This window comes from Salegentibacter haimaensis (genome assembly GCF_054121495.1).
The window spans coordinates 57,672-113,771 of the sequence record NZ_JBSYGH010000007.1 but is presented as its reverse complement, the minus strand read 5'-3'; the positions used below and the strand labels follow the sequence as shown (position 1 = coordinate 113,771).

Below are 56,100 nucleotides of genomic sequence, written 5' to 3'. Positions count from 1 at the left end.
ATATTAAAAGTATCGGGATGCGCTTTTTCAATTTCATCGAGCAAAATCACCGAATAGGGTTTTCTACGAACCGCCTCGGTAAGCTGCCCGCCCTCGTCATAGCCCACGTACCCGGGAGGTGCTCCTACTAAACGGCTTACCGCGTGCCGCTCCTGGTATTCGCTCATATCGATTCTGGTCATCGCTGCCTCATCGTCGAAAAGGTATTCTGCCAGGGCTTTGGCTAGTTCGGTTTTACCAACCCCGGTAGTCCCTAAAAACAGGAAGGTACCAATAGGTTTTTTCTGGTCCTGTAAACCTGCGCGACTACGGCGTACTGCATCACTTACGGCGATGATTGCTTCCTGCTGGCCAACTACACGCTTATGCAGTTCTGCTTCCAGTTTTAATAGTTTCTCCCGGTCGCTTTGAAGCATTTTGGTAACCGGAATTCCGGTCCATTTGGCCACCACTTCTGCGATATCTTCATTGGTAACCTCCTCCTGAATCAGGGATTTTCCTTCCTGTTTTTCGGCTACTTCCTGCTGAAGCTTTTCAAGCTTTTCCTGGGCTTCTTTAATCTTTCCGTAGCGAATTTCGGCAACTTTTCCGTAATCGCCTTCACGCTCAGCGCGCTCGGCCTCGAGTTTATAATCTTCAATTTCAGATTTTAAATTCTGAATATTGTCTACCAGGCCTTTTTCATTTTGCCAGCGGGCGTTTAGCTCGTTGCGCTCGTCTTTAAGCTGGGCAAGATCGGCTCTTAAGAGCTTTAATTTATTTTCGTCCTTTTCCCGCTTAATCGCCTCGATCTCGATTTCGAGCTGCATAATTCTACGGTCGAGTACATCGAGTTCTTCCGGCTTGGAATTTATTTCCATTCGAAGTTTCGATGCAGCCTCATCCATAAGGTCAATCGCTTTATCGGGTAAAAACCTGTTGGTGATATAGCGTTGTGAAAGCTCTACCGCTGCGATGATGGCTTCATCTTTAATTCGAACTTTATGATGGGTTTCGTATTTTTCCTTAATTCCCCGCAAAATAGAGATCGCACTTTCTACATCGGGTTCTTCCACATTTACCTTCTGGAAACGTCGCTCCAGGGCTTTGTCTTTTTCAAAGTATTTTTGATACTCATCGAGGGTGGTGGCTCCAATAGCACGTAGTTCACCACGTGCCAGTGCAGGTTTCAGGATATTGGCGGCATCCATCGCTCCCTGGCCGCCCCCGGCTCCAACAAGGGTGTGAATTTCATCAATAAAAAGTACAATATTTCCTTCGCTGCTGGTAACTTCCTTGATTACCGCCTTTAATCTTTCCTCAAACTCACCTTTATATTTAGCTCCGGCAATAAGGGCGCCCATATCCAGGTTGTAAATAATTTTGTCCTTTAAGTTTTCAGGAACGTCGCCGGCAATGATACGATGGGCAAGGCCCTCGGCGATGGCGGTTTTCCCGGTTCCCGGTTCCCCTACCAACATAGGATTGTTTTTTGTTCTTCGGGAAAGAATTTGCAGAATTCTTCTTATCTCTTCATCTCTTCCAATAACCGGGTCGAGCTTACCTTCTTCGGCAAGTTTGTTGAGGTTTTTGGCGTATTTATTTAGCGAATTGTAAGTTTCCTCGGCGCTTTGAGAAGTTACCCTTTCACCTTTGCGCAATTCATCGATGGCAGCCCGCAGCGATTTTTCAGTGGCTCCCTGGTCTTTAAGGATTTGGGCTACCTTACTGGAAGATTTAAAGATCGCCAGGATAAGATGCTCGATAGAAACAAATTCATCGTTCATTTTCTTAGCGATGCTGCTGGCTTCGTTTACGGCTTTCCCCGCCTCACGGGAAAACATAAGTTCACCACCGCTAACTTTTGGAAAACTTTCCAGAGTTTTATCCAAAATCTGATTGAATAAAGCAGTGTTGATGTTTAATTTTTTCAGTAAAAACGGAGTTACATTCTCATCGACCATATTAATGGCTTTGAAAATATGCTCGTTTTCGATTTGCTGATGGCCCAATTCCTGAGCCAAAGCCTGGGCCTGTTGAATGGCCTCCTGGGATTTTATGGTAAAGTTGTTAAAATTCATAGTCGTAATTTTTTCAGCTAAAAAGCAATAGATGTACCATTAGAAAAATCGGTCATTATGACTGGTTATTTTAAAAAACAAAAGACAAAAAGTCAGTTTTAATAAAAAATCAGGAAAAATTTTGGAATCTTTGGGAGTATTAAATTTATTACTTTTTAGTTTTATAAAAAAGGAAATTCAGCATGGGAATATTCGATAAGATTTTTAAGAGTGAAAGAGATATTGCGAAGGAGGAAATAAAAAAAGTAGATTGGATAGAACTCACTTCTCTCGAACAATTAGAGAAAATAAAGACCGATTCTGTCAACAAAGCTGTCGTGATTTTAAAACATTCTACCCGCTGCGGGATAAGCCGTATGGTGTTGCGCAATTTCGAAAATGAATACGATCTGGAAAAAGAAGCTATGGATTTATATTTCCTTGATTTAATTCAGCATCGGGAAATCTCCAACAAAATTGCCGAAGATTTTAAGGTGCGTCACGAAAGCCCCCAGGTTTTGGTAATAAAAGATGGGGAAGCGGTTTACCATAATTCGCATCAGGGAATTTCTGCAAGAAAGTTAGCAGATTTCGTATAGCTCCTGTTAAATATATTTTAAGCCTGAAGCTTTCCTGAAGCTTGCTTTGTATATTTCAGAAAAACCTAGGTATGAGTAAGAAAGAAGATATTAAGAAGCTGGAGAAAAACTGGGAAGAATTAAATTCTCAGGAAAAACAGGAGCAAAGAGAGCAGGAGGAATTTATGGATTCCAGTCAGAAAGAAGGGTCCAAATCTTCTGAAACAAAAAATAAAGACAAGAGTAATAAGAAGATGCATCCCAATCCCGGCAAACGGGAAAAGGAAGAATTTATGGATCAAAAACAGAAAGATAAAAAATAAAAAATCCCGCACTCGCGGGATTTTTTATTTTCTGAAATCACATCTATTTCTTTTTAGGTTTAAAAACCGGAAGCAGCTTGGTGCGAACCTCGCCAAAACCTATTCTGTAGCCCTGGCCATCACAGTGCCCCCGCATTATTATGGTATCGTTGTCTTCTACAAATTTGCGTTCACTACCATCCTTTAATTTTATAGGCTTTGTACCCTTCCAGCTAAGTTCAAGCATTGAACCGTAAGAATCTTCGGTTGGCCCGGAAATCGTTCCAGAAGCCATCATATCTCCCGAATATACCGGGCAACCATTAATGGTGTGGTGCGCCAATTGCTGGCTCATATTCCAGTACATATATTTATAGTTGGAAGTGGCCAGTTTGGTTTCTTCTCCGCCTTCGGGCTGGAGGCTTACTTCCAGGTTAATATCAAAACTTCTTTTGCCATCTATTTGCAGGTAGGGCAGCAATTCTTTTTCTGGTTTGGGGCTTTCAACTCTAAATGGCTCCAGAGCATCCAAAGTTACTATCCAGGGTGAAATAGAAGAGGCAAAGTTTTTAGCTAAAAACGGGCCTAATGGCACGTATTCCCACTTCTGAATATCGCGAGCACTCCAGTCGTTAAAAATCACCATTCCGAAGATGTAATCCTCGGTTTCTTCAATAGGAATAGGTTCCCCCAGCACATTGGCATCGGTAGTGATGAAGGCCATTTCCAATTCGAAATCTACCAGTTTGGATGGTCCAAAAACCGGTTTATCAGAACCTTCTGGCATAGTTTGGCCCTGTGGGCGATGAACCGGGATGCCGCTTGGAATTATGGAAGAACTTCTTCCGTGGTATCCCACCGGAATATGCAACCAGTTTGGGAGCAGCGCATTATCGGGATCCCGAAACATGGTGCCCACATTGGTGGCGTGTTCTTTACTGGAATAAAAATCGGTATAATCGCCTACCTGTACCGGCATTTGCATTTCGATCTCATCTAGAGTGAAAAGCACTGTATTGCGATCTTTTTGATTGTCTCTAAGTGAACTGTTATTGGCATCGAAGATTTCAGCGATTCGGTTTCGCACCAGTCGCCAGGTTTTTTTTCCGTCGGAAATAAAATCGTTCAAACTGTCCTGAAGAAAAATATCGTCGGTAAGCGGTATGCCATCAAAATATCCTAATTGATGCAGCGCTCCCAGATCTATGGCGTAATCTCCAATTCGGGTCCCGATAGTAATCACATCGTCTCTGGTGAGAAATACACCAAAAGGAATGTTTTGTATAGGGAAATCGGTATTTTCGGGGAGATCCAGCCAGGTTTTTCTGTTAGGGTCGTTCGCAGTAATAGACATATTTTTTTGTTGGTTTTTTGTTAAAATCTACTCACTCAAATATATTATTTTCCCTTTATTAACCGAATGTATTTAGTATTTTTGAGGAATATTTAACGTAAACATTTGAAATGCAACGAGACACACAGGTATTTGATTTAATAGCCCGCGAGAAAGAGCGTCAGTTAAACGGACTTGAGCTTATAGCCAGCGAAAATTTTGTAAGTGACGGGGTCCTGGAAGCAGCAGGATCGGTGCTTACCAATAAATATGCGGAAGGATATCCCGGAAAACGCTATTATGGAGGTTGTGAAATAGTAGATGAAGTAGAACAACTGGCCATAGACCGGTTAAAAGAATTATTTAATGCTGAATATGCCAACGTGCAGCCGCATTCGGGTTCTCAGGCAAATACAGCGGTGTATCATACTTTTTTAAAACCCGGAGATAAATTTTTAGGTTTTGATTTGGCCCACGGGGGGCATCTCACCCACGGCTCTCCGGTAAATTTTTCAGGACGATTATATGAGCCTGTGTTTTATGGTGTAGATAAAGAAACAGGCCGCATTAACTACGACCAGGTAGCCGAAATTGCCAAAAAAGAGAAGCCGAAAATGATTATCGCAGGAGCCTCGGCCTATTCCAGAGAAATCGATTATAAAAGATTCAGGGAAATTGCCGATAGTGTAGGTGCGATTTTATTTGCAGATATCGCTCATCCGGCAGGATTAATCGCAAAAGGACTTATTAGCGATCCTATTCCTCATTGTCACGTGGTTACTTCAACTACCCATAAAACTCTTCGAGGGCCTCGCGGGGGAATTATCGTGATGGGAAAAGATTTCGATAATCCCTGGGGTGAAACTTTAAAAAATGGCAAGCCTAAAAAAATGTCTGCCTACCTTAACAGCGCTATTTTCCCCGGAAATCAGGGAGGCCCGCTGGAGCACATCATCGCTGCCAAAGCCGTTGCTTTTGGGGAGGCATTAACCGATGACTTCTTACATTATATGGTTCAGGTTAAAAAGAATGCTGCTAAAATGGCTCAGGCATTTGTAGACAAAGGTTATGAAGTGATCTCTGGAGGAACCGATAATCATATGATGCTTATCGATCTTCGCAACAAAGATATAAGCGGGAAAGAAGCTGAAGAAGCCCTGGGCAAAGCCGAAATTACCGTAAATAAAAATATGGTGCCCTTCGATGATAAATCGCCTTTTGTAACTTCAGGAATTCGAGTGGGGACTGCAGCGGTTACCACCCGTGGACTCAAAGAAGCAGATATGGATACTATCGTAGATTTAATTGACAGGGTAATCAATGATCCTGAAAACGAATCTTCCCTGACCGATATCAAAGCTGAAGTTCATAAGCTTATGAGCGACAGGCCGCTATTTAAGGCTTAGGTATTTAAGGACTAATTATAAAGAAGGCTGTCTCGTGAAGAGACGGCCTTTTTTTTAGCGTAAAAACAAGTCTTTTAATTCCTCGCTTATCTTTGCGGGTCGTTGATTTTTTTGATCGATCAAAGCCCAGGTGGTTTTTGCTTCAACCAGGACTTTTTCGGTTTCAGCGTTTTTTATAACCACGTGCCTTACCGATTTTACGTGACTGCTTTCACCTACATAGGTTTGTAGCAATAATTTATCCTTGAGATAAGCCTGTTGCCTGTATTTTATAAAATGCTCTACCACCACCCAAAAATATTGCTCCTGTACTTCTTTTGAAGCTCTGGCTTCCCAATGGGCTTTAGCCACATCCTGTACCCATTGCACGTATTGAACATTGTTCACGTGTTTTTGCTCATCGAGATGTTGTTTCTTGACCTCCAGCTTAAGTTCAAATATTTCGGGAGTCTTTTCCATTATTTTTTGAGAATTTCAACTTCGAAAATTTTGTCCCAGTGTTTCCCGGTTACGTAAATTCTACCTGTAGATTCCTGGTATGCGATTCCATTAAGTACGTGGTCTCTCTCATCTAATTCGGCGGTGTTGCCCAGCCTGTCCCTTAAACCTCTAAAATCAATTAGGCCTTCTACAGCGCCATTGTCTGGGTTGATAATTGCTACCCCGTCTTTTTGATAGGTGTTGGCGTAAATTCGCCCGTCTATCCATTCCAGCTCATTCATTTTGGTAACCGTACTTCTATGTGTGGTAATTTGAATAAAGTCTTCTTCAGCCAAATTTTGAGCATTAAGCCTCCAGATTTTTTCGCTGCCGTCGCTTTTATAGAGCTTCTCTCCATCATTGCACAAGCCCCAGCCTTCTTTGCTCTGATTATAGCTGAAACTTTCTAATAGATTGAAATCCAAATCATAGATAAAACCTTCGCCCTCGCGCCAGGTAAGTAAATGAATTTTATCGTTGAGGATACTAAGTCCTTCAGCAAAATAAGAGTCTTCCAGGTCTATTTTTTTAAAAATTTCACCCGATTTCAGATCAACTTTTCTAAGACTTGATTTGCCATACTGCCCGGTGCTTTCATATAAAGTATCATTATAAAATTCGAGCCCCTGCGTATAGGCTTGCGCATCGTGGGGATATTCGGCAATTACCTTATAGGTATACGATACCGGTGCTGAATGGTGATAGACTTTAACCGAGGCGGCTGCAGTATCGGCCTTTCCTTCAAAATACACAATCGCCTGAAGGGAATGGGTGCCGAGTTTTTGGTCTTTTAACTGAATTTCTATTTCGGTTTCTGCTGAAGTTTTTAAATGTTCCTGCTGAAAATAATAGGTAACCGAGTCGATTTGCCGGTTTTTTTTGTTTTCCAGATTGGCTCTTAATGATTCTCCCAGCTGAAATTCATTAGAATCTCCCACAATTTTTAATGAAAAATCTGAAGTTTTTTTGCCGGAATTGCTTCCGCAGGAAATTATAAAAAGGCTTAAGATTAAGAGTAACAGGAAGTTATTTTTTTTCATTTTGAAGGCTTGTAAAATATTGAGCTAAATTAACCAATTCAGCTTTAATTTTCCTTGCGCAAAGCCTAAAAGCTTGTATATTTGCAGCGGCAAGTCCCACACAACCAGCTCCTGCTGAATCCCCCAGGGCGGGAACGCAGCAAGGGTAGGCGGTCGTAGCGGTGTGATGTGGGGAGCTTGCCATTTTTTGTATCCGGAAGTTTCCTATTTTTGCGCTATGAACACGCAACCTACCCAACCCAAAGTCGTATTAGTTACAGGAGGTTCCTCCGGAATCGGGAAATCTATCGCTACCTGGCTCACTCAACATTCTTATAAGGTTTACGGCAGTAGCCGAAATCCGTCAAAGTTCAAAGACCAGGACCTGGGTTTTCCCCTGGTGGCTCTCGATGTGACTAATAAGGAAAGCATTAGCCGGGCCGTGGCCGAAATCCTGGAAAAGGAGGGTAGACTCGATGTGCTTATCAATAATGCCGGGGTGGGAATAACCGGTCCCATAGAAGAAACCCCCGAGGAGGAAATCAAAAAGGCTTTTGAAACCAATTATTTTGGTCCTATAAATATGATTAAGGCGGTTTTGCCGCAAATGCGGAAGCAGTCTGGGGGTCTTATCATCAACATCACTTCAATTGCAGGGTATATGGGCTTGCCTTACCGCGGAATTTATTCGGCTTCAAAAGGAGCTTTAGAAATTACTACTGAAGCTTTTAGGATGGAGTTGGGTCAATTCAATATAAAAATGACCAATATCGCGCCGGGTGATTTTGCGACCAATATCGCGGCCGGCCGATATCACGCCCCGGTAAAGGAAGGTTCTCCTTATAAAAAAGCCTATAGCAACACGCTGAGACTTATGAATGAACACGTTGATGCAGGCCAGGATCCCAATCTAATGGCAAAAAAAGTGCTGCAGGTGATTCAGGAGAAAGATCCGCAAATTCATTATAAGGTGGGGAATTTTCTGCAAAAATTCAGCATTGCTTTAAAGCGGGCTTTGCCAGATAAAGTATATGAAAGAATGTTGCTAAAACATTATAAATTGTAATTTTACGCTCAAAACCACTAAAACTCATATCGATGAAATTTTTTATAGATACAGCCAATCTCGATCAAATTAAAGAAGCCCAGCAATTAGGGGTTTTAGACGGGGTGACTACCAACCCGTCTCTAATGGCCAAAGAGGGCATTACAGGAAAAGATAATATTTTAAAGCACTACAAAGCCATTTGTGATTTGGTTGAGGGTGATGTTAGCGCCGAGGTGATTTCTACCGATTTCGAAGGAATGATAAGAGAAGGGGAAGAGCTGGCCGAACTGCACGAACAAATCGTGGTGAAAGTGCCAATGATCAAAGAAGGAGTGAAAGCCTTAAAATATTTCAGTGATCAGGGAATAAGAACTAATTGTACATTGGTTTTTTCAGCCGGGCAGGCATTGCTTGCAGCCAAGGCTGGAGCGACTTATGTTTCTCCGTTCATCGGAAGACTGGATGACATCTCAACCGACGGGTTAAATCTTATCGCAGAAATACGCCTTATCTACGATAACTATGGTTTTGAAACCGAGATTCTGGCCGCTTCAGTGCGTCATACTATGCACGTTTTAGAATGTGCTAAAATCGGTGCCGATGTAATGACCGGGCCTTTATCTTCAATTGAAGGTTTATTGAAACATCCTCTTACCGATATAGGTTTAGAACAATTTTTGGCCGATTATAAGAAGGGTAATTCTTAAGAATTAAGAACATACATAGAAAAAAGGCTTTCTTCGGAGAGCCTTTTTTATTTAGCTTCCTTCTCTATAAAATCCAACAACTCCCTTTCAAACTGCGGACTGTTTATTTGTGCAACTCCATTCACAATAGTTCCCGAGGCATCTACGAAAAACAATTTGTTCACGTAATTTCGAAGCAGGTCTCTATCGAGATTTTTGAAAAATAACTGGTACTCAAATTGGGGGTCGTAGGTGTTATTGGCAATGGTGCTTTTCCAGGTTTCGTAAATTCCCTGGTCTACATTAATTCCAATAAAATTCACTTCAGGATATTTAAGCCTTAGTTCTTTCACCCGTTTATGTTGCCAGCGATGATGATTTGGCGCATACACCGACCAATGATAAGTTACCATTGGTTTTTTATCGGCAATATCTTTTACTCTTATAGTATCAAGTTGTTGAGTTCTTAGTGGAAGATTGCCAATATTATTGCCGGGAAGCAAGGCTTTTTGTATTGCTCCCATTTGTTGAATTTCGTTGATTTTGTCGCTGTTGTATTCGATTTCTTCTAACAGCTGTAGCGTGTTTTCTATAGATTCCCGGTCCTCGGAATGGATGATGCTTTTGGCCGCGAGCCGGTCTATGAATTTTGATTTTAATTGATTGTCTTTAATAAGACTATCAACTACTTTAATGCGATATCCAATATTTTCAGAAGCAAACAGGTTTGAACAGGATGGGTTGCTGTCCTTAATCTGGTCGCATCTTTCAATAGAACGTGTGCGCAGATAATTATCTATAAAATTTCCGAATAAATAGTGATCGTATAAACGGGGTTGATTAAAGTCAAGGTTTTTTCGGTATTCATTAAAGTCTGCGGGCAGGCTACTAACCAGTTCGGGATAATATTTTCTAATTAAAAAACTGTAGCGTTCTTTAAGGTCATAATTCTCATAATCAATACTGGCCTGGGCGATGTCAAGAAACTCTTCAGTGAATTCATTTTTCGCATTAAGATTACGCAGGCGTTGTTGGCGTACATTTTTTATGGAATCGGTAAGTTTCAGGAAATTTCGGGGTTGAATTTTGAAATAGGAGAGAACCAACTCATTATTTTTTTGATGCTGCTGGTACATATCCAATAACAGCTTGCTTTTTCTGGCTCCACGACCGCTAAAATTAAGACTTTGATCAAAGTCCATCGTATTTACCCAAATTAAAATACTATCCCTGGGTTCCAGGTACATAATTTGGTTTCCGGGTGGATGCCTAAAAGCATAGATTCCAGAGCAAATGCCTTCTACATACTTACCAAATTGATTGTTTTGATCTAAAACCAGGGTGTCTATTACCTTATCGTTTTTGGAGAGAATTATATAGTTTGAAGTAGGGTTAACTATTTCTCCACCGATATAAGCCGAATCTTTTTCGGCGGTTTTTGAGGTACACGCAGAACAAATCAGAGCAACAATTATCGCTAATGTAAAATATAATTTCATTGAGGCTGGGAATTCCCGGTGAACAGGTGTTAAAATCCTTAGCCGCCAAAGATAGTTTCAAGCCTATAGTTGCGATGTTAACATCTGGTTAAAAGGGCAATTAAAAAGTTAATCTTTCGCTACTTGGTTATAAATGGCTACTTTTGCAAAAATTTTCAAAATTTATTTTATATGCTCTCAGTTTCAAATCTTTCGGTGCAATTTGGAAAACGTGTTTTGTTCGATGAGGTAGATACTACATTTACTCAGGGGAATTGCTACGGAATTATAGGGGCCAACGGGGCCGGAAAATCTACTTTTCTAAAAATCCTTTCCGGTAAATCTGAACCCACTTCGGGACATGTACACCTGGAGCCTGGTAAACGTATGTCTGTACTGGAGCAGGACCATAGCCTTTATGATGAATTTCCTGTTTTGGAAACCGTGATGCAGGGTAACAAACCGCTTTTCGCCATAAAGAAAGAAATGGATGAAATTTATGCCAAAGAAGATTTTAGCGATGCCGATGGAGAGCGGGTAGGAGTGTTACAGGTAGAATTTGAGGAAATGAATGGCTGGAATGCCGAAAGCGATGCCGCCTCTTTGCTTTCTAACCTTGGGATAAAGCCCGATTTGCATTATACACTAATGAAAGATCTGGATGGTAAGCAAAAAGTAAGAGTGCTTTTAGCCCAAGCGCTTTTTGGAAATCCCGATGTGCTCATTATGGATGAGCCTACCAACGATTTGGATTACGAAACCATTAGCTGGCTGGAAAATTTCCTGGCTAATTATGATAATACGGTAATCGTAGTTTCCCACGACCGTCACTTTTTAGACGCCGTTTGTACTCATATTTCTGACATAGACTTCGGAAAAATAAATCACTTTAGCGGGAACTATACTTTTTGGTATGAGTCTTCTCAACTTGCAGCCCGCCAACGTGCTCAGCAAAACAAAAAGGCTGAAGATAAGAAGAAAGAACTTCAGGAATTTATTCAGCGATTTAGTGCGAACGTGGCAAAATCGAAACAGGCCACTTCCCGAAAAAAGATGATCGACCGATTAAATATCGAAGAGATCAAACCTTCAAGCCGAAGATACCCGGCTATTATTTTTGAACGGGAGCGCGAGGCAGGAGATCAGATTCTTAATATTGAAAAACTGGAAGCCAGCCAGGAAGGAGAGACTCTTTTTAAAGATGTAAATATCAATCTGGCCAAAGGTGATAAAGTGGTGCTTTACTCTAAAGATTCAAGAGCAACCACTGCTTTTTATGAAATTATAAACGGAAAGCAGGAGCCTGTTTCCGGAAAATATAACTGGGGGGTAACCACTTCACAATCTTATTTGCCGCTGGATAACTCCGATTATTTCGAAAATGATTTAACCCTGGTAGACTGGTTAAGGCAATATGCCAAAACCGAAGAAGAGCGGGAAGAAGTTTTTATCCGCGGATTTCTTGGAAAAATGTTGTTTAGCGGGGAAGAAGCTTTGAAAACCTCAAGAGTACTCTCAGGTGGTGAAAAAGTGCGTTGTATGCTTAGCCGAATGATGATGCTTCGGGCCAATGTGTTGATGCTCGATGAGCCCACCAACCACCTGGACCTGGAATCTATAACCGCCTTCAACAATTCGCTTAAGAATTTTAAAGGTACTGTGTTGTTTACTACCCACGATCACGAATTTGCGCAAACCGTTGCCAACAGGGTTATCGAATTAACTCCTAATGGTGCTATTGACAGATACCTGAGCTTCGATGAATATATGAGCGACCCGAAAATAAAAGAACAAAGAGAGAAAATGTACTCGGTAGAGGCTTAAGATTTACTCCTCTATTAAAACCTTAAACAATCCTGCTACCGGCGGGATTTTTTATTGGCAAAAAAAGGCCCCGACCTAAGCCGGGACCCTGCTAACTAACCAAAATAAACTAAACTGAAAAACTCTTTAAAATACGCCGCCGCCCTGGGCTTCGTTATCTTCGCGCTGTTTGCGCTGTAAACTTTTTGATTTACCACCGCCAAATCTATAGGAAAAACCCAGATAAAGGTTTTGAGTTTCTCCCTTAAAGCGTCCCTCCTGTGGCATAGGTCTACCATTGATGAATTGAAATTCCTGTGTATCGAAAACATCATTGAAATTAAGACTCAGGCTTGCTTTATTATCCCAAAAGGAGTAGCGCGCTCCCATATTCATAAAATACATAGGTTCCATATCCATTTGTAGATTTCTTGCCTTGCTGCGATAGAAACCGAATAACTGAAAACTAAGTCTTTCACCGGCTTTAAAATTATGGCTGCTTCTAAAGGTGTAGGCAGTGTTGTCTATTTCCAAATATTCTGTACCCACGGCACCTCTTAATTCCTGGCTGTAAACCTCAAAACTGGTATTGGTGCTCCACCAATCAGTGAATTTGTAGTTAGAGGAAAGCTCCAATCCATAAGCATTGTTATCGGCCAGGTTTTGGAAACTTAGAATTACACTGCCCGGAGTTTCGGGATCCTCGATAAAGACCTGGCTAATTTCATCGTTGATATTTCTGAAAAATACTCCTGCATTAATACTTCCCTTTTTTTCCAGTTTTCGGGTATAATTCAATTCTACCGAATTTGTGAATTGAGGCATCAATTCAGGGTTTCCAAAAATGGTTAACCTCGGGCTGCTTACCTCGCGAATAGGGTTTACCTGCGAGAAACCAGGGCGATCAACTCTTCGGCTATAGCTTAACTGATAAGTGTTTTTTTCATCGGGATTGTAATTAACAAATCCCGAAGGGTAAAGCGTGATATAATCATCAGAAAAGATATTTTCTCCATTAAAGATCGCATCTACCTTAAAACTCTCCAATCTAGCCCCTAACTGATACGACCATTTTTCAAAATTTTGCCCGTAAGTAGAATATAAGGAATAAATATCCCTGTTGTAATTATAGGTTGTGGCATCAAACATTTCGCTGGTAGAATTGAAAAAATCGTCGGTTTTTAGGATTCTTGCCTCAGCTCCAAATTCGAGTTTTCCGTTTTCACCTACGGGATTTTCAACATCCAGGTTTGCGGTTACATTTTCCCGTTTTTCATTTACAAAATCCCGGTAATCAGAAAAATCGCCTGAATTTCCGCTGAAACTAAACCTCGAATTTTCATCCTCATCGAACTTGTTATAATCTATTTCGAATAAAAGTTTAGCCCCTTCTTTTTTAAATTTATGATCGAAGGCGAAATTGTAGGTCTCATTAAGGTTTTTAAAATTCAGATCCAGTCCCTGGGTTAGATTTAACTCAGGAGAATCTGGGTAGAGGATGCGAATGGCACCCAAAGGCCCACCATCAAAATGGTTTTGATTGGTGTAAAAAGACAGGGTGTTTCTGTCATTCAGAAAAAAGTCTACTCCAAGTTTCAAGTTCAGCGATTCCCTGCGGTTGTCAATTCTAAATTCCTGGCGGTAATTCTCTTCGGTCAAATAGATCTGCCCTTCATTAAATCTTGGCCCCCACTGAGCGCCAAAATTTCCGAAGAAATTAAATTTTCCCTGGCGATAATTAAGGTCTAAAGCCGAATTATACCTGGTGTTTTCTCCCTGGGTGATCCCGGCATTTAGGTTGCCGTTGAAGCCGTTATTGGCATTTTTATGCAATACGATGTTTATGATTCCGCTCATTCCTTCAGGGTTGTATTTTGCTGAAGGATTGGTGATCAATTCAATACTTTTAATAGAAGTAGAAGGGATTTGTTGCAACACCTGGGCGGGATCCATATTGGTTGGACGGCCATCTATTAAAATTCGCACATTGCTGTTTCCGCGAAGGCTTATATTGCCTTCCTGGTCTACATTTACAGAAGGGATGTTATTCATTATTTCTGAAGCGCTCGCGCCGGTGGTGGTGAGATCTTTCCCAACATTAATTACCCTGCGATCTATGCGCTGCTCAATGGTAGTGCGCTCGGCCACTACGGTAACTCCATCAAGGTGGGCCACCTCTAATTCTAGGGGTATGGTACCAAGGTTAATGTTCGATTTAGAGGAGGTGATAGAAATTTCCTGGCTGTAGGTCTTATAGCCCATAAACTGCACCTGGAAGGTGTAGTTACCCTGTTCCAGTTTTTCGATCTTAAAATTTCCTTCTCCATCGGTAGTATTTCCCGAAACCATATTTCCCTGGGCATCTTTAACTACGATGGTGGCGTAGGGGATAGGTTCCTGTAAATCTACATCGATTACAAGACCCGAAATTTCTCCCAAAGGTTCATTTGCTGTTGCCTGTTGTAAACAGAAAAAAGCTGCGATGATAAAAAATAACTGTTTCATTTTTTGATTGATTTTGATGATTAGTATGCTTAAAAAAATACCTTGTTATACATAATTAATAAATGCAGCTATTCGAAATTTGATGTGTTGGCCTGCCTTAAAGACCTTCGAAATTTTAAATAGTTGCAGTAATTGAAAAAATAATTTCTATTGGCAATAAAACGTACTTTGTATTACCTAATAGATTCTGCAAAAAAAGACCAAATTTCTTTGGTGTTTATATAATAGACGGCTCAAAAAAACTTTTGTTACAGTCTAAAGAAAAAAAATCCGCAACTTTTTTAAGGCTGCGGATTTAACCCAGATTCCCCTGAACACACTAACCATCACAAAAGTGCAACGGGACTTAGGGTTTCTAATTCAATGACCGCTCTGCCGTAGCTTTGTTACAGCTTGATAAATCTTTTTATCTTTGAAATTATGAAAAAGAAAACCCTGGTTTTGGGAGCTTCACTAAATCCCGCACGCTATTCTAATATGGCGATTAAACGACTTGTTAGTTATAAACAACCTACCCTGGCCATTGGGCTGCGAAAGGGCGAGGTAGAAGGAGTAGAAATTGTCACCGAGAAATTAGCATTTCAGAATATAGATACTGTGACGCTTTATCTTAGCCCACCGAGGCAGCAGGAGTATTATGATTATATACTTTCGTTGGCTCCAAACCGCGTAATCTTTAATCCCGGCACCGAAAATCCTGAATTCTTTGACCTATTGGAAAAAAGCGGGATAGAGGTAGAAGTTGCCTGCACCTTAATTATGTTGGCGACGAATCAATATTAAGCCCAGGTAAGTTAGAAATCCGTTGAGGATAAGTATAAAAAATCCAAATTCGAATCCGAACCATTCAAGGCTGTTGGTGCTTATTAAATAAGACATTACCGGAGATAAAATCGCGATTAGGGGCACCCATTTATCTTTTATCTGCCATTTGCTAAATAATCCAAAACTATAGAGTCCCAAAAGTGGGCCATAGGTGTAGCCGGCAAATTCAAAAAGTTTATTGATCACGCTCTTATCGGCAATGGCATATTTAAACAGCATCATCACGATGATGAGCAGAATGGAGATCGCAATATGAATAAGTTTTCTAACCCGTACCTGTTTTGCCTCGGTATATTTTTTTTCGATTTCGAGAATATCTATGCTAAACGAAGTTGTAAGCGCAGTTAAGGTGCCATCGGCGCTGGAATAGGCTGCGGCAATAAGACCCAGGATAAACAAAATCGCTACCCCATAACCCAAATCGCCACTGGTGGCGATCGCGGGGAAAAGATCATCTTTAATAGCATCGATGCTGTTTAGATCGGCATACTGGGTAAGCAAAACCCCTAAGATCAAAAACATCATATTCACAATGGTAAGAACGATAGTGAACGAAAACATATTTTTTTGTGCTTCTTCCAGGTTGCGACAGGTAAGATTTTTCTGCATCATATCCTGGTCCAGTCCGGTCATTACAATGGCAATAAAAGCCCCGCTAATAAATTGTTTAAAAAAGTGCTGACTGCTTTTCCAGTCTTCAAAAAAGAAAATCTGGGAGGAGCCGGTGTCAGCTATATAACCAAAAAATCCGGAAGCAGGTACTCCCAGCTCATCGGCCAACACCACCAGGCTTACCCCCAGGGCAAGGAGCATAAAGAGGGTTTGGAGGGTGTCGGTCCAGACCACAGTTTTAATTCCGCTGCGGAAGGTATAGAGCCAAATAAGAAAAATGGTTGCAGTAACCGTTATATAATACGGAATTCCCAAACCATCGAAAAGAATGAGCTGAAGCACATTAGCTACCAAAAAAAGCCTGAAACTCGAGCCTACTACTCTCGAAAGCAGGAAAAATGAGGCGCCGGTTTTATAGGAATATCTTCCGAAGCGGGATTCCAGATAGGTGTAGATCGAGGTTAGGTTAAGCCGGTAGTAAAGCGGGAGCAGTACCAGGCCAATTACCGCATAACCCACGGTATATCCCAGAACCACCTGGAAATAGCTGAAACTATCGGTTTCTACCGTGCCGGGCAGGGAGATAAAGGTTACCCCGCTAAGGGAGGCGCCAATCATCCCGAAGGCTACTATATACCAGGGCGATTGCCGGTTGGCTCTGAAGAATTCAGCATTGCTGCCTGCACGGCTGGAAAAAAAGGAAATGAGAAATAAAACGCCAAAATACGCGGCGATAAGCAATAAAATCTGGTAAGGCTGCATAATTACTTCTTATGAGCTGCCGAATTTACAAATTAAGCTTAAACTTAAGCCCGTGAGAATTAAATTCATCGCTGAATCCTTAACTTTGTGCTATGGATTTTTCTTCAAAATTACTCGAGCAGGCCGTAGATGAGGTCTCTCAATTGCCGGGAATCGGTAAGCGCACAGCTCTTAGACTGGTGCTTCATTTGCTTAGGCAGCCCGAAACCCAAACTCTTGAGTTGGCTACCGCCCTAACCAAACTTCGTACAGAAATTAAACTTTGCAGCAATTGCTATAATATTAGCGATACCCAGCTTTGTGATATTTGTGCCAATCCCGCCCGGGATGCGGCTACGGTTTGTGTGGTAGAAGATATTCGGGATGTGATGGCCATCGAAAATACAGGCCAGTACCGGGGTCATTACCACGTGCTGGGCGGGAAGATAAGTCCGATAGATGGCATAGGGCCTTCGCAGCTTAATATTCAGCCTTTGGTAGAAAAGGTAAAGGCAGGAAAGGTAGAGGAGATCATTTTTGCTCTAAGCAGCACCTTAGAAGGAGATACCACCAATTTTTACATTTTCAAGCAATTGGAAGGAATTCAGATCAAAACCTCGGCCATTGCCCGCGGAATTTCGGTGGGTGACGAACTCGAATATGCCGATGAGCTTACCCTGGGCCGCAGTATTACCAATAGAGTGCCGTTCGAAAATTCTTTAAAAGGTTAATCTTTATTTTTTCACTCCTGAAGCCGCTTCAGCTGAAAAAACCGCTGAAAAATTTAGTTTCAGCAATGGAAATTGTAATTTTACCCAAAGACGAACCGGGAATTTATTCCGAATAAAATTCAGTAAAAATCAACTTTATTGATTTTTTAATATTCTGAAACAGTATTTTTGATAAATTCGCAAATACAAACCAAAAAGACAGCTTTCTAATATAGATATGGCAAAATTTGAACTTAAGTTACCCAAAATGGGAGAAAGTGTTGCCGAGGCAACCATTACCAATTGGCTGAAAGAGGTTGGAGAAACCATCGATGCCGATGAGCCAGTACTGGAGATTGCAACCGATAAGGTAGATAGTGAAGTGCCCAGCGAGGTTGAAGGAAAATTGGTTGAAAAACTTTTTGAGGTAGATGATGTGGTGCAGGTGGGGCAAACTATTGCCATCATAGAAACCGAAGCCGAAGTAAGTTCGAATGGAAGCGATGATCTTGATCTGGATTTAACTGAAGAAGAAACTTCTGCCGAATCTCTGGAAGCTGATGTTGAAACTGCCAAACAAACGGCCGGGAGTGCCGACTTTTCTGATAGCGAAAGGTTCTATTCTCCGCTGGTAAAAAACATTGCCAAAGAGGAAAATATATCGCTGGAAGAGCTTGAGCAAATCGAAGGTTCGGGCAAAGACGGGCGGGTGACCAAAAATGATATTTTGGCCTATGTAGAAAACCGCGGTGCACAAAAAGCCCAGCCAAAACAGGCTACAGCTCCTGCAGCCGATACTTCTAAAATGGCTAAAGCTTCGCAACAAAGTGAAACTGTAGTAGCCAGCGGCGAAGATGAGATCATCGAAATGTCCCGAATGGGTAAAATGATCGCCCATCATATGGTAGACAGCGTGCAAACCTCGGCTCACGTGCAGTCGTTTATCGAGGTAGATGTTACCAAAATCTGGAATTGGAGAAATAAACATAAAAACGAATTTCAGAAGAGAGAAGGGGAGAAGCTTACCTTCACTCCAATCTTTATGGAAGCCGTGGCCAAAGCCATAAGAGATTTCCCAATGATCAATATTTCGGTTCAGGGCGATAAGATCATTAAGAAGAAAAACATCAACCTGGGGATGGCCGCAGCCTTGCCCGACGGAAATCTGATTGTGCCCGTAATTAAAAATGCGGACAGGCTTAACCTGGTAGGTATGGCAAAAGCGGTGAACGACCTTGCGAGCCGTGCTCGTGTAAACAAGCTAAAACCCGATGAAATTCAGGGAGGGACTTATACCGTAACCAACGTTGGAACCTTTGGAAGTATAATGGGCACCCCTATTATCAATCAGCCGCAGGTAGGAATTCTTGCATTGGGAGCCATTAGAAAGGTGCCGGCAGTTATCGAAACCCCCGATGGAGACTTTATAGGAATTCGACATAAGATGTTCCTGTCTCACAGCTATGATCATCGTGTAGTAAATGGTGCGCTTGGCGGGCAGTTTGTACAGCGAGTAGCACAATATCTTGAAAATTTCAATGTAGACAGGGAAGTTTAAAACATTCCAATTATCGAAACATAGTAAACCGTGAGCCTTTCAGCTCGCGGTTTTTTTATAATTGATTTACGTAAGCCTGGAGTAATTCTAAAGCCGGATTGTTTTTATTTTCATCAGTAAGAAATACCTGGTCTTTATGCAGCACTTTGTAGCCGAGAATTTCTTCGGCTTTATTGGATTCTAAAATATCGAAAGCCATAGACCAGTCTGAAAATAAGCGTTGAGGCTGCTCCCCAGAGTCGAGTTCAAAAACCGATTCGTGCCTGGGGTCTTTTAGAATTTTCTCAAACAGCCTTCTCACCAGTTTTTGTTCGCCTTCAAAATACTGTATAAATAAGCCTTCGTAAAGAATAAGCATTCCGGTTATCCCGGCTTTTTCATTTCTTATCCGGCTTCGGGTTAATAATGTTTGAAGATCTTTATCTGATAAATTATATGCCTGCCGGCTAACGTAAGATATATAATATGGCACGGTAAAAACTGGTTAGTATTTCAAAGATATTAAAAAGCTTTGATTATATTGGGTTTTCGGCCGTGTCTAAAACTTTCAAAGGCCCATTTTATACTATATTTGTTCAAAATTTTCAGCCCTGATATGGAATTAAATCTAAGCAAACCCATTTGTTTTTTCGACCTGGAAACCACCGGGACCAACCTGGTAAAAGATCGCATTGTAGAAATTGCAATTTTAAAAGTCTATCCCAATGGAAACCGGGAATCCCGAAGCTGGCTGGTAAATCCTGAAATGCCTATCCCGAAAGAAGTGGTTGAAATTCACGGGATTTCAGATGAAAAAGTGGCCAATGAACCCACCTTTGCAGAGCTGTCTAATGAAATTTACGAAATGATTAAAGGCTGTGATTTGGGAGGCTATAATTCCAATCGTTTTGATATACCCTTGTTGGTCGAAGAACTTTTAAGAGTAGGCATAGATTTCGATTTAAGCAAGGTTCGCGCGGTAGATGTACAAACGATTTTTCACAAAAAAGAGCAACGCACGCTTTCGGCGGCCTATAAATTTTACTGCGGAAAAGATCTTGACAATGCACACTCGGCTGAAGCAGATACCACGGCGACTTACGAGGTGCTTAAATCTCAACTCGATAAATATCCCGACCTGGAAAACGATGTGAAGTTTCTGGCCGATTATTCAGCCAGAAAACGCTTTGCCGACTTTGCCGGCTTTATTGCCTTCAATAAAAAAGGAGAGGAAATCTTTGCCTTCGGAAAATTTAAAGGCCGAATCGTTTCAGATATACTAGACGAGGAGCCGGGCTACTATGGCTGGATCCAGAATTCAGATTTCCCGAATTACACCAAAAGGGTACTAACTGCCATTAAACTTCGAAAGTTAAACACCAAACTCAAATAGAGGAAATTCTCTTACTTCCCATTACTGGCTTATGAAAATTATTTGCATAGGAAGAAATTACGCCGATCATATCTCGGAACTTGAAAATGAACGTCCCGAAGATCCTGTGATCTTTATGAAACCCGATACCTCGATTTTGTTAAAAAAGCAGCCCTTTTTTATTCCAGATTTTTCAAGCGATGTGCATTATGAGGTTGAGGTTTTAGTGAAGATCAAAAAACTGGGGAAATACATTCAGCCTAAATTTGCCCATAAATACTATGATTTTATAGGATTAGGTATAGATTTTACGGCCCGGGATCTTCAGAAGAAATTAAAGGAAAAAGGACTGCCCTGGGAAAAAGCCAAGTCTTTTGACGGGGCCGCGGTAATAGGCGAAAAATGGTTGGCTAAAAACTCGGTTTCAGACCTTAATAATCTTAACTTTAAGTTGCAGAAGAATGAAGAAACTGTGCAACAAGGCAACACCTCGTATATGCTTTGGAAAATAGACGAGTTAATTTCATATGTATCTCAATTTTTCACCTTAAAAATAGGCGATATCATTTTTACCGGGACGCCTGCCGGGGTGGGGCCGGTAGCGCCCAATGACCGGCTTACAGGTTTTATAGAAGACAAGGAAATATTTTCAATATCAATAAAATAAATATGAGCAATTATAATTTAAGCGAAGTTGAAGAAATGGCCGCCGGGGATGAGGATTTTCTCAAGGTGGTAGTACAAACATTTTTGGAGGAAATTCCACCCGATGTTGAGGCGATGAACGATGCCATTGAGAATAACAATCCGGGACTGGCTTATCAATATGCTCATAAAATGAAACCAAATTTGCAGCTTTTTGGTCTTGAACTTATGGATCAAATAAAAGTGATCGAAGCCTGGGCAAAAGAAGGGGAGAAACAGGAAGAAGTTCCCGATGCCGCTGCCAAAATTACCAAGAAAGTCCAGGTGGCTTCTATAGCTTTAAAAAGAGATTTCGAATTGTAATGAAGGCCGAGATTATTTGCATTGGCGATGAGATTTTGATTGGGCAGGTAACCGATACCAATTCAGGAGAAATCGCAAAAAGGCTGAATAAAATTGGGGTGAATATCACCCGAATGAGCAGTATTGCCGATGAGCGCAATGCGATTTTAAATGCATTGGCCTCGGCAGGGGAGACCAATCAAAACGTGATTATAACCGGTGGGTTGGGACCTACCCGCGACGATGTCACTAAATTGAGTCTTTGCGAATTTTTTGATGATAAAATGGTAGAAAATGAAGAGGTGTATGCTCATATAGAACAGCTTTTCAAAAAATATTCGGAAGTACCAATTTCCAAATTGAACAGGGAACAGGCCGAGATACCTTCAAAAGCTGAAATTTTATTCAATAAATACGGCACGGCTCCGGGAATGTGGTTTGAAAAGGAAGGAGTGGTATATATTTCCCTGCCCGGAATTCCTTTTGAAATGAAGGCTTTGATGGATGAAGAGGTGTTGCCGAGATTGCAGCAAAAATTTAAATTTCCGTTCATTTTACATAAAACCGTGGTGACCTATGGCCTGGGCGAAAGTGCCCTTGCCGATAAAATCGAAGATTTTGAAGATTCTTTACCCGATTATGTGACTTTGGCCTATTTACCCAATTTTGGTAAAGTTCGCTTAAGGTTAACGGCTACCGGTGAAAATAAAGAGCATCTGCTTAATACTTTAGAAGGTTTGGTAACCGGTCTTCATGAGATTATTGGCGACATCATTGTTGGCCAGGAAGAAGATGAGCCGGTAGAACTTTTGGTAGGTAGGATGCTATCGGCCAGGGGGCAAAGTATCGCCACTGCCGAGAGTTGTACCGGCGGGGGAATAGCTAAACTATTTGCGGCGCCTCCGGGAGCTTCGGTGTATTTTAAGGGGAGCGTGGTAAGTTATGCCACCAAAGCCAAGGAGGAAATTTTAAAAATTCCTGCTGAAATTATCGAAAAACACAGCGTGGTAAGTGCCGAGGTTGCCGAGGCAATGGCGAAAAACGTCAAAGAGATCTTTCATAGCGATTATGGTCTCTCCACCACGGGAAATGCCGGCCCATCCAAGGGAGATAGTGAGGCCGAAATAGGAACCGTTTATATTGGAATTGCAACCCCTACTTCTGTGTTTTCCAGAAAGTTTGTTTTTGGAAATCACCGGGATAAAGTAATAGGAAAAGCCATTCACAAAAGTTTAGAACTTATTTTTGCTGAAGTAAACAGCAAGAAGTGATTTTTTTAAGCTGAAATTGATAAAATTGCCGTCCCGTAACTTAAAATTGGATTAAGTTTTTTTAATTAATAGATTTTCAGCGGGTTGGAGGATTCTGTAGAAATTTGAGAAAAGCAGGGAAAACACTAAGCCCGGGCTTTATAAAAAGCTTTGGCAGAAAATTTTTCCGAAGCAAAAAATATTTTTCCAAAGCTGTTGGTTATTAGGTGAAAAAATCGTTAATTTGCAGCCTGTTTTGAAATAACGAGTTTAAAGAATAGAGCAATGTCAAGAGTTTGTGAACTTACAGGAAAAAAAGCGATGGTTGGGAACAATGTTTCTCACGCAATGAACAAAACCAAGCGTAAATTCAATGCGAATTTGGTGAAAAAACGTTTTTTCATTCCTGAGGAAGACAGATGGGTAACCTTGAAGGTTTCAACTTCTGCCCTTAAAGATATTAACAAGAAAGGTATCTCTGCTGTGATGAAAGAAGCAAGGGAGAAAGGATTCTACAAAAAATAATCCGAGGCATAAAAACATTATATTATGGCAAAGAAAGGCAACAGAGTACAGGTAATCTTAGAATGTACAGAGCACAAGGAGTCTGGTAAACCAGGAACTTCAAGATATATTACCACCAAGAATAAAAAGAATACACCGGATAGAATGGAGTTGAAAAAATTCAACCCTGTTCTTAAAAAAATGACGGTTCACAAAGAGATAAAATAATTGAGTCATGGCAAAGAAATCAGTAGCATCTATACAAACAGGGTCTAAGCGATTGACCAAAGCGATAAAAATGGTAAAATCACCAAAGACCGGTGCCTATACTTTTGTTGAAGCAATTATGGCTCCGGAAGACGTAAACGACTTCCTTAAAAAGAACTAAGAAAGTTCTCAAACGAAAACATGCAGAGAGCCGTCCCATTTCCCGGAGCGGCTTTTTCTTTTTATGTATATTTACGCACAGATTTCGGAAAGCTGGTCTTTTCGGAATTTTTGTGATTTTAAACCTACCAGAAAATGAGTTTATTTAAGAAGTTCTTCAGCAAGGAAAAAAAGGAAAACCTGGATAAGGGATTGGAGAAATCCAAGTCCAATTTTATGTCTAAAATGAGTAAGGCTGTGGCCGGAAAGTCTAAGGTAGACGATGAGGTTTTAGACGACCTGGAAGATGTTTTGGTGAGCAGCGATGTAGGAGTGGCCACCACGATTAAAATCATTAACCGAATTGAAGAACGGGTTGCCCGCGACAAATACCTGGGTACCGCCGAGCTTAATGAAATCTTGCGCGAAGAAATCGCCGGTTTGCTTTCTGAAACCAATACCGGAGAGGCTTCTCAAATTCAGTTACCCGATGTAAAACCTTACGTGATTATGGTAGTTGGGGTAAACGGGGTTGGGAAAACCACCACCATCGGAAAGCTGGCCAACCAGTTTAAAGCCTCGGGCAAAAAAGTGGTTCTGGGTGCTGCCGATACCTTTAGAGCGGCTGCCATAGATCAACTTCAAATTTGGGCCGATCGCACCGATGTTCCCATAGTAAAACAGAAAATGGGCAGCGACCCTGCATCGGTAGCTTTTGATACCGTGCAAAGCGCCGTAAAACAGGACGCCGATGTAGTGCTTATCGATACCGCGGGACGACTGCATAATAAGGTGAATTTGATGAATGAATTAACCAAGGTGAAGCGGGTAATGCAAAAGGTAATTCCAGATGCGCCACACGAGGTGCTTTTGGTTTTAGATGGTTCTACGGGTCAAAATGCTTTTGAGCAGGCTAAACAATTCACCGCGGCTACAGAGGTGACCTCGCTGGCCGTGACCAAACTCGATGGTACCGCAAAAGGCGGGGTGGTAATTGGTATTAGCGATCAATTTAAAATTCCTGTGAAATATATTGGAGTGGGAGAAGGAGTAGAAGATTTGCAGGTTTTCAATAAATATGAATTTGTAGACTCTTTCTTTAAAAAGTAATCTATGCGAGCAGCCTTACTTTTCCTTTTAGTTTTATTTCTATTTTCCTGCGGAAATTCCTCTTCGGAAAAAGAGCAGGCCGAAACCATAACAGACAGTATACAGGCTCTTGAAGAGCGGGAATATAAAGTGCTGGATTCAGAGTTTATTACCGCCGATGAAATTATGGCGCCTTTTGAAGCTGAATTAGAAGCTTTTAGTACTGAAAGGTATGAGGAAATCAAACCCCTTATTTTTGACAAAAGCATACCCGAAATTCAGAAATCTGTTGAAGCCGGAGATTTGACTTATGAAGAACTCTCGCTGTTTTATCTTTTTCGCATTCAGCAATACGACCGTGAAAATGAGCTTTCCTTGAATTCAGTAATTTCTTTGAATCCGAACCTGCTTGAGGAAGCCAGGGAGAAAGATGCTGCTTTTAAAAATGGAGATAAAAAACACGAGATTTTCGGGATCCCTGTGCTCTTAAAAGACAACATCAATACTGCCGGGATGTTTACCACGGCAGGGGCTGCAGTGCTCAAAAACAACCAAACCGAAGATGCCTTTATCGTTGAAAGGCTAAAAGAAAACGGGGCGCTTATTTTGGGCAAGGCTAATCTAAGCGAATGGGCCTATTTCTTTTGTGGCGATTGCCCCAGCGGTTACTCGGCTATTGGCGGGCAAACGCTCAATCCTTATGGCAGAAAGATTTTCGATACCGGGGGTTCCAGTTCGGGAAGTGCGGTAGCCGTTGCGGCTAATCTTGCACCGGTAGCGGTAGGATCTGAAACTTCGGGTTCTATTTTATCACCGTCCTCTCAAAATTCATTGGTAGGAATGAAACCCAGCATAGGCTTGTTAAGCCGTTCGGGAATTGTGCCAATTTCGGGTACTCTTGATACGCCGGGGCCAATGACGAAAAACGTAATTGATAATGCTATTTTATTATCGGCTATGACCGGGAAAGATGCTGCAGATTCTGCTTCAGAATTTCAACCCGGCGATTTACAAACCAATTATAATATAATTCAGAATCTGGAGGGGGTACGCCTGGGTGCCATAAAAGGCCTTATGGAAGACAGCCTTTATGTGCGGGCGCTTGCTGATTTGAAAAAAGCGGGAGCTACCATAATTGAATTTGAAGCCGAGGAGATAGACCTTCCAAATTTCATCAGGTTATTAAACCTGGATATGAAAAAAGACCTACCCGATTATTTCAACAAATACAATGGCCAAACCGGAATGAAATCGGTTGAGGATGTGGTGAAATATAATTATGAAGATTCAGCAAGGATGCCTTACGGGCAGGCGCTTTTTGAAGGGATTGTACAGGATTCTGCTTCCGAAGAAGAATTTGCCGCGATAAAGGATACGCTAAGAAGAAACGGAAAGCAATTTTTTGATGTACCTATGGAAAAGCATAAACTGGATGCGGTACTTTCAATAAATAATTATCACGCAGGTTTCGCCGCAGTGGCTCATTATCCTGCCATCACCGTTCCTATGGGATATACTGAAGAAAAGGCTCCACGGGGATTAACTATAATCTCAGGGCCTTTTAAAGAGCGGGATTTGCTTAACTGGGCCGCAGCCTATGAACAGGCCACCAAAAGAAGAAAATCGCCCGAAAATTATCTGGACTAATGAAAGAAAGATACCTGGTATTAATCTCGAAAATCATATTTTTTTACAGCCTTTTTTACGTGGTGATGAAGCTTGTAGCCGCCTTTAGAGGTTTTATGGTTTCAGCCAATCTTATTCTCGCGCTACCGTATATCGTATTTGCTATATTAGGAGGTTGGATGCTAAAAAATAACAGGTATTACTGGGCCTATGTAATTGCCGGGGTAATCGTGATTAGTACGGTAAGATACTTTGAACAGGACTGGATGATCGCCCTGGAAAATTATTTTGCCAATTAATATAATTCGTAAATTTTGAAACCAAATAAATCCTATCCTGAAGAAGTCTACCTAAATGGTTCCTGGCTAAAGCCTGAAGAAGCTAAGGTTTCGGTATTCGATCGCGGATTTATGTTGGGAGATGGGATTTATGAGGTAGCTCCTTTTTATGAGGGCAAGGCATTTAAACTTCAAGAGCATCTGCAGCGCCTGCAGTATTGCTTGAATGAAATTCAAATCGACTTTAATCCTTTTTCTCTTGAGCCTGTAATATTTGAAGCTTTGGAAAGAGCCGGGCTTGGTCAATCTGATGCGGCGGTTTATATTCAAATAACGCGTGGAGTGGCCCCCAGGACACATTATTATCCTGAGGTTTCAAAACCTAACCTGCTTTTATATATATTCCCGGTAAGCCTGGAAGCATTTGAGAAAAAAAGCTGGGAAGCAGCGGTTACCGAAGATAAGCGCTGGCATAGATGCGATATTAAATCGATTTCCCTGCTCGCCAATTCTATGGCCAATGAAGCAGCAATTTCGGCCGGTTTTAATGAGATGCTTTTAACCCGAAACGGGTACTTTACCGAGGGTTCCCACACCAGTATTTTTTTTGTAAAAAATGGAAATCTTTACACCCATCCTGAAGGACCTGAAATTCTATCGGGCATTACCCGTAAGGTAGTCATCAAACTTTGTGAAAAATTAAAAATTAAACTTATTGAAAAGGCGGTGCATATCGATGAACTGGTTGAAGTAGATGAGATTTTTGTAACCGGCACTACCACCCAAATCATTCCCATAAATTCGATAACTCAAAAAGATCGCAGACTATACCTGGCAAAAAATATAGGCATCACCCATAAGTTGCAACAGCTGTTTATAGAGGAGACAAGGGGGTGAGAGGAATAGAAAAAAATCATCCCCCGGTTTAAACCCCGGCCTAACTTGACACTCTAAAACTTATTCGCGTAAAACGCCAAACTCCCTCAACACCTCCAGTACTTTTTCCATCGGTAAAGCATCTATGGTTCCCCGGTAACCCCGTGTGGATTCGGCCATAAACATAGAGTTTAGAATTGCTTCTTCGGTGGCTTCTATGGCTGCCATAAACAGGGGCGACATCAGGTCGTTGGGTACAATCTCTGTTTTCTGAAGGTCTTCTTTTGTTCGGTAAGGGATACGCAGTTTTTCAGCAGTTGAAAATGCGATCACGTAATCTCCGCTTCCGTTAGAAACTATTCCGCCGGTTTTGGCTATTCCCAAAAAAGCCCGTTTGGCAAGGCGTTCCAAATTTCTATGGTCCAGTGGGGCATCGGTTGCCACCACGATCATACAGGAGCCATCGGTATTATTGAGTAGTTTATCGCTAAAGCTGAATTGTTGGAATTTCTTGCCAACTGGAACTCCTGCGATCTGCAAAACTCCGCCAAAATTGCTTTGTACCAGGACCCCTATGGTATAACCACCCATATTTTCGGGAAGTTTTCTGGAAGAGGTGCCTAGGCCTCCCTTGTAACCAAAAGCGACGGTGCCTGTGCCGGCACCAATATTTCCTTCGCCAACCTCAGTTTCAGAAGCCGAGTTTATGGCTTCCAGTACATCGGCTTCCGATAAATATCGCCCTCTAATGTCATTAAGGAACCCGTCGTTGGTTTCACCAACCAGAGCATTTACCGAGGCCACACCTTCGTTGCCAGGCAAGTTCAGCGTATAATCGATCACTGCATTCATAGCGGTGGCTACGCTCAATGTATTGGTTAGAATAATTGGAGTTTCCAGATTTCCCAGTTCATTCACCTGCGTGCTGCCAGCCAGTTTTCCGAAGCCATTTCCCACATAGATCGCAGCCGGGACTTTCTGCTGAAAAATATTGCCTCCGTGAGCCAGAATAGCGGTGGCCCCGGTATTTACTGAATCTCCCTTCTTCAAAGTAGTGTGACCCACTTTTACTCCTTTTACATCGGTAATCGAATTCTGAGCCCCGGGAGCCATTACTCCGATTTCTATATCCAGGTCACGAACTCGTTGCTGAGCCTGAAGGTGAATAGAAATACTAAATAGCACGCATAGAAAATAGAGTTTCTTCATCTGAGTATTTTTGAATTTTAAAATATACAAATTCCGCGTAACTCTGCTGCTCGTAGTACATTTCAGCATTCCGAAGGAAATAGCTCAAGTTCTCATTATAGATCGTATCTTTGCAGCCGCTTTCAGCAAAGCAAAAAAATCAGAATGGTATGAGAACGAAGTCCTTAAAGAAAAATCGAATCAACGTAGTAACCCTTGGCTGTAGTAAGAATGTTTACGACAGCGAAGTGCTAATGGGGCAGTTGCGCGCTAACCAAAAGGAGGTGGTGCACGAACAGGACGGGAATATTGTGGTGATTAATACCTGCGGATTCATAGATAACGCCAAGGAAGAATCTGTAAACACCATTTTGGAGTTTGTGAAGCAAAAGCAGGATGGTGATGTAGATAAGGTTTTTGTGACCGGCTGTTTAAGTGAGCGTTACAAGCCCGATCTTCAGAAAGAAATTCCCGATGTAGACGATTATTTTGGAACTACCGAACTTCCAAATTTGCTGAAAGCTCTGGAGGCCGATTATAAGCACGAACTTTTAGGTGAACGACTCACCACCACCCCAAAAAATTATGCTTACCTTAAAATTGCTGAAGGCTGCGACAGGCCCTGTTCCTTTTGTGCCATCCCGCTAATGCGTGGTGGTCATAAATCGACACCCATCGAGGCTTTGGTAAAAGAGGCTCAAAATCTGGCAAAAAACGGGGTAAAGGAACTTATTCTAATCGCCCAGGATCTTACCTACTATGGGCTTGATCTTTACAAAAAACGCAATCTAGCTGAATTGCTCGAAAACCTGGTAAAGGTAGAAGGCATCGAGTGGATTCGTTTGCACTATGCTTTTCCTACCGGATTCCCTATGGATGTGTTGGAAGTGATGAAACGCGAGCCAAAAGTTTGCAATTATATCGATATTCCGCTGCAGCATATTTCTACCGATTTGCTCAAGTCTATGCGTCGCGGTACTACCCATGAGAAAACTACGGCTCTATTAAAGAACTTCAGAAAAATTGTTCCTGAAATGACGATTCGAACCACGCTTATTGTAGGCTATCCGGGTGAGACTGAAGCACATTTCCAGGAGCTCAAAGAATGGGTGAAAGAGATGCGTTTTGAGCGTTTGGGTTGTTTTACTTACTCTCACGAAGAAAATACCCACGCTTATAACCTGGAAGACGATGTGCCGCAGGAGGTAAAGCAGGAGAGAGCGAATGAGATTATGGAAATTCAGAGCCAGATTTCCTGGGAACTGAATCAGCAGAAAATCGGAAAAATCTTTAAGGTGGTGATAGATCGTAAGGAAGGTAATTATTTTATTGGTCGTACCGAATTCGATTCGCCCGATGTAGATAATGAAGTACTTATAGATGCTACCGAAATTTACCTGAAAACCGGGGAATTCTATGAGGTGAGGATCACCGATGCCGCCGATTTCGATTTATATGCCGAACCTATCGAGGCTGCTCCAAAACCGGCCAGGAAGGAGCTTAAAGTAAAATCGATTTAAACTTCGTCTTTCTAACTTCTAATTTCTAACCTGGTAGATGATTCCCTGCGGAAAAGCTGTCCAAAGACAGCTTCTTATTCCCGCGGTTCGAAGGGCAGAATTAGCCCAGGTATTACAGGTTTTAAATAAGCTTAGCGAACCTTTGGCCGGGTAAAAGGCATCCCGGCTGTGGTAATGCAAATCTGGAATTGGCTGAATTTCACCATTTTCATCCTTCTGAAAATCATTTTTAATATACGCTACAAGCCTCTTATATTGAGATTCATCAAGTTTCAGACGAATGCTTTCACGGGCCGGTGGGAGATTTTTCCAGAATTCAAGGTGCAGGGCCGCAGGAGTTTTCAGAAATAAAGAGCGAAATGCGGTTTTTAGGCTGAGGTCTTCCCATTGTGGGGTAGTTCGGTAAAATTCCAGGTCGCCCCAACCGAAGCTGATGTATTGAATGTTATCTTCGGAAGCTTTGGTGTGGCTGGTAGAAACGATTCTACTCCAATCCATAATCTCATTTTGGTAAGGCAGTACCAGGTCGGTATGCGTGCCTCTAACCTGAATAAAAATTTCTATTCCATCCCGGGTTTCTGTGAAATTTGAATTAACCGGAATGAGAGCACCCACCAGGCTGGCCAGCCCATAAATAATTGGCGGCAGAAATATTATCCCGGCAAGCAGCTTCAGCAGAAACTTCATAAATAAAAGATAGGTTAAATTTTATTCTTAAATTTCTTCCGGTAATTCACCAGTTCGTTAGATTCCCTGAAGTAAATTATGCAAAGAATTTCAAAACCCTCCAATTTTTACCGAAAGCATCACCATTATATTTTTGGTGGGTTCTGGCTGGTAAGCGGACTCGTGATTATTCTTTTCGAAAACAGGAACTTTCTTGGCTTTGGTTATGGTGGCTTTGGCCTGGCCTACTTTATTTTTGGGTACTTCAACCGAAACAAAACCGATGAATATATCGCCTGGGATGAGAACAAGATTATCATTAAACAACTTCACAACGAAATTCTTGAATATCCCAAAGGAAAAATCGACGCCCTTGGTGTTTCAAAAACCGATCTCACCATAAAATCTGGTGCCGCAGCAGGAATTATGGTTGAGCTAAAACAATATTCAGAAGAAGATAAGCGAAAATTACAATTAGACCTGAAAGATAAATTTCCTGATATAATAATATGAAAGTAGAAAAGGATTTGCCGTTTTACATAAAAAACCAGAATCTGATTTTTGGATTAGTATGGTTGGGGATGGGAATTACATACCTGCTGATAAATCATGGTGATAGAACAAATTTGATTTTAGGGATTGGATTTTGTTTATCAGGTATTCTCTATCTTATTGAGTTTTTCAGAAAACGAAAGAAGGCTAAAGAGTATATAATTTGGAATGAAAAAGAGGTAATAGTATCTCCGTTATTCAAAAAGCAAATTGTTTACCCTTTAGGAGAGATAACTCATAAAAGTATTTCTAAAAATCATTTTATTATAAAGGCCAGGGGGGTACCGGGTTCTGCAGTAAATCTAAAGGGATACAGTAAAACGGATATTAAAACTCTAAAAAACAAAATCCAGAATTAATCCGGTGAAAGCTTAAAAATATTCCTTTTAAATTTCTGAATTTCTACCTTCGTACTTCTACCTTCATATTTCTAACCCCGTACTTCCAACTTCGTACTTCTAACCTCGTACTTCTAACCTCGTTTAACTTCAGTTTTTTTTCTTTTTCCGGTCTATGTAAATGTATACCCCATACAACAGCAGTCCCGCACCGCCTATCCAGTAGAGTCCGGTTTTGAGAGTTTCGGTGTCTTCGGCAAAATAGCCTATGGCCAGTGCAAGGGGTACAATTCCGGTTAAGGTAGCAAAAATGAATTTTCGATAGCCCATTGTGAGCATCCCGGCGATGATACTAATAGCATCGTTCGATAAAAATGGAGACACCCGGAAGAGCGCCACAGCCCAAAAGCCATATTCCTCTACCATTTTATTCACCTTTTTATTCTTCTTTTTTCCCAATACCTTTTCCAGGTTATCTTCACCCAGCAGTTTTCCTATTAAATAACCTAAACTGGAAGAAAGCGCCACCCCAACCACCGAAATAGCAACTCCCCCAATAAAACCATAAGCTAAAACCGCCACGATCATAGGCAGCCAACTGGGAAAAACCACCAGGAAGATTTGTAGGATTAAAAGGCCTACTATAGCCAGTGGTCCCCAAAATCCGAAGTCTTTAAAATATGCCTGTATTCTCTGTTCATCATTACTCATCAATACCTGCCAGGTTTCGTCAATAAAATCTCCAAACGGAGCATAGAAAAAATAACTAAGGATCAGGCCAAGTACAAGTAGCGCAGTAAGCGAATAGGATATTTTCTTCAAAACAGGGTTTTAATTTTTCTAATTTTCTTCAGGTAATTTTGCGATAAACCGGTAAGCCATTTGGTTGTTGCTTTTTAAACGATAGCTAAAAATCGCTTCCCCCTGAATGTGCCCGTCTTCATATTGCGCCCAAAGCAAACGGTCGTTTAGAATGCGAACATCGGTAAAATACATCTTGCCGCCAAGTACGGGCTCCTCGGCAATAAGCTCGGGGCTTTCTTTAAGCGTGTTTACAATAAATTCTTCGGGATTTTGAATCGAATCGAATTCCTCAGGAAAATTTACAGGTCCGCGGCTTTCTAATAAGCGCAATTCTTTCTCCAGGCTGTCATTCTCAATCTTTAATTCATTAACCGTAGAATTAAGGCTGTCTATTTCGAGACGTATTTTCTCTTTCTCAGCTTCATTCTCACAGCCCATAAGAGCCAGTGCCAGTAAGGCAGGTAAAATTCTTTTCATAGCAATTTTTAAAGTTCCAGACTAACCAGATAGCCCGTGTAAGCTAAATAGGCGAGCAGTAATACCGCAGCCTCCCAGCGATCTAATTTTTTTCTTTTTCCGGTGAACATGGCCAGCAACAGGAATAAAGTACCTGCACCCAGCACATATAGGTCGGTATTAAAACTTTCATTGAAGCCAATTGGCCGAATAAAAGCCGCAACCGATAAAATCAATAGCAGATTAAAGATATTACTTCCTACGATATTTCCTACAGCTATATTGGCATTCTTTTTTACGGCTGCTACCACCGAGGTTGCCAGTTCGGGCAAGGAGGTGCCGGCGGCTACTATGGTAAGTCCTATGATTTTCTCACTCATTCCAAAAATGCGGGCCAGTTCTACGGCATTATTTACCACCAGATTCCCGCCGATAACCAGGCCTGCAAGGCCACCGATAATAAATAGCGAAATCTTCATTCCACCCATTTGAATATGAATTTCATCGGCTTCAGGAACTTCGGTTTTTAGTTGTTTATAGACATAAAACAGAAAGGCAAAAAATCCCAGCAGCAGCAAACTTCCATCCAGCCGACTTAGCAGATTATTAGCTTCAGTAAAAATCACCGAATCATTTACCAGCATAAATACTATAATTGCAGCAATAAGAGAAATTGGAATCTCTTTCCAGGCCGTGCTGGATTGTACCGCTAACGGGCTAATTAAACCCGTAATTCCCAGAATGATGAACAGGTTGAAGTTGTTGCTGCCAATCACATTTCCGAAGACGATATCGGCATAGCCTTCCCAGGCCGCCACGCCATTTACCACCAATTCGGGAGCCGAGGTGCCAAAGGCTACAATAGTGAGACCAATGGCCAAATCTGAAATCCCGTATTTACGGGCCAGGGCCGAAGCTCCGCTTACCATATAATTGGCCCCGAAAATGAGCAGTAACAAGCCGGCAGCAAGTAAAATAGAAGCTAAAAGCATTTATTCTTCAGGATTAAGTAAAACCGGTGAGCCCAGGCCTAAATCTTCAAGTCGTTCCAATTGGGTTTCGGCATCGCCTACGATAAGGAAGTACATTTTTTCAGGATTGATATATTTTCTTGCAAGCCCCTGCACTTTTAAAATGTCGAGTTCGTTCACCTGGGCCTTGCGCTTATTGATATAGTCATATTCTAAATCGTAATTACTGATATCGCTAAGCATATCTAACTTCGAATTTAAGGTCTCAAAGCGCCTGGCGTTGCTCTTGATCATAAAACTGCGGGTGACCTCTATATCTTCCTGATTGAATTCCTCGGGATAGTTTTCAATAATTTCTTTCACCAGGACGGCAGCTTCTAAAGTGATATTGCTGCGCACCGGGGTGGAAATATGAAAAATTCCCTGGTATTTCCCGCCGCTAAACCTGGAACCGGCATTATAGGTATAACCCTTGGCTTCACGCAGTTCCTGGGTGAGCTGCGAGGCAAAACCACCGCCACCAAGCCGGTAATTCATCACTTCGGCCAGGTAGAAATCCTCATCGGTGGCTCTTAGGGCCGGGCTTCCGAAACGAAAAACCGACTGTTTTGCGCCCGGCACATCGTAAAAGTAAATTTTGGTTTGGTTGGGGGCCTCTGGCCTGGAGATTTCCGGAATTTGAACCGACTTTGGCGGCCAGTTGGCCGAAAGAGCTCTAAGGGCTGATAGCGTTTCATCTTTTTCAATAGCCCCTGCAACCAGAAAACTGGCCACCTGGGGAGAGAAATTAAAACGATAATAATTCTTTAGGTCGTTTAAACTTATATTTTGAACGCTTTCCCTTGTGCCCAGGTTGTTATTGGAGAGTATATGATTTTCACCATAAATCAGTTTTTTAAATTCATTGTCGGCAATGCTGTTGGGGTCGGCTTCCTGCTGTTGAATTCTGCTTAAAACCTGCTGTTTTATCAATCTGAATTCCTCTTCATCCCAGCGGGGCTCCAGCAATATTTCCTGCACCAGGGCCATAGTTTCCTTAAAATTCTTTGCAAGGGTACTTCCCTGAAGCATCAGTTTTTCATCTGAAGCCCTGAAGTTGATCTCGGCTCCCAACAACTCGATTGCCTCTTCCAGCTCGGCCGGGGTTCGGTTTTTGGTGCCTTTGGTCATAAGGCCGGCCAGCATATTCGATACTCCAATTTTTGAAGCTTCTTCCAACAGCATCCCGCCTTCAATTTCCAGGCTGAATTTCACAAGGGGAACTTCAGTATTGGTGATTCCCAGAACTTCCAGTCCGCTAGGCATTCTGCTTTCCCAAATTTCAGGGATATTAAGCTGTGGAGTACCGTGGTACGGGGGTTCGCTGCTTCGGTCAAAACTTGAGGGCGTTCGCTCATAATTCGCGTTGGCATTGGGATCTACTTCATCTTCTGCACCTGCAACAATTTTTTCTTCTACCACTTCAGCCAGAGTTGAGTTTTCAAGGGCTAACTGCGACTGAGATTTAGGAACAAATGAGGTAGCAACATAATTTTTATTATACAGGTATTTGTTAAAAACCCGCAGCACATCTTCTGCAGTAACCGCAAGAATCTTATCTACCTCCTTATTGATGTAATTTGGATCTCCTGCGAAAATCTCATATTGTGCCAGTTGAAAACCTTTTCCCAGCACGCTGGAGAGACTGTTATAGAACCGGGTTTCCTGGCCGGCTTTAATGCGTTTTAAATCTTTTTCTGAAATTCCATTTTTGCTGAAGTCCTCAAATACCTGCTGAATTCCTATTAAAACCGAATCCAGGTCCTTCCCGTCATAGGCACGAACCCGAAGCATAGTTTGACCCGCAAGCTCTGAAGCATAATTATACATTCGGGCTCCATCGGTTAATTGCAGTTCTTCTACCAGTTTTTTATACAGGGGCGCATTTTTTCCTTCGCTTAGATACTGGCTAAGAATTTCCAGGGCATAACTGTCTTCGTGGTAAGAATACACGCTGGGCCAGGTAAGAGTGAGTTCGGGTAATTTGGCAAAATTATCCTCATAATAAAGTTTTTTGGTCGAAGAAAGCTTTGCAGGTTGCTTTGGCATTCTGGCAACTTCAGGACCCCTGGGGATTTCTCCAAAGTATTTTTGCACCCACTCCCGGGCCTGTTCTTTATCAAAATCGCCGGCAATGGTGAGGGTCACATTGTTTGGGACATAATAATTATTGTAAAATTCCTTTACATCTTCCAAAGTTGCATTCTGAAGATCTTCTAGCGAACCAATTACCTGCCAGCTATAGGGATGTCCCTCAGGATACAGGTTTTTATCGATCACATATTGGGTATGCCCGTAAGGGCGGTTATCCACGCTCTGGCGTTTTTCGTTTTTTACCACCTGTTTCTCCTTGGCCAGAACGGGTTCGGTTACGGTATTGATAAAAAAACCGAGTTTATCGGCCTCGGCCCAGATCATTTTTTCCAGGGCATCGTTGGGCACGGTTTGAAAGTAATTAGTACGGTCACGGCTGGTAGATCCATTGGCTCCCGAACCTCCAATTCGCGCACTTAATTTATCAAGACCGCCTTTGCCAAGATTTTCAGACTCCAGGAAAAGCAAATGTTCAAACAGGTGAGCAAAGCCTGTACGGCCTTCTTTTTCCCGGGCAGATCCTACGTGAGCGGTAAGAGCTACCGCGACCACAGGATCAGATTTGTCGATATGGAAAATAACATTTAATCCGTTTTCCAGGTTGAAACTTTCAAAATCTACATTGAAGGTATTGGCATTCTGGGCAGAACCAATTTGAAAACTTAATACAGATAAAAAAAGGAAGAGGTAATGCTTAAAATTCATCAAGGTATAATTTTATGTACCTCAAAATTAAACTTTATTCTTCATAAAGAATTGATAAAACATTGAGGATTGGGGGAGCCCAAATTTTGGACTAATTTTTATCTCAGGCCTTCAGCCTGAAATATACCCGCAATTAAAAAAAGCCAGGCGCTATACACCTGGCTGAATTGTCTCAGGCTTTCAGCCTGTATTTAGTTTAAATTTCGGGCCTAGGGAGCCTTGGTGGCTCAAAAACCAAGGTACAATGCCCTTAGGGATTACAATCTCACCACATCGTTATTCACAAAGAAGATTGAATTCACAAAAAACAATTTCCCGTTTTCCCAAAAAGCCCTGAACAGGGGATTATCGGTCAGATAGATTACACTGCCTCTTCCCATTCGTTCTTCTCCAAAAACCAGTGAATTTTCAAGGTTTTTGGTGGCGCGGCTTCCGGCGAAACCAGAAACGATTTGAGGTTCTTCGATATAACCTACGTTATAACCATCCTTTAAAAAGGCGTAGCTGTTATTGCTCAATTTCAGGCTGTGATAAACAGGATCATAGCCAAAGGCCATAGGATGAGTATTGTCGATAGTCGTTTTTATTATACTACCGGTAATTAGATTTTTAGCGCTTTCGCGTTCTCTTTGAGCATAGGGGATGAGTTTTGCAGCGTTTGTAGTATCGGTTTCTTTTTTGTTTTCAACGAGACCAAACCCCTCTTTGCCTGCAAAATTACCTAAGGCTCTTCCAATGGCGATGAGCTTACCACCTGCTTTTACCCAGTCCTGGATTTTTTTGCTTCCGGCTTCGTTCAGAATGTCTGAATAATTTCCCTCGGGCATTACCAGTACATCGAATTGGTTTAGGTCTACACTTTTAAAATAATCGGTATTGATCGAGGTGATGGGATACTCCAATTCCTGCTCAAAGAAATACCAGATCTCTCCGTAATTCAGGGAAGAAGTTCCTTCACCTTTTAAAACTGCAACTTCGGGTTTGTTAATGATCTTTACATCGGGCGAGCCAAAATCGGGGCCGCTGCCGGCAAACCCTGAAGTGGCTGCCAGGAGTTTCCTGTTTTGTTCATTCGCAATCTGGGTTACTTTAGCATCAAAATTTTCCAATTTCCGGTTGTCGCTTTTGGTGATCACCAGGCTGCCACGACCAAATTTTTCTCCCTGGTTTTCAAAAGCTTTTTCACTAAACCGCACTTTGATGCCTTCTTTGAGCAAGGCTGCTAAAAATTTAGCATCCTGTACCGAATTCCACTTAGATACATAACCGGCACCAGCAGGTTGAGGAGTATTTTCGATTGGTTCTACCTGAGGTTGAGTTCCTGTGGCCACCGTTCTCGTTGAGGCAACAGCTTCCAGGCCATAAGCGTGGGCCAGGCTCCAGGCGGTAATATCGTAGGTAAGTGAATCGCTTAACTTGGTGTTGGGCTCAAAAAGCACATTTACCATTTTCCCCTTGGGTTGTGCAGTAGAAACCACCAAAGTATTTTCATCGGCATTGAAATTAGCCCGCCTGCCTTCAGTATAATTAAAACCATTTAAACGCCCGGGTTGTGCATAGCCATATTCAATCTCGTGACGATCCAGTACGTTCTTTAGCTTTTCAATCCTATCGGCATTTCCTTTTAAGGCATAGCTTTTTATTTCAAGATCTGAATTATCAAAAAAGTCCCTGAATTCCCTGTTCAATTCTTCCACATTTTGAGCCGCAACTTCAATGGTAGAAATTCCGGTGGTGTGGTGATGTGCCACGCGATCTACCAGGCTTAGCTCATAACCCTCGTCGGTATCTATGCCCAAACCGGCCCGGCCGTGGCCTGCCTGTTCATAAGTCATTCCTATACTCCCCATATAAGTAGGGTAGGTATCGCCATAGCTGGGGTAAAGCAAGTCAAAGCGTTCTTTGGTAAAATACAACCAACCTTCTTCATCAAAATATTTGGCGTGGTTTTTCCCGATTCTGGTTTGAAAATCCCTTTGAAACGGACTAATAATCTCGTGAAAGGGCTCGGCAGCGGGGGCAAAGTAATAGGGCTCATTTATTCCCTGTTCGTGAAAATCTACGTGAATATGAGGCAACCACTGATTGTAAATTTTTAATCGCTCCCTGGTCTCGATTTGAGTGGCCCAGGCCCAGTCGCGGTTAAGGTCGAACAAATAATGATTTGGGCGTCCTCCCGGCCAGGCTTCGTGATGCTCGGCTGCAGCCTGTGAGCTGTTGTAAGGTTCAGCTTTTACCTGATTATACCAATTGGCATAGCGATCGCGGCCATCGGGGTTTACACAGGGATCAATGATGATCACCGTATTTTCAAGTAAATCTTTTCGGTTGGTAACCAGTTCGTAAAGGGTTTTCATCGAAGCCTCGGTGCTGGAGGCTTCATTGCCGTGAACATTGTAGCTTAGCCAGACAATGGCTTTATCTGCCCCGGCTTCAGAAGTTTCTATCCCGCTAAAAGCCATATGATTTTTCCTGATGTTTTCCAGGTTGCTGTGATTGGCTTCCGAAGAAACCACCGCATAGGTAAGTGGCCTGCGCTCGTAGGTTTTTCCGTAGGTGTGATATTTTACCAGGGGAGAGTTTTCGGCTACGTGTTCAAAATAGCGAACCACATCGGCGTGCCGCGAAAATTCGGTGCCCAATTCATAACCCAGAAATTCTTTTGGTGATTGTAATTGTGCGTGAAGGAAATTGAAGCTGAAAACCAGCAAACAGAAGTAGAGGAAATTTGCTTTCATTAATAGAATTAGTTTGTCTTAACTCCCGTAAAGATAGACTTCCCCGCCAAATTAACTTAAAATTAGTGTATAAAATTACTAACTTGGGTATCTTTACACCTCCAAAAATCAGCTAATGCCAACCGAGTGTATCCCGTACCAAGACACTAATTATTTTACAAAAATCATCCTGGATTATCTGGCTCAAAAAGAAGAGATCAGGCCGTTTTATCACCGTTTTCCGGAGCTGGAAAACTTCGGAAAACAACTGGAAGAAAAATCTTCTTTCCCACAAGAACACAGGGAGATTTTGGCGCAAAGCCTCCAAAAGCAATATGAGGAGTTAGAAACTTCTGAAGCCACTGCTGAGAATATTACAGCTTTAAGCGATTCCAACACCTTTACGGTGGTTACCGGGCACCAGTTAAACCTGTTTACAGGCCCCCTGTATTTTCTTTATAAGATAGTTTCGACCATAAATACTACCCGCATTCTTAAAAAACAGTATCCGGCTCATCATTTTGTGCCGGTTTACTGGATGGCTACTGAAGATCATGATTTTGAAGAAATCGCGTTTTTTAATCTCCACGGAAAGAAATTTAAATGGGCTAATGCTGAAGCTCGTGCAGGAAAAACTGCGGTAGGTTATTTATCTACCAGCGGACTCGAGGAGGTGTTTGAACTTTTCTCTGCTGAAATTGGTGGTGGGCGCGATGCAGCTTATTTGAAAGAACTTTTCGAAAATGCCTATCTGAAACACGAAAATTTAACTGAAGCCACTCGCTATTTGGCTAATGAATTATTTAAGGAGCAGGGACTTGTAATTGTTGACGGGCAGGATAGGGAACTCAAAAAACTTTTTGCTCCCTATGCTAAAAATGAGCTTTTAAAGCAGGTTTCCAGCGAAAAGGTATCTGAAACTGTTGAAATGCTTCAAAAAGCGAATTATGATATCCAGGTGAACCCGCGGGAGATCAATTTGTTTTATTTAACTGAAGAATTGCGCGAGCGAATCCTGCTTCGGGATGGGAAATATTTTGTGAACGAAACCGAAATTCAGTGGAGCGAAGAAGAAATTCTGGAAGAACTACAGAAGCATCCCGAACGCTTTAGCCCCAATGTGATGCTGCGGCCTTTGTATCAGGAAGTGATCCTGCCCAACCTTTGTTATATTGGAGGTGGGGGAGAGCTGGCATACTGGCTTCAGCTTAAATCTTATTTTGAAGCTGAAAATGTGCCTTTTCCCATCCTGCTTCTGCGGAATTCAGCTTTGCTTCAAACCGAAAAGCTCGATGAAAAGCGTCAAAAATTAAATATTGGATTGAAAGAGTTGTTTTTGAAACAACACGAACTCATCAATCGCAAGGTGCGACAGATTTCGAATATCGATATCGATTTTTCAGACCAAAAAGAGCATTTAGTTAACCAGTTTCAGCAAATGTATGAACTGGCCGAAAAAACCGATAAATCTTTCCTGGGAGCGGTAAAGGCCCAGGAAGTAAAACAATTAAAAGGCCTGGAAAACCTTGAAAAACGCCTGCTGAAAGCTCAAAAACGAAAGCTGGAAGACGAGGTGAGCCGCATTGCCGAACTTCAGAATGAATTATTTCCCAATAAAAGCCTGCAGGAAAGACAAACCAATTTTTCAGAATTTTATGCTGAATATGGCCCGGCATTAATCGACCGGCTTTTGGAAGAACTCAATCCTTTAGAGGCGAATTTTAAAATTATCAGCTTTGGAAAAGAATAGAATGCATACCATAGATATGGATTTGGTGGAAATGACCCTTGATGTCATGAAATATACCATAGATCGTATCTCCAATGTCACCCCCGATCTGGGAGCTCCTAAAAAAGAAAGCGACCTGTTAAGAATTGTAGGCGAGACCATCACCCCCGGGGGGATTGGCGGGGAAACCGCTTTTCAGTTGTTCAGGGATGTGTTGGTGAAAGCCACGGTGCCCATCGACCATCCGCGGCATTTGGCTTTTGTTCCCGCAGCTCCAACCCGGGCCGCGATAATGTTCGATTTGGTGACTTCAGCTTCGAGTATTCACGGGGCCTATTGGATGGAAGGCGCCGGCGGAATTTTTTGTGAAAATCAGGCGATGAAATGGCTGGTATCCCTTACAGGATTACCTGAAGGCGCTTTTGGGGTTTTTACCAGTGGAGGCACCGCTGCCAACCTTTCGGCTTTAGTGGCAGGGAGAGAGACCTGGCGCGAAAGAGATGAAAAGAATCAAAATAGAAAGGCTTTATTGATGACTTCGAACGGCGCACATAGTTCGATTCAGGCAATGGCCCGGGTGATGGATGCCGAGGTGATTCTCATAAATTCTGAAGACGAATTTTTAACCGGAGACGAAGTAGCGGCTGCTATTAAAAAACTTTCAGAAGAAGAAAGAGCCCGGCTTTTCGCCGTGGTGGCTACCGGAGGAACGACCAATGCCGGAATCATAGACGACCTGGACAGTATCGCAGAAGTTTGTGAGCGGGAAAAACTCTGGTTTCACGTAGATTGTGCCTATGGCGGGGGCGCCCTTGCGGCCAGCTCGGTAAGGCATTTGTTTAAAGGAATTGAGCGTGCCGATAGTATTACCATAGACCCCCATAAATGGCTTTTTTCTCCTTATGATTGCGGTGCTGTAATTTATAAGGATATGAAGATTGCGGCCAATGCGCATTCCCAAAAAGGCGCGTACCTGGAAATTTTTAAAGACCCGGGCGCCCAGGGTTTCAACCCGGCCGATTATCAGATTCAGCTCACCCGTAGGTTACGCGGACTTCCGCTATGGTTTTCGTTGGCGATGCACGGCACCAACAAGTACCGGGAAGCCATAGAACGCGGTATTGAACTGGCGCAAATTGCTTCAGAAAAAATTGAAAAAAGGGAAGGCCTGGAAATGGTGAGGCCGGCAAGTCTTTCGGTGGTGTTATTCAGAAAAAAGGGCTGGGATGCCGCGAAATATAAAGACTGGACCTATAAAAATCATAATGAAGGTTTTGCGCTGGTAACTCCCACCACCTGGAAAGGAGAGACCATTATAAGATTCTGTTTTATCAACCCCGATACTACCGAGAAAGATATAGATATGATTCTGGATACCCTGGAATAAATTTTTGTGGGCAGGTTTTTCTGTAATTCCGGTTGACTTGCATTTTTTATTTGGAAACCGGATATCTTAGTAGGTAGCGAAATAGCTGGTATCACCGCCTTACTTTTAGCCGATGTTCACAAAAATTAAAATAAAACCGATATGGAAAAAATGCTAAAATTTATTATCATTTTCATTATAGGCAGCTTGCCTGTACTGGCACAAAATTCCTCAAATACTGAGGTAGAAGAGATTCTACAGCAAAAAAATGAGATGTTGGCAGAGGCCATAAATTCTGGAAACCTGGAAGGCTTTACCGCAATCTATGCTGAAGATGCACAGATGAATGTTCCTGGATCCCCGAGCCTTAACGGAAGAAAGGCTATTGGCGAGGCTCATAAATCGATGATGGAAAATAAAATGAAAATCGAGATAACTAAAAATGAGGTTTTTCATCAGGGGGATTTTGCCACAGAGACCGGAAGCTACCGTGTGCTCACTGCTTCGGGAGAAGAAGTAGATAAGGGAAGTTATATGGCGCTTTGGAAAAAGATAGATGGCGACTGGCAAATTTACCGGGATGTGGTAAGCAGCAGTTCTGGTCAATAAATTTTAATCTATTTCATATTCCAGCCGCATCGTTATCGATGCGGTTTTTCTTTTATCGGCAGTGTTGTAGGCCCCGCTCCAGCTATAATCCTCGCCGCTGTTTTGCCCGGTGATTTGAAAAACCCCCATAGAGGCACGATGTAGGTCTCCCAGTTTACCGCCGCTGTTTTCAGCAATTTTTTCGGCTCTAATCCTGGCATCTTCGGTAGCTTTGGAGATCATTTCGATTTTAAGATCGGCCAGGCCGGTGTAGTAATACCTGGGCGGGCTGGAGTTAAATTGCACCCCGGTATTGAGCAGTTCGGTAATCTCGCGCGATACCTTTTCTACGAGTTCCACTTCAGAAGATTCTATTTTCACTTTCTGAACCAGTTCATAGGCGCGAAAGACACTGCCCACATAATTTCCATTTTGATATTGATTATCCCTTTGTTCATTGGTTTCTACCGAAAGAAAAATGATATGAGCTTCTTTTATTCCCTTCTGAAGCAGATATTGCCGAACTTTCTCTTTATCCTGGTTAAGATCATTATAAGCCTTTTCCAGATTTGGCGAAATTCTGCTGAAGCGACCTTCCCAAACAATAAGATCTGAATTAAAGTCTTCGCTACCCGAACCGGTAACCGAGATCACGCCCTTTGGATTTCCGCGATCGCGGTAGGCATTGGTAACTAAAATTGCGGCAATGATTATTGCCAGCGAAAAAAGAATGGAACTTGCAATCTTCAGCATAATAATAAACTTGAAGAATAAAGATAGAAAATAAAAGCTTCGATAATTTTATTTTTCTCTCAAATTCTTACTTTTGCCTATGCAACAAAACGTACTTATTTTAGACTTTGGTTCGCAGTATACTCAGCTTATTGCAAGGCGTGTAAGAGAACTCAATATTTACTGCGAAATTCATCCCTACAACAAAATTCCAGAAGATTTATCAGGCTTTAAAGCGGTGATCCTATCGGGGAGTCCCTTCTCGGTTAGAGCCGAAGATGCCCCGCATCCCGACCTGTCTCAAATTCGAGGTAAAAAGCCGATTTTGGCGGTTTGCTATGGTGCCCAATATCTCGCCCATTTTAACGGCGGAAGGGTGGAACCTTCGAATGTTCGGGAATATGGAAGGGCGAACCTTTCAGTAATTAAAGATTCTGAAGCGCTTTTTGAAGATATTATGGAAAATTCACAGGTGTGGATGAGCCATAGTGATACCATTAAAGAACTTCCCGAAAATGCCGTACGCCTGGCCAGTACTACCGATGTGCTGAATGCCGCTTATCGCATAGAGGGAGAAGAGACCTTTGCGATACAGTTTCATCCCGAGGTATATCATTCAACCGATGGTAAGCAACTGCTGGAAAATTTTCTGGTAAGAATCGCGGGTGTAGAGCAGTCCTGGACTCCGGGCGCTTTTGTAGATCTTACCGTTTCTGAGCTTAAAGAAAAGATCGGGGATGATAAAGTGGTTCTCGGCCTGAGTGGGGGAGTAGACTCCTCGGTGGCTGCGGTATTACTTCATAAAGCCATAGGTAAGAATTTGTACTGTATTTTCGTGAATAACGGACTATTGAGAAAGAACGAGTTTGATAGCGTGCTTCATCAATATAAAGATATGGGTCTTAATGTGAAAGGTGTAGATGCTTCAGCAAGATTCCTCGATGCGCTATCAGGCATTAGCGACCCCGAACTTAAAAGAAAGGCCATAGGAAATACCTTTATCGATGTTTTTGACGATGAAGCTCACGAGATTAAAGATGTAACCTATCTCGCCCAGGGTACCATTTATCCCGATGTTATCGAATCGGTTTCGGTGAATGGAGGACCTTCAGCAACGATTAAATCCCACCACAACGTGGGAGGGCTTCCCGATTTTATGAAGCTAAAGATCGTAGAACCGCTTAGAATGCTGTTTAAAGATGAGGTGCGAAGAGTAGGTGCCGAGCTTGGAATTGACAAAGAACTTTTAGGGAGACATCCTTTCCCGGGACCGGGATTGGCCATTCGTATTCTTGGCGATATTACCGCCGAAAAAGTTCGAATTTTGCAGGAAGTAGACGATATTTTCATCCAGGGTCTAAGAGACTGGATGTTGTACGATAAGGTATGGCAGGCGGGAGCGATTTTGCTTCCGGTGCAATCGGTAGGCGTGATGGGAGATGAAAGAACCTATGAAAAAGTGGTAGCCTTGAGAGCCGTAGAATCTACCGATGGGATGACCGCCGATTGGGTGAATTTGCCTTATGAATTCTTACAAAAAACCTCCAATACCATAATAAACCGTGTAAAAGGCGTTAATAGAGTAGTATATGATATAAGTTCCAAACCCCCGGCAACTATAGAATGGGAATAGTTCTTGCATTGCTCACTTAAAATTTACCAAATGAGATACCTTCTTATATTATGCTTTATATTTCAGCTGTTTACGGTTTCTGCTCACAGCCAGGAATATAAATACCACACTGTGAAAGCAGGTGAAACCGTGTATAGTATTGCACAATCTTACAATATTAGCGAAGAAGCGGTTTATAAGTATAATCCCGATGCCAGAAATGGCATAGAGGTATCTGCAAAACTGGTGATTCCTATTTCTGAAGGTAAAGTAGCTCGCGAGGAGGAGGTAAGTTTCAGAACGCATAAGGTTCAGCGAAAGGAAACTCTATTTAGTCTATCGAGAGAATATGAAGTGAGTATAGATGATATCAAGAGGTATAATCCGCATTTGTATTCTGAAGAGTTAAGGAGTGGAGAGGAGATCAAAATTCCCGAAAAACAGGCCGTAGCTCAAAACCAGGCACCACGCCCTCAGCCCAGAACCGAAATTTCAGAAACCCGCGAGCATGTTGTGCTTCCGAAAGAAACTAAATTTGGAATTGCCCGAAAATATGGTCTAACCGTAAGTGAACTGGAAGAACTCAACCCAAAAGTTGAGGTTTTACAACCCGGGATTATGTTGCGCGTGGGTACCGATGTTTTGGATGAACCGGTGATCTTAATGGATGAAGATTTCAGGTTTTATGAGGTAAAACCTCAGGAAACCTTATATAGCCTTGCCCGTAGATTCAATGTAAGCCAGGATAGCATCAAAGCCTTAAATCCTGCTCTGGCCGATGGTTTAAAAACCGGAATGGTGCTAAAGGTGCCTACCCGTGATGAGGGAGTAGGAAATCTGGATAGCGATGAAACCGAAGATTTTAGCAGTGATGCAGACAGGGTTTTCGAAAAACTGGACCTGGAAAAGAATATCACCAATTTCAGCCAGAAGCAAATCGTGTTGATGATGCCTTTAAATCTCAATAAAATTGAAGGCGATTCAACCAGGGCTTATAAAAAGGCGATTTTAGACCAGCGGGTGATGCGAATTTCTCTTGATTTCTATAGCGGGGCCTTATTGGCTGCCGAAAAAGCACGAAGCCTGGGTATAAATGTAAACTTAAGAAAATTTGATACCCGTCAAAATGTAGGGAGGGTAAACGATATTATAAATGCCAATAATTTTAGCAATGTAGATGCAGTGATTGGGCCGTTTTTACAGAATACTACCGAGGCGGCTGCGGCCAAGCTCAGAACCCAGGGAGTACCGGTAATCAGCCCGCTTTCAAACCGGTCTATGCGACCTATGGAAAACCTCTTTCAAAGCCGGCCTACCGATGATATGCTGGCCGAGGCTATGCTGAGTTATCTGGAGCAAAAAACACAGGGGAAGAACCTTGTAATTATAGCCGATGCCGGCTCGAATGCAATCAAAAACCGTTTAAGTGGAATGTTTCCCACCGCCCGATTCATTAGTCCTGAGAATGGGCACGTAAGCGAAGGCAAGCTGGGGAATGCGATGGTAGAAGGCCGGGATAACTGGGTGATTCTGGAATCTGAAAATGTGGCGGTTTTAAGCAGTGCAACTTCAGCACTTAACCGCCTGGCCAGAAACCGAAATATCACCTTATTCACTACCAACAAAAACAACAGCTACGATAGCGACGCGATAAATATTCAGCATTTGGCGAAATTGAATTTCCACTATCCTTCGGTAGATCGCGAATATGATTCGGAAACTTCAGCAGAATTTTTAGAGAATTATAAAGAGCGCTATGGCAGCACCCCGAATCAATATGCAGTGCGGGGATATGACCTCACTCTGGATATTTTGTTAAGGCTTGCCAGCGCCGAAGATCTATATGAATCTTTTGAAAGATACAGGGGCTATACCGAATATCACGAGAATAAATTCCATTACAGTCCGCGCTCGGGGGGTGGTTTCTTAAATGATGCGGTGTATATAGTTCGCATAGATAATGACCTTAAAATAAGAGATGTCAATGACTTCAAGCGTAATCTATAAGGGCCAGCTTAGAACTGAAGCCGAGCACCTGCAAAGCGGTTCTAAAATGATCACCGATGCGCCGGTAGATAATCACGGTAAGGGCGAGGCTTTTTCTCCAACCGATACCGTGGCCACGGCTGTGGCAACCTGTATGCTTACCGTTATGGGAATCAAGGCTGAAGAGCTTCAGGTAGATATGACCGGCGCCAAAGCCAGCGTAACGAAATTTATGGCCGCCAATCCGCGGCGGATTTCCAGGGTAGAGGTAGAGGTTGAAATGCCTCAGAAATATTCAGAAAAGATTACCAAAATTCTTGAAAATACGGGTCGTAACTGCCCGGTGATTCAAAGCCTGCATCCAGAGCTGGAAAAGCAAATAAGTTTTAGGTACCGATGAGGTTAATTTTTTGCTTTTTATTCCTTGTTTTATTCTCTTCGGAAGCGATTTCCCAAACTCAATCTGAAAAAATTACCTGGCGACAGAATCATAGATTATCCTGGAATGATTTTAAAGCCGAGCCAAAATCGCGGATGCCCTTTTCGGCCAACACCAATTCGGGTTTTTCATTTGGCTGGGGATATGCAGATGATACCGGCTTAACCTATGAAGTTAAAGCCAATTTTTATCCTTTGAAATCCTGGGTAAAACCTGAATCCAAAAGCAATTATTTGCTAAGGCACGAACAACTGCATTTTGATATTTCTGAACTTTATGCCCGCAAACTTAAAGCGGCTCTTGACCAATACGTTCCCGGGCGTAATTTAAAAAGAGACCTGGACCGCATTTACAATCAAATCGAAAAAGAAAGGCAGCAACTGCAACAAAGATTTGACAGGGAGACCTCACACAGTCAAAATAAAGAAGCGGAGGAGTTCTGGCAGCAATTCATAAAAGAAGAGCTGCAAAAACTCTCAAAATTCAGTTCTTAGAGTTCGGCCACGCGAGCTTTGGCCTGCTTAAATTCAGCAATCATTTCTTCGACGATCTGTGCGGCAGGCTTTATGTCGTGAATCAAACCGGCAATTTGCCCTATTTCCAGCTCCCCTTCTTCAAGATCACCTTCAAACATTCCTTTTTTGGCCCTGGCTCTGCCCAGAAGTTTAATTAGATCTTCCTTTTCGTGAGGCTGTTGGTACAAACGTTCGATATCCTGGTAAAATTTGTTTTTCAACAGGCGAACCGGTGCCAGTTCTTTTAAAGTTAGTATAGTATCCCCTTCACCGGCTTTTACTACCATTTCCTTAAAGTTGGGATGTGAAGATGCCTCGTGGCTGGCTACAAAGCGGCTGCCTACCTGCACGGCATCGGCACCCAGCACCATAGCGGCCAGCATTCCACTGCCGTTGCCAATTCCCCCGGCAGCGATAAGCGGAATTTCTATTTTTTCCTTGACCATCGGGATGAGGGTAAAAGTGGTGGTTTCATCACGACCATTATGGCCACCGGCCTCAAAACCTTCGGCCACCACGGCATCAACCCCGGCTTCCTGCGATTTCAGGGCAAATTTCACACTGCTCACCACGTGAACTACTTTTATTCCGTTTTCCTGTAAATGTTTGGTCCAGACTTTTGGATTCCCTGCCGAGGTAAAAACTATTTTCACCCCTTCTTCGATGATGATTTCCATAATCTTTTCGATATCGGGATAAAGCATAGGTACGTTCACTGCAAAAGGCAGAGAAGTTGCTTTTTTACATTTCTGGATATGTTCTCTTAAAACTTCAGGATACATAGAGCCTGCTCCAATAATTCCAAGTCCGCCGGCATTGCTTACCGCACTGGCGAGTTTCCAGCCGCTGGCCCAGATCATTCCCGCCTGGATAAGAGGATATTTTATATTGAAAAGTTGGGTTATTCTGTTTTCGGGCATTTGAAAGAATTTTGCCCGAATTTAAGAAATAACCCCCGAACCTAATAATTCTTCTCCCTCATACCAGGCCACAAACTGACCTTCGGTAATGGAAGCCTGTGGTTCCTCGAAAACTATAAACAATCCGCTTTCGGTTTGATGCAACTTTGCTTTTTGAAGTGGTTGACGGTAACGGATTCTAGCCATCAGTTCCCTGCTTTCGCCGGTTTTTAAAGCCAGGTCCTCTCTAACCCAATGCACTTCATCCTGCTTAACGAAAAGCGCTTTTCGGTAAATGCCGGGGTGATCTTTACCCTGGCCGGTGTAGATGATATTTTCCTCTACATCGGTATCGATTACAAAAAGTGGCTCGGGTGTACCTCCCACAGCCAGACCTTTGCGCTGGCCTTTAGTGAAAAAATGAGCGCCCTGATGTTTTCCTACCACTTTGCCGTCTCCAGCTGAATACTCGAATTTTTTCGAGAGAAAATCCAGTTCCTCCTGTTTGTTGCTGAAGCTGGGAGTTGTTTCGGCATATTGAACATCTTCCGCAGGAATTTCTACAATTAGGCCTTCTTTTGGCTGAAGTTTTTGTTGCAGAAATTCGGGCAGGCGAACCTTCCCGATAAAACAAAGACCCTGGGAGTCTTTTTTATCGGCAGTGATCAGATCCTGTTCTGTGGCGATTTTACGAACCTCCGATTTTTGCAATTCCCCAATAGGGAAAAGGGTTTTCGAAAGTTGTTCCTGGGTGAGCTGACAAAGAAAATAGGACTGGTCTTTGTTTTGGTCTTTTCCGGATAGTAACTGATAGATGGTTTTCCCGTCTTTTTCAAATTCTGCTTTGCGGCAATAATGCCCGGTAGCAACAAAATCGGCACCCAGGGAAAGAGCGATTTTCATAAAAACATCGAATTTGATCTCGCGGTTACAAAGCACATCGGGATTTGGGGTGCGGCCCTGCTCGTATTCGTTGAACATATAATCTACGATGCGTTCTTTATATTCTTCGCTAAGATCTACGGTTTGAAAGGGAATTCCCAATTTTTCGGCAACCAGCATAGCATCGTTGCTATCGTCCAGCCAGGGACACTCGTCGGAAATAGTCACCGAATCATCATGCCAGTTTTTCATAAACAGGCCAATTACCTCATAGCCCTGCTGCTGAAGCAAATAAGCCGAAACACTGGAATCTACTCCGCCCGATAATCCTACTACCACTTTCTTTTTCATGAAGCTGTTTTTGATGGTCTCCGCTCTACAGTCGGAAACCGGGCTGCAAAATTACGAAATAATATAAAGTTAGTGACCCGGGAAAATGCCGCACAAAAAAAGGCTGTCTAAAATGAATATTAGATGTCAATTCGAGCGGTCCCGATAGCTATCGGGACGAGAATTTGTTCTCTTCTTTGCAAGCCATTTCGACTGCGCTCAATGTGACAAACTGATATTCTAAAGCTTTTTAGACAGCCTCGATATTTTTAATCCGGAAAGGTTAACCTATTCTCTCTCAAAAGTTATGCTGGCTCCGGGAACCGAGGTGAGTGAAAACACGAAGCGGTTATTGTTATTTTCAAAACTAACCAGGCCGGTTTGAGATCCAAAAAACGGAATATCAAAGGTGTAGACTCCGGCTCCTTCATTTTGCCAATCGGCAATATTGGTTTCGCTTTCGCATTCTCCGGCTGAGGTATTTGAATAAAACTCAGATTCTGCAGTTTTATCGGCCTTAAAGGTGATTGTTGACTGCCTGGAACAATCATTTAACTGAAAATTACCTGTAGGTTCATTTATTTCAACTGCGGTCCAGGTTCCTATGATGGGATCGGCTCCTCCGGCATCATCGTCGCTGCTACAGGCGATTAAAAGACTTAAACTAAAAACTAATGCAATTACTTTTTTCATAACTATGGTTTTTATTAGTGAGTTAAATATAGGTAAAAATCGATTTTATTAATATTCTATGCTTTCTTTTAGCTGGTTTGCTTCATAATATTTCCAGGTGCCCGATTTTTTATCGTCTTTGTACTGGCCTTCAATAATTTTCTCGCCTTCCTTGTTGTAATAGGTCACAGGCCCGTGTAATTTTCCTGCCTTGTAATTAAAATCCTGAAGCAATTGCCCGTTTTCTGAAAACACCTGGTTGCTGCCGTGCAATTTACCTTCCTTATAATTCGCGATTTCAGTGATTTGTCCGTTTGGGAAATAAGTGATTTGCTGCCCGTCTAACTCTCCATCGCGATAATGTTCTACCTGCATCGTATCTGTGGTATTTTGATGATAAATCACCCAGGTGGCTTCCCGTTTTTTATCCAGAATTTTTCCTGTACTAATGGGATTTCCTTTTTGGGTGTGGTAGGTGACATTTACCGTATCACTTTCTTCTGAAAAAATCATTATTGCTGAAGCATGCTCCTGAAAGCCCTTTTTATAAAATTTAAATTCGCCAATTTCTTTCCCGTGCTTAAATTCTCCTTCAAACTTTTTTTCTGAAGTACCTTCGAAATTAGTCTGCCAATGCCCGTGTCTACGGCCCTGCGCATCGGTTTGATTTACAGGCTCCTGGGCCTCCAGCATCGTGAAAGAGAGCAGGAAAATTAAAATTATCTTTTGTTTAAACATTATTAACAAAGATTAAACAGTTTTTTTGAGCAAGCTGAAATACTTTTACAACGTTACATAAAAACTCTGAATTATGGATTTTATTTCAAAACTAAGTAAAATCGCAGTGGTTGCTTTTTTAGCCACCGGATTTTTGGCCTGCAGCGACGATGACGAAGCAGGAGACATTATTGTTCCCTCTAATAGTATAGCCGATTTTGTTGCCAATAACGATAGCTATTCTTCACTTGCAGCGGCTTTAGACGCAGCCGGTTTAACTGCAACCTTAGATGGAAATACCAACTACACCGTATTTGCCCCAAACAACGCTGCTTTTAATACATTTTTATCGGCTAACGGATTCGCTTCTCTTGATGAGGTACCCGTTCCGGTTTTAAGAGAAATTCTGCTTAACCACGTTTTGGAAGGAACAGTGATGAGCAGTTCACTTTCAAATATGTATGTGAGTACTATGGCTACCGGGATGGCCAGTGATGAGAACCTGAGCATGTACATCAATGTAGATGATGGAGTAATGATCAACGGGATGGCCGAAGTAACCAATGCCGATATCGATGCTGATAACGGAGTGATTCACGCGGTAGATGCCGTGATTGGATTGCCTAGCATTGTAGATTTTGCAGTGGCCAACCCTAATTTCGAAATTTTGGTACAGGCCCTAACTCGTGAGGAAGATTACACCTTTGTAGAAACTCTTTCAATGACCGAAGCTCCTGCACCTTTTACTGTTTTTGCCCCTACCAACGATGCTTTTGTAGCTTTACTTGACGAACTAGGAGTAGCTAGTTTAGATGATATTGATTCTGAAACTCTTGCGACTGTTTTGACCTACCACGTGGTGGCTAATGCCAATGTGAGATCTTCAGATCTTAGTGATGGAATGAGGGTTGAAACTTTACAGGGAGATTCATTTACCGTGAATCTTGGAGATCCTGTGACCCTTACCGATGCCAATGGTAGAACCGCTGCTGTGGTTGCCGTAGATGTGCAGGCCAATAACGGAGTAATTCACGCTTTGGATACTGTTATCCTTCCTGAAATGTAAAATTTGTTGCTTGTTAGCTGTTATTGCGAAGACCCCTGGGTATGAAGGCTCAGGGGTTTTGTTTTTTAGTAAAAATATGATGCTGGGTGGCGGTGAAATAATCCCTGAAAATTTGGTTGATGCTATGATCTTCACTGCAGGCTGCAATTCCCAGCTTAGGATAAATTTCGATTATCGCTGCTGAAATTTGTTTGACTGAAGTTGCCGCATCAAGGTGAATCTCCTCCCTAAAACCCTGTTTAGGGCTTTCATTTGTAGAAATCGTTTGTTCAATAGCTGAAGCAAAATGTGCGATTTTTTTATTCGCGGTAACCAAAAGAGTTTTTAGCTTTTTGAAGTGCTGTGCTTCTTTTAGTTTTTCAGCTTCAGAAAGAAAATGAGTCGCCATACCTATATAATTTACCCAGAGCGTTAAATCGGCAAAAACCGCAAAGGGAATTTTAAAAATTGGCTGAGGCAGGTAGAATTCGTTGTAAATAAAACTTTGATTTTCAGGTACGATGATATCTTTCAGCCTAAAAGACTGGGTGGCTGAGGCTTTTAATCCCATCGCTGTCCAGTCGTCGATAATTTCCACTTTTTCTGAAGGAATTACAAAAGAGCGAATTTTCGGGTCGCCATTTTCATCACGAAGAACTTCGCCATTTTCGGTGATTTTTGCATTGAGGGTAAAATGGCTTAAGTAGGGCGCACCGGTAGCGTATTTCCAGGTACCTGAAATTTTATAATTTCCACCCTGTTTTTCGGCCGTTCCAAAAACGCCTCCGCTGCCGCCCAAAATTGTTGAAGAAGGATGGACAAAAATTTCTTTAGCAGCTTCAGGCTTCAGGTTTCCGATAAAATAATTGGCCCCGCTGCACAGGGTGATCGTCCAGCCCAAACTGCCGTCTATCCTCGCCAGTTTCTGGAGAACCTGAAGTCCTTCAGAAAAGGAAAACTCCAGGCCGCCATAGCTTTTCGGCACCCAAAGATTCCAGAGATTGAGTCGGGAAATCTGGTCCAGCAGTTTTTTGGAAAATTCAGGATTTCTGAAATCATATTGCTTAAGTTCCTGCAAATTGAGGTTCTCTTTCATTTCTTATAATTTTTCGCCATTTAAAATATCCAGAAGTACCCACGATAAAGAGGAAGGCGGTTAGGCCGGCATAGATATACAGTTCTTTATAGATAAGCAGCGGGATGGCGATGCTGTTGCTTATGTTTAGAAATATCCAGTTTTCAATTTTTCTTCTGGCCATTAACCACATCCCGGCCCAGGCAAATCCGCTCACGGCCGAATCCCAGAAAGGCACATCAGAATCGGTGTGAAAACGCAGCCAGTAACTCATTATACTAAAGCAAACCAGCACGATGCCCAGGGCGGTGAGGGTTTCAAATTTATCGGAGTAGGAGATGGGAGTTTGTTTTTTACGGCTTCCGTATTTCCAGAAAAACCAACCATAGATACTCATTACCAGGTAATAGAGGTTAAGCAGGATATCGGCATAGAGTTTTGAGCGGTACATCACCCAAAGGCTGATGAGAATAGAAACTATACCGAAAAGATAGTTGTGAATATTGTTTTGCCGGGCCAGCAAGACCTGGGTAATTCCGAAAATAGTTCCTATAGCCTGCAGCCAGGTGAGTTGAAAAAAAAATTCCTCGATCATTGTCATCTTATTTTTCCAATGAAATGAGGAGATGAAGGCACTGAAAAGCAGGGCAGTTCAATTTTTGGAAATTCCTACGCCGGCATTATCCGGATCAGGTTCAGAGCAAAAACTCCCGGGTATCATCTCAGCCTGCCTGTGGCAAGCACCCCATTTCTACCGCAAAGCTATAATTATTTTGCTGAATTCCAGACCGACTGCTATTTTTATACTGAAAAAACTATCGCTAATCCTGGCAAAAATCCTCATTTTTAAAATTGAAAAACTTCTAAAGCTATGACCACCACTCCCGAACACGACAAAAGAATGGCCGAACTCACTTTCGCTTCGGTTTATCCGCATTATGTAACCAAAGTTGAGAAAAAGGGCAGAACCAAAACCGAATTACACCAGGTAATTAGCTGGCTCACCGGCTTTGATGAACAGGAAATCAAGCAGCATATAGCTCAAAAATCAACTTTTAAAGAATTTTTTGAACAGGCCAGGCTCAACCCAAATGCCGAACTGATTAAAGGCGTGATTTGTGGCTACCGCATCGAAGAGATCGAAACGCCGCTTACCCGAAAGGTGCGCTATTTGGACAAACTGGTAGACGAGTTGGCCAAAGGCAAAAAAATGGAGAAGATATTGAGGGAAGGATAGAAATGCCGGCTATAGATTAATGATTCTTAGGTAGCGGAAAGAGCACCTGGGAATAATTCCTTCAGAAGATTTTTATAGAATTCAAGTACAACAGATGAGGTTTGAAGCCAAAAAAGGTATTTTATTTCAGGTGATAACTTATAGTTTAACCGGCTTGATCGTAGGGATTATATTCTATCGTATTTTAAAAGGGGAAGCATTAACTTCTGTTTTTCTTCTGCCCGATTTAGTGATGCTTTTATTTTTAATACCACTCTATTGGGCATTACTTTCAACAAATTATGAATTAACTGATAAATTTTTCCTTTATCGAAGTGGACCCCTAAAAGGTAAAATTGAAATTGATAAAATTCGGGAAATAGTTGTCGGAAAAACCTTGTGGGTGGGATTAAAACCGGCTTTAGCCAAAAAGGGATTGATCATTAAGTACAACAAGTACGATGAAATCTATATAAGTCCCGAATCTAATGAATCTTTTGTTCAAAAAATCAGGGAAATCAATCCAGGCATAAATATAATCCAGGATAAAAAATAATCCCCGGTTGCCGTCACCATCCATAAATTGAAATAAGGCGTGAACTATTCAGATGATTATTCTGTAACAAATTTCAGAAAATTCCTACTCATTGGATAAGCCTTTGGCATTTTGCCCGGCTGTGCATTCAAAATTAAAAATCCAAAAAAACATACTGTGTTTAAAAGCAAGCTTCAATCTCTAATAGTTTTAGCGATCCTTCTTTTTTCTTCCTGCCAGAAAGATGACAATATTCAACAAA

At 42.1% G+C, this 56,100-nt stretch carries 56 protein-coding genes, 1 other RNA gene and 1 riboswitch (2 of these 58 running past the window's edge); of the genes, 35 read left to right on the top strand and 22 right to left on the bottom strand.

Annotated elements, in window-relative coordinates; translation table 11 throughout:
• Positions 1 to 2,060, bottom strand: partial view of an ATP-dependent chaperone ClpB gene (gene clpB, locus ACW6QP_RS08545; RefSeq protein ID WP_457910449.1) — the 5' portion only. It extends 544 nt beyond the left edge of the window; 2,060 of the gene's 2,604 nt are visible here — the first part of the coding sequence; it begins with the start codon at positions 2,058 to 2,060; its stop codon lies off the left edge, out of view.
• 182 nt (positions 2,061 to 2,242) lie between these two features.
• On the opposite strand from clpB, the gene ytxJ reads away from it, so the two are divergent.
• Both ytxJ and ACW6QP_RS08535 read left to right on the top strand, forming a co-directional pair.
• Positions 2,243 to 2,638, top strand: coding sequence for a bacillithiol system redox-active protein YtxJ (ytxJ, locus tag ACW6QP_RS08540; protein WP_457910448.1), 396 nt, complete (start codon positions 2,243 to 2,245; stop codon positions 2,636 to 2,638).
• Between the two features lie 71 nt (positions 2,639 to 2,709).
• Positions 2,710 to 2,940: a hypothetical protein gene (locus ACW6QP_RS08535; RefSeq protein ID WP_457910447.1), complete on the top strand. Its 231-nt coding sequence runs from the start codon at positions 2,710 to 2,712 to the stop codon at positions 2,938 to 2,940.
• A 43-nt stretch (positions 2,941 to 2,983) separates the two neighbouring features.
• On the opposite strand, the gene fahA is transcribed toward ACW6QP_RS08535, so the two are convergent.
• Positions 2,984 to 4,273, bottom strand: a complete 1,290-nt coding sequence (gene fahA, locus ACW6QP_RS08530) for a fumarylacetoacetase (RefSeq protein ID WP_457910446.1) — start codon at positions 4,271 to 4,273, stop codon at positions 2,984 to 2,986.
• A 110-nt stretch (positions 4,274 to 4,383) separates the two neighbouring features.
• On the opposite strand from fahA, the gene ACW6QP_RS08525 reads away from it, so the two are divergent.
• Entirely contained in the window at positions 4,384 to 5,658 is a 1,275-nt protein-coding gene (locus ACW6QP_RS08525) for a serine hydroxymethyltransferase (protein WP_457910445.1), read from the top strand.
• 54 nt (positions 5,659 to 5,712) lie between these two features.
• Here ACW6QP_RS08525 and ACW6QP_RS08520 read toward each other — a convergent pair whose 3' ends face one another.
• Both ACW6QP_RS08520 and ACW6QP_RS08515 read right to left on the bottom strand, forming a co-directional pair.
• A complete protein-coding gene (locus ACW6QP_RS08520) occupies positions 5,713 to 6,117 on the bottom strand; it encodes an acyl-CoA thioesterase (protein WP_457910444.1) in 405 nt (134 codons plus the stop codon).
• The gene (locus ACW6QP_RS08515; RefSeq protein WP_457910443.1) at positions 6,117 to 7,178 is read right to left on the bottom strand and encodes a glutaminyl-peptide cyclotransferase; all 1,062 of its coding nucleotides are present in this window, start codon (positions 7,176 to 7,178) and stop codon (positions 6,117 to 6,119) included. The genes ACW6QP_RS08520 and ACW6QP_RS08515 overlap by 1 nt, the downstream gene beginning before the upstream one ends.
• An 87-nt stretch (positions 7,179 to 7,265) precedes the next feature.
• Between ACW6QP_RS08515 and ffs the strand changes: the two genes are divergently transcribed.
• The 3 genes from ffs (at position 7,266) to fsa (ending at position 8,912) form a co-directional block, all read left to right on the top strand.
• Positions 7,266 to 7,364: signal recognition particle sRNA small type (gene ffs / locus ACW6QP_RS08510), an RNA gene on the top strand.
• Positions 7,365 to 7,395: 31 nt separating this feature from the next.
• Positions 7,396 to 8,223, top strand: coding sequence for an SDR family oxidoreductase (locus ACW6QP_RS08505; RefSeq protein ID WP_457910442.1), 828 nt, complete (start codon positions 7,396 to 7,398; stop codon positions 8,221 to 8,223).
• A gap of 32 nt (positions 8,224 to 8,255) precedes the next feature.
• Positions 8,256 to 8,912: a fructose-6-phosphate aldolase gene (fsa, locus tag ACW6QP_RS08500; RefSeq protein WP_457910441.1), complete on the top strand. Its 657-nt coding sequence runs from the start codon at positions 8,256 to 8,258 to the stop codon at positions 8,910 to 8,912.
• A 47-nt stretch (positions 8,913 to 8,959) separates the two neighbouring features.
• On the opposite strand, the gene ACW6QP_RS08495 is transcribed toward fsa, so the two are convergent.
• Positions 8,960 to 10,390: a TlpA family protein disulfide reductase gene (locus ACW6QP_RS08495; protein WP_457910440.1), complete on the bottom strand. Its 1,431-nt coding sequence runs from the start codon at positions 10,388 to 10,390 to the stop codon at positions 8,960 to 8,962.
• Between the two features lie 171 nt (positions 10,391 to 10,561).
• Here ACW6QP_RS08495 and ACW6QP_RS08490 point away from each other — a divergent pair, with 171 nt between their 5' ends.
• Positions 10,562 to 12,193, top strand: coding sequence for an ABC-F family ATP-binding cassette domain-containing protein (locus tag ACW6QP_RS08490; protein ID WP_457910439.1), 1,632 nt, complete (start codon positions 10,562 to 10,564; stop codon positions 12,191 to 12,193).
• 126 nt (positions 12,194 to 12,319) lie between these two features.
• On the opposite strand, the gene ACW6QP_RS08485 is transcribed toward ACW6QP_RS08490, so the two are convergent.
• Entirely contained in the window at positions 12,320 to 14,677 is a 2,358-nt protein-coding gene (locus tag ACW6QP_RS08485) for a TonB-dependent receptor domain-containing protein (RefSeq protein ID WP_457910438.1), read from the bottom strand.
• A 420-nt stretch (positions 14,678 to 15,097) separates the two neighbouring features.
• Between ACW6QP_RS08485 and ACW6QP_RS08480 the strand changes: the two genes are divergently transcribed.
• Positions 15,098 to 15,460: a CoA-binding protein gene (locus tag ACW6QP_RS08480; protein ID WP_457910437.1), complete on the top strand. Its 363-nt coding sequence runs from the start codon at positions 15,098 to 15,100 to the stop codon at positions 15,458 to 15,460.
• Here the strand turns inward: ACW6QP_RS08480 and ACW6QP_RS08475 are convergent.
• On the bottom strand, positions 15,431 to 16,876 hold the full coding sequence (locus tag ACW6QP_RS08475; protein ID WP_457910436.1) for a sodium:solute symporter: 1,446 nt from the start codon (positions 16,874 to 16,876) through the stop codon (positions 15,431 to 15,433). The two genes, ACW6QP_RS08480 and ACW6QP_RS08475, sit on opposite strands and share 30 nt — an antisense overlap.
• A 92-nt stretch (positions 16,877 to 16,968) precedes the next feature.
• Here ACW6QP_RS08475 and recR point away from each other — a divergent pair, with 92 nt between their 5' ends.
• Complete coding sequence (recR, locus tag ACW6QP_RS08470) at positions 16,969 to 17,586, top strand: recombination mediator RecR (protein WP_457910435.1); 618 nt, start codon at positions 16,969 to 16,971, stop codon at positions 17,584 to 17,586.
• 217 nt (positions 17,587 to 17,803) lie between these two features.
• A complete protein-coding gene (locus tag ACW6QP_RS08465; RefSeq protein ID WP_457910434.1) occupies positions 17,804 to 19,123 on the top strand; it encodes a dihydrolipoamide acetyltransferase family protein in 1,320 nt (439 codons plus the stop codon).
• Positions 19,124 to 19,178: 55 nt separating this feature from the next.
• Here the strand turns inward: ACW6QP_RS08465 and ACW6QP_RS08460 are convergent, their stop codons facing one another.
• Entirely contained in the window at positions 19,179 to 19,595 is a 417-nt protein-coding gene (locus tag ACW6QP_RS08460) for a BLUF domain-containing protein (RefSeq protein WP_457910433.1), read from the bottom strand.
• A gap of 123 nt (positions 19,596 to 19,718) precedes the next feature.
• Between ACW6QP_RS08460 and ACW6QP_RS08455 the strand changes: the two genes are divergently transcribed.
• From ACW6QP_RS08455 to ACW6QP_RS08405, 11 genes are all read left to right on the top strand, one after another.
• Positions 19,719 to 20,495 (top strand): exonuclease domain-containing protein, encoded by a 777-nt coding sequence (locus tag ACW6QP_RS08455; protein WP_457910432.1) that lies wholly within the window; start codon positions 19,719 to 19,721, stop codon positions 20,493 to 20,495.
• A 31-nt stretch (positions 20,496 to 20,526) separates the two neighbouring features.
• Entirely contained in the window at positions 20,527 to 21,141 is a 615-nt protein-coding gene (locus ACW6QP_RS08450; protein WP_457910431.1) for a fumarylacetoacetate hydrolase family protein, read from the top strand.
• Between the two features lie 2 nt (positions 21,142 to 21,143).
• A complete protein-coding gene (locus ACW6QP_RS08445) occupies positions 21,144 to 21,482 on the top strand; it encodes an Hpt domain-containing protein (protein WP_457910430.1) in 339 nt (112 codons plus the stop codon).
• Positions 21,482 to 22,732: a CinA family nicotinamide mononucleotide deamidase-related protein gene (locus ACW6QP_RS08440; protein WP_457910429.1), complete on the top strand. Its 1,251-nt coding sequence runs from the start codon at positions 21,482 to 21,484 to the stop codon at positions 22,730 to 22,732. Before ACW6QP_RS08445 ends, ACW6QP_RS08440 begins: the two co-directional genes overlap by 1 nt.
• A 264-nt stretch (positions 22,733 to 22,996) precedes the next feature.
• On the top strand, positions 22,997 to 23,236 hold the full coding sequence (gene rpmB, locus ACW6QP_RS08435; protein WP_457910428.1) for a 50S ribosomal protein L28: 240 nt from the start codon (positions 22,997 to 22,999) through the stop codon (positions 23,234 to 23,236).
• A gap of 24 nt (positions 23,237 to 23,260) precedes the next feature.
• Positions 23,261 to 23,443, top strand: a complete 183-nt coding sequence (gene rpmG, locus ACW6QP_RS08430) for a 50S ribosomal protein L33 (RefSeq protein ID WP_457910427.1) — start codon at positions 23,261 to 23,263, stop codon at positions 23,441 to 23,443.
• Between the two features lie 7 nt (positions 23,444 to 23,450).
• Entirely contained in the window at positions 23,451 to 23,603 is a 153-nt protein-coding gene (locus ACW6QP_RS08425) for a DUF4295 domain-containing protein (RefSeq protein ID WP_457910426.1), read from the top strand.
• A 134-nt stretch (positions 23,604 to 23,737) separates the two neighbouring features.
• Entirely contained in the window at positions 23,738 to 24,691 is a 954-nt protein-coding gene (ftsY, locus tag ACW6QP_RS08420) for a signal recognition particle-docking protein FtsY (RefSeq protein WP_457910425.1), read from the top strand.
• A 3-nt stretch (positions 24,692 to 24,694) separates the two neighbouring features.
• A complete protein-coding gene (locus ACW6QP_RS08415; RefSeq protein WP_457910424.1) occupies positions 24,695 to 26,317 on the top strand; it encodes an amidase family protein in 1,623 nt (540 codons plus the stop codon).
• Entirely contained in the window at positions 26,317 to 26,595 is a 279-nt protein-coding gene (locus ACW6QP_RS08410) for a hypothetical protein (RefSeq protein WP_457910423.1), read from the top strand. Before ACW6QP_RS08415 ends, ACW6QP_RS08410 begins: the two co-directional genes overlap by 1 nt.
• Positions 26,596 to 26,610: 15 nt before the next feature.
• Positions 26,611 to 27,471 carry an aminotransferase class IV gene (locus ACW6QP_RS08405; RefSeq protein ID WP_457910422.1) on the top strand — a complete coding sequence of 287 codons (861 nt, stop codon included), beginning with the start codon at positions 26,611 to 26,613 and terminating at the stop codon, positions 27,469 to 27,471.
• A 60-nt stretch (positions 27,472 to 27,531) separates the two neighbouring features.
• Here ACW6QP_RS08405 and ACW6QP_RS08400 read toward each other — a convergent pair whose 3' ends face one another.
• Positions 27,532 to 28,659 carry a DmpA family aminopeptidase gene (locus tag ACW6QP_RS08400; protein ID WP_457910421.1) on the bottom strand — a complete coding sequence of 376 codons (1,128 nt, stop codon included), beginning with the start codon at positions 28,657 to 28,659 and terminating at the stop codon, positions 27,532 to 27,534.
• A 149-nt stretch (positions 28,660 to 28,808) separates the two neighbouring features.
• On the opposite strand from ACW6QP_RS08400, the gene rimO reads away from it, so the two are divergent.
• The gene (rimO, locus tag ACW6QP_RS08395) at positions 28,809 to 30,158 is read left to right on the top strand and encodes a 30S ribosomal protein S12 methylthiotransferase RimO (RefSeq protein WP_457910420.1); all 1,350 of its coding nucleotides are present in this window, start codon (positions 28,809 to 28,811) and stop codon (positions 30,156 to 30,158) included.
• An 18-nt stretch (positions 30,159 to 30,176) separates the two neighbouring features.
• Here the strand turns inward: rimO and ACW6QP_RS08390 are convergent, their stop codons facing one another.
• A complete protein-coding gene (locus ACW6QP_RS08390; RefSeq protein ID WP_457910419.1) occupies positions 30,177 to 30,845 on the bottom strand; it encodes a TIGR02117 family protein in 669 nt (222 codons plus the stop codon).
• A gap of 78 nt (positions 30,846 to 30,923) precedes the next feature.
• On the opposite strand from ACW6QP_RS08390, the gene ACW6QP_RS08385 reads away from it, so the two are divergent.
• Both ACW6QP_RS08385 and ACW6QP_RS08380 read left to right on the top strand, forming a co-directional pair.
• Complete coding sequence (locus tag ACW6QP_RS08385) at positions 30,924 to 31,337, top strand: hypothetical protein (RefSeq protein ID WP_457910418.1); 414 nt, start codon at positions 30,924 to 30,926, stop codon at positions 31,335 to 31,337.
• The gene (locus ACW6QP_RS08380) at positions 31,334 to 31,735 is read left to right on the top strand and encodes a hypothetical protein (protein WP_457910417.1); all 402 of its coding nucleotides are present in this window, start codon (positions 31,334 to 31,336) and stop codon (positions 31,733 to 31,735) included. The genes ACW6QP_RS08385 and ACW6QP_RS08380 overlap by 4 nt, the downstream gene beginning before the upstream one ends.
• Positions 31,736 to 31,864: 129 nt before the next feature.
• Here the strand turns inward: ACW6QP_RS08380 and ACW6QP_RS08375 are convergent, their stop codons facing one another.
• The 5 genes from ACW6QP_RS08375 to ACW6QP_RS08355 all read right to left on the bottom strand — a co-directional run bounded on the left by ACW6QP_RS08375 (position 31,865) and on the right by ACW6QP_RS08355 (position 39,521).
• Positions 31,865 to 32,536, bottom strand: coding sequence for a TVP38/TMEM64 family protein (locus ACW6QP_RS08375; protein WP_457910416.1), 672 nt, complete (start codon positions 32,534 to 32,536; stop codon positions 31,865 to 31,867).
• An 18-nt stretch (positions 32,537 to 32,554) separates the two neighbouring features.
• Positions 32,555 to 32,995, bottom strand: coding sequence for a hypothetical protein (locus ACW6QP_RS08370; RefSeq protein ID WP_457910415.1), 441 nt, complete (start codon positions 32,993 to 32,995; stop codon positions 32,555 to 32,557).
• Positions 32,996 to 33,003: 8 nt separating this feature from the next.
• On the bottom strand, positions 33,004 to 33,966 hold the full coding sequence (locus ACW6QP_RS08365) for a calcium/sodium antiporter (protein WP_457910414.1): 963 nt from the start codon (positions 33,964 to 33,966) through the stop codon (positions 33,004 to 33,006).
• Positions 33,967 to 36,783: a M16 family metallopeptidase gene (locus ACW6QP_RS08360; protein WP_457910413.1), complete on the bottom strand. Its 2,817-nt coding sequence runs from the start codon at positions 36,781 to 36,783 to the stop codon at positions 33,967 to 33,969.
• 257 nt (positions 36,784 to 37,040) lie between these two features.
• Entirely contained in the window at positions 37,041 to 39,521 is a 2,481-nt protein-coding gene (locus tag ACW6QP_RS08355; protein ID WP_457910412.1) for a M14 family zinc carboxypeptidase, read from the bottom strand.
• Positions 39,522 to 39,636: 115 nt separating this feature from the next.
• Between ACW6QP_RS08355 and bshC the strand changes: the two genes are divergently transcribed.
• From bshC to ACW6QP_RS08340, 3 genes are all read left to right on the top strand, one after another.
• Positions 39,637 to 41,250 carry a bacillithiol biosynthesis cysteine-adding enzyme BshC gene (gene bshC, locus ACW6QP_RS08350; protein ID WP_457910411.1) on the top strand — a complete coding sequence of 538 codons (1,614 nt, stop codon included), beginning with the start codon at positions 39,637 to 39,639 and terminating at the stop codon, positions 41,248 to 41,250.
• 1 nt (position 41,251) lies between these two features.
• Positions 41,252 to 42,616 (top strand): pyridoxal phosphate-dependent decarboxylase family protein, encoded by a 1,365-nt coding sequence (locus tag ACW6QP_RS08345; protein ID WP_457910501.1) that lies wholly within the window; start codon positions 41,252 to 41,254, stop codon positions 42,614 to 42,616.
• Between the two features lie 141 nt (positions 42,617 to 42,757).
• Positions 42,758 to 43,204: a YybH family protein gene (locus ACW6QP_RS08340; RefSeq protein WP_457910410.1), complete on the top strand. Its 447-nt coding sequence runs from the start codon at positions 42,758 to 42,760 to the stop codon at positions 43,202 to 43,204.
• Between the two features lie 3 nt (positions 43,205 to 43,207).
• On the opposite strand, the gene ACW6QP_RS08335 is transcribed toward ACW6QP_RS08340, so the two are convergent.
• Positions 43,208 to 43,936 (bottom strand): SIMPL domain-containing protein, encoded by a 729-nt coding sequence (locus tag ACW6QP_RS08335; RefSeq protein WP_457910409.1) that lies wholly within the window; start codon positions 43,934 to 43,936, stop codon positions 43,208 to 43,210.
• 79 nt (positions 43,937 to 44,015) lie between these two features.
• On the opposite strand from ACW6QP_RS08335, the gene guaA reads away from it, so the two are divergent.
• The 4 genes from guaA to ACW6QP_RS08315 are packed head-to-tail and all read left to right on the top strand — an operon-like array spanning position 44,016 to position 48,446.
• Positions 44,016 to 45,548, top strand: coding sequence for a glutamine-hydrolyzing GMP synthase (gene guaA, locus ACW6QP_RS08330; RefSeq protein WP_457910408.1), 1,533 nt, complete (start codon positions 44,016 to 44,018; stop codon positions 45,546 to 45,548).
• Positions 45,549 to 45,578: 30 nt separating this feature from the next.
• Complete coding sequence (locus tag ACW6QP_RS08325; protein WP_457910407.1) at positions 45,579 to 47,534, top strand: amino acid ABC transporter substrate-binding protein; 1,956 nt, start codon at positions 45,579 to 45,581, stop codon at positions 47,532 to 47,534.
• Positions 47,512 to 47,913 (top strand): OsmC family protein, encoded by a 402-nt coding sequence (locus ACW6QP_RS08320; protein ID WP_457910406.1) that lies wholly within the window; start codon positions 47,512 to 47,514, stop codon positions 47,911 to 47,913. Before ACW6QP_RS08325 ends, ACW6QP_RS08320 begins: the two co-directional genes overlap by 23 nt.
• A complete protein-coding gene (locus ACW6QP_RS08315; protein ID WP_457910405.1) occupies positions 47,910 to 48,446 on the top strand; it encodes a DUF922 domain-containing protein in 537 nt (178 codons plus the stop codon). Before ACW6QP_RS08320 ends, ACW6QP_RS08315 begins: the two co-directional genes overlap by 4 nt.
• On the opposite strand, the gene ACW6QP_RS08310 is transcribed toward ACW6QP_RS08315, so the two are convergent.
• From ACW6QP_RS08310 to ACW6QP_RS08295, 4 genes are all read right to left on the bottom strand, one after another.
• Positions 48,443 to 49,387, bottom strand: a complete 945-nt coding sequence (locus ACW6QP_RS08310) for an NAD(P)H-dependent flavin oxidoreductase (RefSeq protein WP_457910404.1) — start codon at positions 49,385 to 49,387, stop codon at positions 48,443 to 48,445. The genes ACW6QP_RS08315 and ACW6QP_RS08310 overlap by 4 nt on opposite strands.
• A 21-nt stretch (positions 49,388 to 49,408) precedes the next feature.
• A complete protein-coding gene (gene mnmA / locus ACW6QP_RS08305; protein ID WP_457910403.1) occupies positions 49,409 to 50,599 on the bottom strand; it encodes a tRNA 2-thiouridine(34) synthase MnmA in 1,191 nt (396 codons plus the stop codon).
• A 267-nt stretch (positions 50,600 to 50,866) separates the two neighbouring features.
• On the bottom strand, positions 50,867 to 51,271 hold the full coding sequence (locus ACW6QP_RS08300; RefSeq protein WP_457910402.1) for a lipocalin family protein: 405 nt from the start codon (positions 51,269 to 51,271) through the stop codon (positions 50,867 to 50,869).
• 48 nt (positions 51,272 to 51,319) lie between these two features.
• On the bottom strand, positions 51,320 to 51,988 hold the full coding sequence (locus tag ACW6QP_RS08295) for a toxin-antitoxin system YwqK family antitoxin (protein ID WP_457910401.1): 669 nt from the start codon (positions 51,986 to 51,988) through the stop codon (positions 51,320 to 51,322).
• Between the two features lie 73 nt (positions 51,989 to 52,061).
• Between ACW6QP_RS08295 and ACW6QP_RS08290 the strand changes: the two genes are divergently transcribed.
• Entirely contained in the window at positions 52,062 to 53,033 is a 972-nt protein-coding gene (locus ACW6QP_RS08290; protein WP_457910400.1) for a fasciclin domain-containing protein, read from the top strand.
• A 49-nt stretch (positions 53,034 to 53,082) separates the two neighbouring features.
• Here the strand turns inward: ACW6QP_RS08290 and ACW6QP_RS08285 are convergent, their stop codons facing one another.
• Together ACW6QP_RS08285 and pnuC are read right to left on the bottom strand one after the other, a co-directional pair.
• Complete coding sequence (locus tag ACW6QP_RS08285) at positions 53,083 to 54,108, bottom strand: acyl-CoA dehydrogenase family protein (RefSeq protein ID WP_457910399.1); 1,026 nt, start codon at positions 54,106 to 54,108, stop codon at positions 53,083 to 53,085.
• Positions 54,077 to 54,682 carry a nicotinamide riboside transporter PnuC gene (pnuC, locus tag ACW6QP_RS08280; protein WP_457910398.1) on the bottom strand — a complete coding sequence of 202 codons (606 nt, stop codon included), beginning with the start codon at positions 54,680 to 54,682 and terminating at the stop codon, positions 54,077 to 54,079. The genes ACW6QP_RS08285 and pnuC overlap by 32 nt, the downstream gene beginning before the upstream one ends.
• Before the next feature lie 54 nt (positions 54,683 to 54,736).
• Positions 54,737 to 54,845: riboswitch (TPP riboswitch) on the bottom strand.
• Between the two features lie 113 nt (positions 54,846 to 54,958).
• Between pnuC and ACW6QP_RS08275 the strand changes: the two genes are divergently transcribed.
• From ACW6QP_RS08275 to ACW6QP_RS08265, 3 genes are all read left to right on the top strand, one after another.
• On the top strand, positions 54,959 to 55,324 hold the full coding sequence (locus tag ACW6QP_RS08275; protein ID WP_457910397.1) for a DUF2200 domain-containing protein: 366 nt from the start codon (positions 54,959 to 54,961) through the stop codon (positions 55,322 to 55,324).
• A 154-nt stretch (positions 55,325 to 55,478) separates the two neighbouring features.
• Positions 55,479 to 55,859 carry a PH domain-containing protein gene (locus ACW6QP_RS08270; RefSeq protein ID WP_457910396.1) on the top strand — a complete coding sequence of 127 codons (381 nt, stop codon included), beginning with the start codon at positions 55,479 to 55,481 and terminating at the stop codon, positions 55,857 to 55,859.
• A 156-nt stretch (positions 55,860 to 56,015) separates the two neighbouring features.
• Positions 56,016 to 56,100, top strand: the start of a protein-coding gene (locus ACW6QP_RS08265; RefSeq protein WP_457910395.1) for a hypothetical protein. It continues 1,217 nt past the right edge of the window; 85 of the gene's 1,302 nt are visible here — the first part of the coding sequence; the start codon lies at positions 56,016 to 56,018; its stop codon lies beyond the right edge, outside the window.

Excerpts from the sequence above, each read along its gene's own strand:
- ytxJ (WP_457910448.1), top strand. The coding sequence starts at position 2,243 with ATGGGAATATTCGATAAGATTTTTAAGAGTGAAAGAGATATTGCGAAG.
- ACW6QP_RS08535 (WP_457910447.1), top strand. The coding sequence starts at position 2,710 with ATGAGTAAGAAAGAAGATATTAAGAAGCTGGAGAAAAACTGGGAAGAA.
- fahA (WP_457910446.1), bottom strand. The coding sequence starts at position 4,273 with ATGTCTATTACTGCGAACGACCCTAACAGAAAAACCTGGCTGGATCTC.
- ACW6QP_RS08525 (WP_457910445.1), top strand. The coding sequence starts at position 4,384 with ATGCAACGAGACACACAGGTATTTGATTTAATAGCCCGCGAGAAAGAG.
- ACW6QP_RS08520 (WP_457910444.1), bottom strand. The coding sequence starts at position 6,117 with ATGGAAAAGACTCCCGAAATATTTGAACTTAAGCTGGAGGTCAAGAAA.
- ACW6QP_RS08515 (WP_457910443.1), bottom strand. The coding sequence starts at position 7,178 with ATGAAAAAAAATAACTTCCTGTTACTCTTAATCTTAAGCCTTTTTATA.
- ACW6QP_RS08505 (WP_457910442.1), top strand. The coding sequence starts at position 7,396 with ATGAACACGCAACCTACCCAACCCAAAGTCGTATTAGTTACAGGAGGT.
- fsa (WP_457910441.1), top strand. The coding sequence starts at position 8,256 with ATGAAATTTTTTATAGATACAGCCAATCTCGATCAAATTAAAGAAGCC.
- ACW6QP_RS08495 (WP_457910440.1), bottom strand. The coding sequence starts at position 10,390 with ATGAAATTATATTTTACATTAGCGATAATTGTTGCTCTGATTTGTTCT.
- ACW6QP_RS08490 (WP_457910439.1), top strand. The coding sequence starts at position 10,562 with ATGCTCTCAGTTTCAAATCTTTCGGTGCAATTTGGAAAACGTGTTTTG.
- ACW6QP_RS08485 (WP_457910438.1), bottom strand. The coding sequence starts at position 14,677 with ATGAAACAGTTATTTTTTATCATCGCAGCTTTTTTCTGTTTACAACAG.
- ACW6QP_RS08480 (WP_457910437.1), top strand. The coding sequence starts at position 15,098 with ATGAAAAAGAAAACCCTGGTTTTGGGAGCTTCACTAAATCCCGCACGC.
- ACW6QP_RS08475 (WP_457910436.1), bottom strand. The coding sequence starts at position 16,876 with ATGCAGCCTTACCAGATTTTATTGCTTATCGCCGCGTATTTTGGCGTT.
- recR (WP_457910435.1), top strand. The coding sequence starts at position 16,969 with ATGGATTTTTCTTCAAAATTACTCGAGCAGGCCGTAGATGAGGTCTCT.
- ACW6QP_RS08465 (WP_457910434.1), top strand. The coding sequence starts at position 17,804 with ATGGCAAAATTTGAACTTAAGTTACCCAAAATGGGAGAAAGTGTTGCC.
- ACW6QP_RS08455 (WP_457910432.1), top strand. The coding sequence starts at position 19,719 with ATGGAATTAAATCTAAGCAAACCCATTTGTTTTTTCGACCTGGAAACC.
- ACW6QP_RS08450 (WP_457910431.1), top strand. The coding sequence starts at position 20,527 with ATGAAAATTATTTGCATAGGAAGAAATTACGCCGATCATATCTCGGAA.
- ACW6QP_RS08445 (WP_457910430.1), top strand. The coding sequence starts at position 21,144 with ATGAGCAATTATAATTTAAGCGAAGTTGAAGAAATGGCCGCCGGGGAT.
- ACW6QP_RS08440 (WP_457910429.1), top strand. The coding sequence starts at position 21,482 with ATGAAGGCCGAGATTATTTGCATTGGCGATGAGATTTTGATTGGGCAG.
- rpmB (WP_457910428.1), top strand. The coding sequence starts at position 22,997 with ATGTCAAGAGTTTGTGAACTTACAGGAAAAAAAGCGATGGTTGGGAAC.
- rpmG (WP_457910427.1), top strand. The coding sequence starts at position 23,261 with ATGGCAAAGAAAGGCAACAGAGTACAGGTAATCTTAGAATGTACAGAG.
- ACW6QP_RS08425 (WP_457910426.1), top strand. The coding sequence starts at position 23,451 with ATGGCAAAGAAATCAGTAGCATCTATACAAACAGGGTCTAAGCGATTG.
- ftsY (WP_457910425.1), top strand. The coding sequence starts at position 23,738 with ATGAGTTTATTTAAGAAGTTCTTCAGCAAGGAAAAAAAGGAAAACCTG.
- ACW6QP_RS08415 (WP_457910424.1), top strand. The coding sequence starts at position 24,695 with ATGCGAGCAGCCTTACTTTTCCTTTTAGTTTTATTTCTATTTTCCTGC.
- ACW6QP_RS08410 (WP_457910423.1), top strand. The coding sequence starts at position 26,317 with ATGAAAGAAAGATACCTGGTATTAATCTCGAAAATCATATTTTTTTAC.
- ACW6QP_RS08400 (WP_457910421.1), bottom strand. The coding sequence starts at position 28,659 with ATGAAGAAACTCTATTTTCTATGCGTGCTATTTAGTATTTCTATTCAC.
- rimO (WP_457910420.1), top strand. The coding sequence starts at position 28,809 with ATGAGAACGAAGTCCTTAAAGAAAAATCGAATCAACGTAGTAACCCTT.
- ACW6QP_RS08390 (WP_457910419.1), bottom strand. The coding sequence starts at position 30,845 with ATGAAGTTTCTGCTGAAGCTGCTTGCCGGGATAATATTTCTGCCGCCA.
- ACW6QP_RS08385 (WP_457910418.1), top strand. The coding sequence starts at position 30,924 with ATGCAAAGAATTTCAAAACCCTCCAATTTTTACCGAAAGCATCACCAT.
- ACW6QP_RS08380 (WP_457910417.1), top strand. The coding sequence starts at position 31,334 with ATGAAAGTAGAAAAGGATTTGCCGTTTTACATAAAAAACCAGAATCTG.
- ACW6QP_RS08370 (WP_457910415.1), bottom strand. The coding sequence starts at position 32,995 with ATGAAAAGAATTTTACCTGCCTTACTGGCACTGGCTCTTATGGGCTGT.
- ACW6QP_RS08365 (WP_457910414.1), bottom strand. The coding sequence starts at position 33,966 with ATGCTTTTAGCTTCTATTTTACTTGCTGCCGGCTTGTTACTGCTCATT.
- ACW6QP_RS08360 (WP_457910413.1), bottom strand. The coding sequence starts at position 36,783 with ATGAATTTTAAGCATTACCTCTTCCTTTTTTTATCTGTATTAAGTTTT.
- ACW6QP_RS08355 (WP_457910412.1), bottom strand. The coding sequence starts at position 39,521 with ATGAAAGCAAATTTCCTCTACTTCTGTTTGCTGGTTTTCAGCTTCAAT.
- bshC (WP_457910411.1), top strand. The coding sequence starts at position 39,637 with ATGCCAACCGAGTGTATCCCGTACCAAGACACTAATTATTTTACAAAA.
- ACW6QP_RS08345 (WP_457910501.1), top strand. The coding sequence starts at position 41,252 with ATGCATACCATAGATATGGATTTGGTGGAAATGACCCTTGATGTCATG.
- ACW6QP_RS08340 (WP_457910410.1), top strand. The coding sequence starts at position 42,758 with ATGGAAAAAATGCTAAAATTTATTATCATTTTCATTATAGGCAGCTTG.
- ACW6QP_RS08335 (WP_457910409.1), bottom strand. The coding sequence starts at position 43,936 with ATGCTGAAGATTGCAAGTTCCATTCTTTTTTCGCTGGCAATAATCATT.
- guaA (WP_457910408.1), top strand. The coding sequence starts at position 44,016 with ATGCAACAAAACGTACTTATTTTAGACTTTGGTTCGCAGTATACTCAG.
- ACW6QP_RS08325 (WP_457910407.1), top strand. The coding sequence starts at position 45,579 with ATGAGATACCTTCTTATATTATGCTTTATATTTCAGCTGTTTACGGTT.
- ACW6QP_RS08320 (WP_457910406.1), top strand. The coding sequence starts at position 47,512 with ATGACTTCAAGCGTAATCTATAAGGGCCAGCTTAGAACTGAAGCCGAG.
- ACW6QP_RS08315 (WP_457910405.1), top strand. The coding sequence starts at position 47,910 with ATGAGGTTAATTTTTTGCTTTTTATTCCTTGTTTTATTCTCTTCGGAA.
- ACW6QP_RS08310 (WP_457910404.1), bottom strand. The coding sequence starts at position 49,387 with ATGCCCGAAAACAGAATAACCCAACTTTTCAATATAAAATATCCTCTT.
- mnmA (WP_457910403.1), bottom strand. The coding sequence starts at position 50,599 with ATGAAAAAGAAAGTGGTAGTAGGATTATCGGGCGGAGTAGATTCCAGT.
- ACW6QP_RS08300 (WP_457910402.1), bottom strand. The coding sequence starts at position 51,271 with ATGAAAAAAGTAATTGCATTAGTTTTTAGTTTAAGTCTTTTAATCGCC.
- ACW6QP_RS08295 (WP_457910401.1), bottom strand. The coding sequence starts at position 51,988 with ATGTTTAAACAAAAGATAATTTTAATTTTCCTGCTCTCTTTCACGATG.
- ACW6QP_RS08290 (WP_457910400.1), top strand. The coding sequence starts at position 52,062 with ATGGATTTTATTTCAAAACTAAGTAAAATCGCAGTGGTTGCTTTTTTA.
- ACW6QP_RS08285 (WP_457910399.1), bottom strand. The coding sequence starts at position 54,108 with ATGAAAGAGAACCTCAATTTGCAGGAACTTAAGCAATATGATTTCAGA.
- pnuC (WP_457910398.1), bottom strand. The coding sequence starts at position 54,682 with ATGATCGAGGAATTTTTTTTTCAACTCACCTGGCTGCAGGCTATAGGA.
- ACW6QP_RS08275 (WP_457910397.1), top strand. The coding sequence starts at position 54,959 with ATGACCACCACTCCCGAACACGACAAAAGAATGGCCGAACTCACTTTC.